Genomic DNA, 56,109 nt, shown 5'->3' with positions numbered 1-56,109 from the left:
GCCGCCGCCGCCGGACTGACCCGCACCGAGTTCAACCAGCGCGTGCGCGTCTCCTACGCCAAAGTGGCCGAATTCCAGGCGCGCGGGGCGGTGCACTTCCACGCCGTGATCCGCTTGGACGGCCACACCAAGGACACGGGCTCCTGGCCGCTGCCACCGGTGTGGGCCTCACTCGACATGCTCACCGCGGCCATCGCCTCGGCGGCGCGCGCCGTACGGGTGGAGGCCACCGTGTCGGGCCACACCTACGCCCTGGTGTGGGGCCGGCAGTTGGACGTGCGACCGATCGCCGAGTTCGGTCCCGACCGCTCCATCTCCGACACCGCCGTGGCGGGTTACATCGCCAAGTACGCCACCAAGGCCGCCGAGGCCACCGGCACCCTGGATCGGCGCATCCTCGACATCGAACAGGCCGGGCTCGACGCCGAGCACATCCGCCCGCACACCGCCCGCCTGATCAACATGTGCTGGCGGCTGGGCAACGTGAACGTGTTCCCGCACCTGGAAGACCTCAAGCTGCGCAAGTGGGCGCACATGCTCGGCTTCCGGGGCCACTTCTCCACCAAGTCACACCGCTACTCCACAACCCTGGGCGCGCTGCACCAAGCCCGCGCCGACTTCGCCGCTGGCCACCCCTGGGATCCCGACACCCACACCCCCACCGCGCCGCCGCCTGACGGGTCGGTGCTCGTGCTGTCGGACTGGCGCTACCTCGGCCAAGGACTCACCCCCGGCGAACTCGCCCTCACCTCGTTGATCACCGGCACCCCCAAACCCAAGGGAGACACCCCGTGAAAACCCTCGAACGGCTCTGGTCCCCCAAAGAGACCGCGGCCTTCCTCGGGGTCTCGGTCAAGACCCTCTACGACTGGCGTTACAAGCGCTCTGGACCGCCTTCGCACCGCCTCGGTCGCCACGTCCGGTACCTCCCCGACGAGGTTTACACCTGGGTCAAGAGGCAGTCCTGATGGCCTCCACCAACCGCCAGATCGCCCGAGAGGAGGCGGCATAGTGGCACGGGTCAAGGACCTATGGAAGAACAGGGACGGCTCGCGCACTTCACGCTACGGCTCGGGGAAACGATACCTCGCCGTGTGGGAAGGGCCTGATGGCAAGGAGAAGACCCGGGCATTCGAACGCAAGATCGATGCTTCACGGCATGGCTCGGCCATGGAGACGGACCGCCTACGGGGCTCCTACATCGACCCTCGCGCTGGACGCATCAGCGTCCGGACGTATGCGGAATCCCGGTGGTTTCCCCTTCTGGTGCACATCAGCGAGAACACCCGGGACACCTACGGCCGTCATCTGCGCAACCGGATCTACCCGGCATTCGGTGAACGGGAGATCGGAAGCCTGACCCGCGCTGACATGAAGCACTTCGTCGCCGTGATGGACAAGGACCCCGAACTCTCACCGAGTACGGTGCACACCGCCTTTGCGACGTTACGGATCATGATGCAGGCGGCGGTAGATGACGAGATCATCATCGCCAACCCGTGTTCGCGGGTGAAGCTGCCCAGGATCACGGAACGGGTCATTGATCCCCTCTCCCCCGACGCCGTGCTCGGCCTCGCTGATGTGCTCTCCCCTCGTTACCGCGTCGCGGTGTTTCTCGGTGCTGGCGCTGGTCTGCGCCGTGGGGAAGCCCTCGGCCTGGTGGTGCCTCGAGTGGACTTCCTCAAGCGCAGCATTGATGTACGGGTGCAAGCTCAAAAGGGGAAGCTCGTCGATCTGAAGACCAGGTACTCGAAGAGGGTTGTCCCCGTGGATGACCTGATCCTCGAAGAGATCAGGCGGCACATGCTGCGGTATGAACCCGGTCCTGAGAAGGTGCTGATCAGCAACACATGGAAGGCGATTGCCAAACCATCGTCATTCAACTCCTGCTGGGCCAAAGCAGTGGAGAAGGCCGGACTACCGACGGGGACACGGTTCCACGACCTGAGGCACTTCTACGCCTCGTCGCTCATCGCTGCAGGGGTCAACGCGAAAGCGATCCAACGCCGCATGGGCCACGCCTCGATCACCGAGACCTTCGACACCTACGGACACCTGTTCCCCGATCACGAGGACCTCGGTCGGGGGGCGATCGGGGCCATGTTGACTCGGTTCGACGAGGATTCCGGAACAGATCCGGAACAGGGGAACTGAACCCCTAATGCGGTGCAGGTCAGAGGGCTGGAAGAAGAGGAGTCGGCCGGTAAGCCGGATTCTGTCGGTCCGTGCGGACCGGACGGCCATCCATCTGGGGCCGCTGTTGCCAGCGGCCTCGGTGCGGTCTACCCGCGGACATCGGGCGGGCAGCCCTCGATCGTCCGCGCAGGGGACCGTGGTCCCCCTCTTGACCTTGCTCCGGGTGGGGTTTACCTAGCCGACCGGATCACTCCGGCCGCTGGTGGTCTCTTACACCACCGTTTCACCCTTACCACCGGCCTGGGCCGGTGGCGGTCTGCTTTCTGTGGCACTGTCCCGCGGGTCGCCCCGGGTCGGTGTTGCCGACCACCCTGCCCTGTGGAGTCCGGACTTTCCTCGACGCCGCACGCGGCGCCGCGACCGTCTGGCCGACTCCCCTCCACCCGAGATTCTAGGGCATGCCCCGTGGACCGGCCCCGGCGGTCCCGTGGGCGTCCCGGAGCGGCCCGGGTCAGTCCAGGTGTCCGGTGTCGTTGAGGGAGCGCACCACCATGGGGCCGTCGCTGAAGCAGTGGATCTCGCTCAGGCACGCGACGTCCAGGTGCATCCGGTACAGCGCCTGCGGCGGGGCGAGCAGGGCCTGCTGCACCATCACCTTGATCGGGGTGACGTGGCTGACCACCAGCACGGTCCGCCCCGGGTGGCGGGCCAGCAGCCGGTCCCTGGCCAGGCCGACGCGGTGGGCGACGGCGCTGAAGCTCTCCCCGCCGGGCGGCGCCACGGCCGGGTCCGCGAGCCAGCGGTCCAGCTCCCCCGGCGAGTACTCGCGCGCCTCCGCGAAGGTCATGCCCTCCCAGGCTCCGAAGTCGGTCTCGCGCAGCCCCTCGTCGGTCTGGACCTCCAGGCCGAGTTCCTTCGCCGCGTACCGGGCGGTGTCCAGGGTGCGGCGCAGCGGAGAGGACACGATGGCGTCGATCCCGCGCCCGGCGAGCCGGCGGGCCGCGGCGCGCGCCTGCTCGTGGCCGGTCTCCGTGAGCGCGATGTCCCCGGCGCCGGCGAAGCGCCGCTCCACCGACAGCGGGGTCTGCCCGTGCCGCAGCAGAAGCAGCCGCGTGGGCGTGGTGTCGGCCGGGCCCCAGCCGACGCCGCCCGCGTCCGAACTCGTGCTCGCCGGGTCGGGCCCGGCGGCGGGGCCCGTCCCGGGCTCCGCGGGGGCCGGCTTCCTCTCCGCGCCGTCCATGGCCGCGTTGGCGAGCCGGTCCGCGTCCGCGTTCTCCGCGCGGGGAACCCACTGGTAGCGCACCGGCCCCAGCCCCGCGGCCAGCCCGCGCGCCCGGTCGGCCAGCGGCCGCATGGCCGGGTGCTTGACCTTCCAGCGTCCCGACATCTGCTCGACCACGAGTTTGGAGTCCATCCTGACCTCCACGGACGCGGCCGGGTCGAGCCCCGCGACCGCCTCCAGACCCGCGATGAGCCCCCTGTACTCGGCGACGTTGTTGGTGGCCACCCCGATCGCCTCGGCGACCTCGGCCAGCAGCTCACCGGTGTCGGCGTCGCGGACCAGCGCGCCGTACCCGGCCGGACCGGGGTTGCCCCGCGACCCGCCGTCCGCCTCGATGACGAGCCTGCGGCTCATCGGCGGGCCTCCCCCGCCGCCGGCGCGGTCACAGTCCCGAGTCGTCGACGCGGACCAGGACGCGGCGGCAGTTCTCGCAGCGCATCACCTCGTCGGCCGGGGCCGAGCGCATCTCGCGCAGCTCCACCGTGCTCAACGCCAGCTTGCACCCCTCGCAGCGGCCGTAGCGCAGCGCGGCCGCCGCGACCCCGGCGTTCTGCTCGCGCAGCTTCACGTAGAGGGCGGCCAGGTCGTCGGGGATCTCCCCGGCGACGCGGGTGCGCCGCTGCGTGGCGGAGTCCACCTCGTCCTTGATCTCCAGGACCGCCTCGGACCGGCGGTTCTCGGCGGCCTCCCGCTCGGCGGCGGCCGCGTCCACCGCCTTGGCCAGCTCCGCGCGGCGCCCCTCCGCGGCCTCCCGGCGCTCCATCACGTCCAGGACGATCTCCTCCAGCTCGCTCTGACGGCGCGCCAGCGAGGCGATCTCCGACTGCAGGCTCTCCAGGTCCCGGGGCGAGGAGACCTGCCCGGCCTCCAGCCTCCTGGTGTCCCGGTCGGCGCGCACGCGCACCTGCTCGACGTCGCTCTCGGCCTTGCGCTGCTCCCGGTCCAGGTCCCCCAGCGCCGTCTCGGCCGCCGCCATCTGGTCGTTCAGCTCCACCAGCCGGGCGTCCAGCCGCCGGATCTCGGAGATCTCGGGGAGCGTGCGGGCCCGGTGCTTGAGGCGGTCCAGCTCGGCGTCGATCTCCTGGAGGTCGAGCAGGCGGACTTGGTGGACGGGTTCTGCTTTCACTTGTCCTCTGTTCTTCGAAACGGCGGTACCGGTACTGCTATGCGGAGGCGGCGCCGAACGCCTGCGTCCAGGCGTCGGTGACGAGTGTGGACACGCGGGTCTCCACGTTAGCCCGTCCCCCGCCCAGCGCGCGCGTGAGCCGGGCCGCCCCATCGGCGAGCCAGGGCCATTCGGTGGCCCAGTGCGCGGCGTCGACGAGCGCGATGTCGCCGTGCTCGGCGAACTCCGAGGCCGGGTGGTGGCGCAGGTCCGCGGTGAGGAAGACGTCCGCTCCGGCGGCGCGGGCCGCCCCCAGCAGGGAGTCCCCGGCGCCGCCCGAGACCGCGACGGTGCGCACCGGGCGGTCGGGGTCTCCCGCCACGCGCAGCCCCGCGACGGTGGCGGGCAGACCGCGCGCGGCCCGCGCGGCGAAGTCGCGCAGCGGCACGGGGGACGCGAGCTCGCCGACGCGGCCGATGCCGCGCCGCCCCTCGGGGTCCGCGGGGTCGGGGTCGAGAGGGCGCAGCGGACCGTCCAGGCCGACGGCGGCGGCGAGCGCGTCGGAGACACCGGGGTCGGCGGTGTCGGCGTTGGTGTGCGCGGTGTACAGGGCGATGCCGGAGGTGATCAGGCGGTGCACGAGGCGCCCCTTGGGGGTGGTGGCGGCCACGCTGGTGACTCCGCGCAGGAGCAGCGGGTGGTGGGTGACCACCAGGTCCGCGCCCCACTCCGCGGCCTCTTCGACGACCCGGGCCACCGGGTCCACCGCGAACAGGATCCTGCGTACGGGCTGGCCCGGGTCCCCGCACACCAGACCGACCGCGTCCCAGGAGGCGGCCCAGGCCGGGTCGTAGATCGCTTCGAAGGCCGTGGTCACGTCGTGCAGGGTCGGTGGCGGCGAAGTAGTCACGGACGGCAGGGTAACGCCTGGGGGCGCGGTCCGGGGCGTCCACCGGGTCGGACTCCGGAGGCTCCGGCGCCGCGGTGGGGGCGCCGGGGCGGGTCCCGACATCACCGCATCGCCCGAAAAGCGAGTTAACTCCGGGTTTCGCGCCTGGTCACACCGCCGAAACACGACGGCCCGAGCATCGTCCTCGGCCGACGAGACCCGTCGGCCTCGTTCTTGGAGGGACTCGATGACCGAATCGACGACCGCTGAGTCCGCGACGCGCGCGCCGGAACCCTTCGGGCGCGCGCGACGCGTGGCCGTCGTGGGTGCGGGTGCGATCGGCGCGGTCGTGGCCGAAGCCGCCCACCAGGCGGGGCACCAGGTCACCCTGTGCGTGCGCCGCCCCCTCGACTCCATCACGGTGGAACGGGAGGGGTCGCGCCGTTGCCTGCGGCTGCCCACGGCCACCGCCCCCGACGCGGTCACCTCCCCGGTGGACTGGCTGCTGCTGGCCACCAAGGCCCAGGACGCCCCCCGCGCGCTCGGCTGGATCCGGCGGCTGGCCGGGGCCGGCACCACGGTCGTGGCGCTGCAGAACGGCGTGGACCACCACGAGCGCGTCGCGCCCCTGCTCGCCCTCGGCGAACTGCTCCCCGCGCTGGTGTACGTGTCGGCAGAACGGGTCTCGCGCGACCACGTGCGGCACCGGTGGGGGCGCCGGATCGTCGTCCCGGCGGGCCCGGCCGGAACCGCGCTGGGCCGGCTGCTCGCCGGGACCGAGGTGGAGGTGGCGTGCGACCCGGACTTCACCACCGCGGCCTGGCGCAAGCTGCTGACCAACCTCGCGGCCAACCCGCTGACCGCGCTCACCCTGCGCCGAATCGGCGTGCTCCAGCACCCGGACGTGCGCGAACTGGCGCGGGGCATCCTCACCGAGGCCGTCGCGGTGGGTCGGGCCGAGGGCGCGAAGCTGCTCGACACCGACGTGGACCAGACCCTCGACTTCTTCGCCGCGATGCCCCCGTACAGCGGCACCTCGATGCTGCACGACCGGATGGCCGGACGTTCGGTGGAGCACGACCTGATCACCGGCGCGTTGGTGCGCGCGGCCGAGCGGCACGGCATCGCCACCCCGCTGAACCGCACGGTGCTGGCGCTGCTGCGAGCGCTGGACGACGCGGGCGCGGTGGGTGTGCAGTCGCCGCTGGCCGGAGTGGGCTGACGCGGGGCGCGAAAGGACCCGTCCGCTCGTTGGCCGGGCGGGGTCGGCCCCGGTAGCGTCGCTGTACCCACCGAACGAGACGAGACGGGGTCCACTGTGAAATTCCTGGTACGCGAGCGCATCTTCGACATCGGCGACGACTACTGGGTGGAGGACGAGAAGGGCGAGCGCGTCTTCCACGTGGACGGCAAGGCGCTGCGGATCCGCGAGACCTTCGAGCTCCAGGACCCGGACGGCAACGAGATCTACCGGATCCGCAAGCGGCTGCTCTCCGTGCGCGACACGATGAAGATCTCCCGCGACGGCGACACGGTGGCCACCGTGCGCAAGCGGATGTTCAACCCGATCAAGGACAAGCTGATCGTCGAGCTCGAGGCCGGCGGCGAGTGGGAGATCACCGGCGACTTCCTCGACAAGGAGTACACGATCACCGACGACCAGGGGCCGATCGCGGTGATCTCCCGCAAGTGGTTCCGGGTCATGGACACCTACGCGGTGGACGTCAACACGCACCGCTCCGACGCGGGCGGCGACGTGGCGCTGGTGCTCGGTGTCGCGGTGTGCGTGGACGCGCTCACCGACGACGAGGACGAGGACGGCGGCGCCGAGGAGTAGCGGTCCGGGGCGGCCGGACCGGGACTCGGAAGGACCGGCCCCGGCGGGGCCCGGCCGGTCCGGCCGAGTCCCGCCGGGGCCCGGAAGGACCGAGAACCCGCGGCCTACGCGGGGACGCCGCTGGGCCGCTCCGTCGCGCGGGCGACGACCACGCCGAGCGCGGTGGCGGCGGCGAACGAGAGGGCGGACCAGACGAACCCGAACGGCGGGGCCGGGTCCAGGACCGAGGCCCCCATCAGCAGGCCGAACGAGAAGACGACGTGGAACGGCACGGTGATCAGCACCGACCGTCCTGGCGCGGGGACCCCGAGCACCCGCAGCATCGGCCAGGCCAGGAGCGGCGCCAACACGAACGACAGGGCCGTCATGGCCATGCCGAGGCCGATGTTGGCGTCGGGGGTGGGCGCGATCTCGGAAACCAGCCATCCGACGCCCTGCCCGGCGAAGTAGGAGACGGTGGACGCCACGGCGCCGACCGCCGCGCCGGTCAGTGCGGCGCGCAACGGAGTCATCGGGTTCGAGTTCATACGGCCATCCTGGCAGCGGGGGGCATCCGGTCCTTGAGTCCACGTACTCAGTTCCGGGTACCCGGATACTCACCAGAGGTAACCGCCCCCCCGGGGGGTCCCACGCGCACCGGCCGACGCGCGCGCCTCCCGTTGGACGCCCTAAGCTGGTCGATCATGGCGAAACCACCCCTGTCCCCCGTCGGGGCGCACGTTCCCGTCGCCGGCGGGCTGGCCAAGCGCGGACTGTCCTACGCGGCCGAGATCGAGGCCGAGGCCGTACAGGTCTTCGTCACCAACCCGCGCGGATGGGCCCGCTCACCCGGTGTCGCCGAGCAGGACGCGCTGCTGCGCGGACGCGTCGAGGACGGCCTGCCCGTCTTCGTCCACGCGCCCTACCTGATCAACCTGGGCACTCCGAACGAGGAGGTGGCCGCCCGGTCCGTCGCCTCCCTCGAGCACGCGTTGCGGCGCGGGGCCGAGATCGGCGCGCGGGGGGTGGTCGTGCACACCGGCTCCGCGGTCGACGGCACCCGCGCCGACGGGTTGGAGCGGACGCGCTCGCGGCTGCTGCCGGTCCTGGAGGCGCTCGACGCCGACGCGCCCCAGGTGCTGCTGGAGCCGATGGCCGGACAGGGGCGGGTGCTGTGCGCGACAGTGGACGACCTCGGACCGTACCTGGGCGCGCTCGAGGACCATCCCAAGGCCGCGGTGTGCCTGGACACCGCGCACGTGTTCGGCGCCGGGCACGACATCTCCACCGGGGCCGGGATGCGGGCGATGCTGGACCGGTTCGGCGAGGTCGCCGGGGCCCACCGGCTGCGGCTCGTGCACGCCAACGACTCTGCGGCGGCGTGCGGAAGCAACCGGGACCGGCACGCCAACATCGGTTCGGGCCACATCGGCGCCGCCCCCTTCGCCGAACTCTTCACGCACCCCGTCTCGGCGGGCGTGCCCGTCGTCGTGGAGACGCCTGGTCCCGTCGGCCCGCACTCCGCGGACGTGGCGACCCTGAAGAGGCTTCGCTCGCACGCCGCCGGACCGACCCCCTCGGACGCGGACCGGAGGCCGGTTCCGGTCGGCTGATCGGGAACCGGCCCCCGGTGGAGCGATCCGGGAACCGGAGTGGGTCACAATGAGGATCTGACCGCATGACTGGGAGGACGTGTCGCCGATGGATCCCGTGAGTCTGGTGGTCGGCGCGATGATCGCGCTGGGCGGCGTCCTCGTCGGACGCGTCCTGCCCAACCGGCGCGCCGCCCGCGAGCAGTCCAAGCCCGCGATCCCCGAGGGCCCGCGCACCCCGCAGCCGGTCTGCGGCTGCGGACACCACCTGGTGTTCCACGAGAACAAGACCAAGACCTGCCAGGCCCAGGTGGTGATCCCGGGCCGCTGGACCGGGGAGAACAGCAACAGCTACCGCAAGTGCATGTGCCAGGGCTACCGGGGCCCGGTCCCGGTGGACGAGTACTACGCGCCCGACATCCTCGACGGCGGGATCTAGCGCCCCGCGTTCCGTTTTCCCCGCCGATCTTGGCCTTTTCGTCCTCTCGGCCGTTTCCGAGACCCCGGAAAGGTCAAGATCGGCCGGGGCTGGCGAGGGTGCCTGGCGGGGGTGGAACCGGCCCGCCTTTACGTCGTAGATCCATGAAAGTCTACGCCGGGGGCCGGTCGCGTGCGCCCGCCGCCACCGCCGCGTGCACCGCGCGGGCCGCCCTGGCCCCCCAGCGCGAGCGCACCCCCCCGAAGGGCTCGCGGGCGCTCTCGGGAACCCCCGCCACGAGGCCGGCCGCGCACACCGCGTCCGAGGCGGTCCCGGTGCAGGCGTAGCCGTTCTCCAGAAGCGCCTGGACCTTGGCCTCGGTCGCGGTGGCGACGAGGTTGACCAGGGCCGCGTCCGACAACGCGGCCGGCACCGCGACGATGATGTTGATCGTCCCGGGACCGTTTCCGTCCAGGGGCGCGCCGATGCGCGCCTCGTCCAGCGCGCGGTCGGCCGCCGCCCAGGTGGGGCGGCCGATGCCGACGGTCGCCAGGACCTCCACCCCGCCGTCCTCGGCGAAGCACGCCCTGGTCACGTCGGCGGCGGTGAGCAGACCGACCCCGTCGCCCGACACGCCGCACCCGGCGGCGATCTCCGCCAGGTGGGCGGCGGGGTCCGTCCGCCGGTAGTCGCCGTCGACCTCGGCGTTGAGCACGTAGTCGCGCCTGGCCAGTCCGCCGCCCATGACGCCGGACGCGGCCATCCGCCATCCGGGCCCGGCCCGCCACAGCAGGGCGGCCCGGTCCCGGCCGCCCTCGATCCGCCGGTGTACCCGCGCCGCGAGCAGCCCTCCCCCGACCCACTCCGCCCCGGCTTCGGCCTCCGCGCGCACCGCGCCCATCCGCTGCCCCCTTCTCCCCCGCTCTCGCACCGCCCCGCACTCTAGCGAGCCGCGCCCCCCGGGCGACTGCGGTACCCATCAGGGCGGACGCCGGCGCGCCCGCCGGACCGGCCGGCTTTCCGTTTACGGGGGGTTTACACCACGCATCCGGAGCGTTAGCCTCCTCCATGGGAGCGCTCCCGTGACGCGGGTCACATTCGCCCCCTCCGGAGGCGAACCCCCACCGCCCCCGGGAGGAACACGGGTCGAGCGCGGATGCCCATGCGTAATGGGAGCGCTCCCACCTCCGGTGTCCCAGCGAAAGGAGCCGAGCAGCCCCGGTCCCCCCGACCGGACGACCCCCGTTCCCCGCCTCAACGGTTCGCCGTCCGACGCCGGCCCCGGCGCCCCGGACGCCGTCCCCGCCCGGCCGCGGCCATCGGGACAACCCCGAGAAGCCCACGCCCACGCTCACACCGCTTTCTGTGACGACGCGGTCCCCCCAAGCACCACCGCGCCGATCCTCGGCGTGCCCGCAGAGCCGGCACGGCGGTATCGGGACCGGGAAACCCGGAGGTTGTCCCTAACCATGAAACGCTCAGCGCTCCTCCCCCGACGCCGGCGAACGCTGCTCCCGGGCACGCTCGCGGCGGCCCTGGCCGCCGCCCTGCTGTCGCCCGGCACCGCGCACGCCGCCGTCGCCTGCTCCGTCGACTACGACGACTCCAACGACTGGGGCAGCGGCTTCACCGCCGACATCACGGTGACCAACGAGGGCGGCGACCCGATCCCCGACTGGTCGGTCGGCTGGACCTTCCCCGGCAACCAGCAGGTCACCAACGGCTGGAACGGCGTGTTCGCTCAGAGCGGCGCCGACGTCACCGTCCGGCACCCCTCCTGGAACTCCACCATCGCGCCGGGCTCCAGCGTGTCGTTCGGCTTCCAGGGCGCCTACAGCGGGTCCAACGACGCGCCGACGAGCTTCACCGTCAACGGCGCCGCCTGCGGCGGCCCTCCGGGCGAGAACACCGCGCCCGAGGTCTCCCTGACCTCCCCCGCCGACGGGACGTCCTTCCTGGTCGGCGACACCGTCGATCTGGCCGCCGACGCCTCGGACCCCGACGGCGGCGTCGACCGCGTGGAATTCGCGGCCGACGGCGAGGTCCTGGGCACCGACACGACCGCGCCCTACTCCCTCGCCTGGGACGGCGCCGCCGCCGGGCCGTACTCGCTGACCGCGACCGCCTACGACGACGAGGACGCGAGCACCGTCTCGTCCCCCGTCGACATCCAGGTGCTGGACTCCCCCGCCGTCCTCGCGTCGCCCTCCACCACGCGCGTGCGCCGGGGCGAGAGCACCGACTTCGAGGTCATCCTCTCCAACCCGCCCTCGGGCACCGTCACCGCCGAGGTCGAACGGGCGTCCGGAAGCGCGGACCTGAGCGTCTCGGACGGCGCCGAACTGGAGTTCACCTCCGGCAACTGGGACGAGCCGCAGGCGGTCACCATCGCCTCCGCGGCCAACGGCGGAGACCTGGCCGAGGCGGTCTTCACCGTCAGCGCGCCCGGCCACGACCCCGCCGAGGTCACGGTGCGCGAGATCGACGAGTCCACCTCCGCCTACGACGAGGCGTTCCTGGAGCAGTACGAGAAGATCAAGGACCCCGCCAGCGGCTACTTCCGCGACTTCGACGGGCTCCTGGTCCCCTACCACTCGGTGGAGACCATGGTCGTCGAGGCCCCCGACCACGGCCACCAGACCACCTCCGAGGCCTTCAGCTACTATCTGTGGCTCGAGGCGTACTACGGCCGGGTCACCGGCGACTGGGGCCCCCTGCGGGACGCCTGGGAGTCGATGGAGGCCTTCATCATCCCCGGCACCGCGGACCAGCCCACCAACGGCGCCTACAACCCGGACTCCCCGGCGACCTACATCCCCGAGCACCCGAACTCCGACGGCTACCCCTCGGCGCTGGACCCCGGCGTCCCCACCGGCAGCGACCCCATCGCCGACGAGCTCAGCAGCACCTACGGCACCGACGAGGTCTACGGCATGCACTGGCTGCTGGACGTGGACAACGTCTACGGGTTCGGGTTCTGCGGCGACGGCACCGACGACGCCCCCGCCTACATGAACAGCTACCAGCGCGGCTCCCGCGAGTCGGTCTGGGAGACCGTCCCGCACCCCTCGTGCGAGGACTTCTCCTTCGGCGACACCAACGGCTACCTCGAACTGTTCACCGACGACGAGGGCTACGCCGAGCAGTGGCGCTACACCAACGCCCCCGACGCCGACGCGCGCGCCGTCCAGGTGATGTTCTGGGCGCAGCAGTGGGCCGAGGAGCAGGGCAACGAGGCCGAGGTCGCGGGCATGGTCGACAACGCCGCCAAGATGGGTGACTACCTGCGCTACGCGATGTTCGACAAGTACTTCAAGGAGATCGGCGACTGCGTCGGCGCCACCGCCTGCCCCGGGGGCAGCGGCAAGGACAGCGCGCACTACCTGATGTCCTGGTACTACGCCTGGGGCGGCGCGCTCGACACGTCCGCTCCATGGGCGTTCCGCATCGGGTCCAGCGCGTCGCACCAGGGCTACCAGAACGTGCTCGCGGCCTACGCGCTCTCGCAGGTCCCCGAGCTCCAGCCGGAGTCCCCGACCGGTGTCGACGACTGGTCGACCAGCTTCGACCGCCAGCTCGAGTTCCTGCAGTGGCTCCAGTCCGCCGAGGGCGGCCTCGCCGGAGGCGCCACCAACAGCTGGGGCGGCGGCTACGGCACCCCGCCGTCGGGCCTGTCCCAGTTCTACGGCATGTACTACGACTGGCAGCCGGTCTGGAACGACCCGCCGTCCAACAACTGGTTCGGCTTCCAGGTGTGGAACATGGAGCGCGTCGCCCAGCTGTACCAGGTGACCGGCGACCCGCGCGCCGAGGCCATCCTCGACAAGTGGGTCCCATGGGCCGTCGAGCACACCGACGTCGACGCCGACGGCGGCGGCGCCGACTTCCGGGTCCCCTCTGACCTGGAGTGGTCCGGCCAGCCCGACACCTGGAACGGCACCTACACGGGCAACCCGGACCTGCACGTGGAGGTCGCGACGCGGAGCCAGGACGTCGGGGTGGCCGCCTCCCTGGCCAAGACCCTGCTGTACTACTCCGAGCGCTCCGGCGACACCGGGGCGCTGGCCACCGGCGAGGGCCTGCTCGACGCCCTGCTCGCCCACCAGGACGCCATCGGCATCGCCACCCCGGAGCAGCCGGGCTGGGACCGCATGGACGACCCGTGGGACGGCGAGGAGGGCCTCTACGTCCCCGAGGGCTTCTCCGGCACCATGCCGAACGGGGACGCCATCGAGCCGGGCGCCACCTTCCTGTCCATCCGGTCGTTCTACGAGGACGACCCGCTGTGGCCCGAGGTCGAGGCGCACCTGAACGACCCGGAGAACGTGGAGGCCCCGATCCTGGAGCGCCACCGGTTCTGGTCCCAGGTCGAGATCGCCACGGCGTTCGCGGCCCACGACGAGCTGTTCGGGGCCGGGTGACCCCGACCGGTCCGCCCCATTGAGCGGTGGTCCGCGGCGGTGCGGTGCTCCCCCGTCGCGGACCGCCTTCCACTCCGGACCGCCCCGGGGCGCGGCGTCCCCCGCGCCCCGGGGCGGTCCCCGCGTTTTCCGGCGCCCGGCACAATGGAGGGGCCCTCGACGCGCGCCGCCCCGGCCGCGCCGGGGTCCGGTCGTCGTACGGGATGGGTCCAGGATGCGAGAACTGCCGACGGGCGGCCCGCCCCCCTCAGGGCCGCGCCCCACCGGCCGCTCCCCGGTGCGCCGTGCCACGATGCGCGACGTCGCGGCGCTGGCCGGGGTCAGCGTCAAGAGCGTCTCACGCGTCATCAACGGCGGCGACGCCGTGTCCGCGGACCTGCGCGAGAAGGTCTCCCGGGCGATCGAGCGGCTCGACTTCCAGCCGAACCTGGCCGCGAGCAGCCTGCGCCGCTCCGACGGCGTGACCGGGCAGATCGCGCTGCTGCTGGAGGACCTGGCCAACCCGTTCTCCGCCACGCTGAACCGGGCCGTCGAGGACGTCGCCCACCGGCACGGCACACTGGTCTTCGCGGGCAGCCTGGAGGAGGACGGGAACCGCGAACTCGCGCTGGTCCGCGCCTCGACGCTGCGCCGGGTGGACGGGATCATCATCGCCCCGGCCACCCGGGACCACGGATACCTGAACCGCGAGGTGCGCGCCGGGACGCCCGTCGTCTTCGTCGACCGCGCGCCGCGCGGACTGTCTGCCGACCACGTGCTGTCCACCAACGCCGAGGGCGCGCGCGACGCCGTCCTGCACCTGGCCGACAACGGGCACGAGCGGATCGCCTACCTCGGCGACCACCCCTCGATCCCGACGGCCGCCGACCGGCTGCGCGGGTACACCGGCGCCATGCGTGACCTGGGGCTGGCCGTCGACCCCCGGCTGGTCGTCCAGGGCCTGTCGGCCACGGGCGCCGCGGCAGCGGCCACCACCGCCCTGCTGTCCGGCGACGCGCCGCCCACGGCACTGTTCACCAGCCAGAACCTGGTCACGATCGGGGCGGTCACCGCCCTGCAGGGGTTGGGCCGCCAGCGCGAGGTCGCGGTCGTGGGCTTCGACGACTTCCCCCTGGCCGACCTGCTCTCCCCCAAGGTCACCGTGGTCGCCCAGGACGTCCCCGAGATCGGCGCGACCGCCGCCCGGCTGCTCTTCGGCCGGATCGCGGGCGACGACCCGCCCCACCGGGCGTGCTCGGTCCCGACCCGGCTCGTCGTACGCGAATCCGGGCTGATCCCGCCCCGGTAGCCCCCACTGCCCCGGGCTGCGGGAAGGTCTCCGTTTCCTGGCGCCCTCTCCGGTGATCTTGACCTTTTCGGGGTCTCAGAGGCGGTCGAGGCCCCGAAAAGGTCAAGATCACCGGGAGGAACGGACATCGTGGGCGCGGCCCCGGCACCCGCCCTCCGGGGGTTCCCTAGTCGGTGACCCTGCTCTCCCTGGCCTGGTACACCAGGTCGGTGTACTCGGGGTGCCGCTGGATCCAGCCCTTGACGAAGGGGCACAGCGGAAGGACCGCCAGCCCGCGCGGACGCACGTCGTCCAACGCGCCCCGGACCAGGGTCCCGCCCACCCCCTTGCCCTCGAAGGCCGGGTCCACCACCGTGTGGGTGAAGACGATCAGCTCGTCGGTCAGCGTGTACTCGGCGAACCCGGCGAGCTCCCCCTTCCCGGTGCGCGCCTCGTACCGCTTGTTCCCGGGTGCGTCGGTCACCGTCACGTCCACGGGTCCTCCTTCTCGCATCGGATGCCGCTCGGGGAGCGGCTGACGATCCGGGCAACCCTAACAAGGGCCCGGCCGGGCCCGTGGGGTCCGTGGGGTCCGCTCCGGAGGCAATAGCATGGTGGGCGGTCTTGACGCGGGGCGAACGAGGAGGGGCGATGGGCGGCGACGGTGAGGCGGGGCGGCCGCGGGTGCTGCCCGCGTCGGCGGAGGCCCTCGACACCGCCGCGGGCGTGCTCCGCGACGGCGGGCTCGTCGCCTTCCCCACCGAGACCGTGTACGGACTGGGCGCCGACGCCTCGAGCCCGGACGCGGTCCGGCGGATCTTCGCCGCGAAGGGGCGGCCCGCCGATCACCCCCTGATCGTGCACGTGGCCGACACCGGGAGCGCCCTCGACTGGGCCGGACACTTCCCCCCGGCCGCCCGCGCCCTCGCCGACGCCTTCTGGCCCGGACCGCTGACCCTGGTCCTGCCGCGGTCGGGCCGGGTCCCCGACGCGGTGACCGGCGGGCGGCCCACGGTCGGCCTGCGCGTTCCCGACCAGCCGGTCGCCCTGGACCTGCTCGAACGCTTCGGGGGCGGGGTCGCCGCGCCGTCGGCCAACCGGTTCGGGCGGGTCAGCCCCACCACCGCCGGGCACGTCGCCGCCGACCTGGGCGCCCGGGTCGACCTCGTCCTGGACGGGGGCCGGTGCGGCGTCGGCGTGGAGTCGACCATCGTCGAGGTCCTCGACGAGCGCCTCACCGTGCTGCGGACCGGGGCCGTCACCGCGCGGGACGTCGAGGCCGTCACCGGGCTGGCCGTGGAGGCCGGAGCCGGCGGCCCGGCCCGCGCCCCGGGCATGCTGCCGTCGCACTACGCGCCCGCCGCCCGGGTCGTCCTCGCCGAAGCGGCCGACGCCCCCGACACGGCCTCGTCCTGGGTGAAGGACGGCCGCCGCGTGGCCGTCCTCGCCGAGGAGGCGCCCGGCGGCCTGCCGGAGGAGGCCGTCGTGCTGCCCCCGGTCGGCAGCCCCGAGGGCTACGCCCGGCTGCTCTACCAGCGGCTGCGCGACGCCGACGCCCTGGGGGCCGACGTGGTCGTCGCGGTCCCGCCCGCGCCGTCGGGGATCGGGACCGCCGTGCGCGACCGGCTCACCCGCGCCGCCCACGCGCGCTGAGCGGCCGGAACCACCGGCCGCACCGGCCCGGCCCCGCGTTCGAGCCGCTGACCAGGGGGTTCGCACGGTTCCGGTTCCCGTCCGATGGGAGAAGGCCGCACGTCCGGGTAGTGGTCGGCAGCGTTGACCCAACCGGTCCCAGCGGTTCCGACGGCGCCGCCCGACCACCGACCACGGGGGTTCCCATGTCGTTCACGCACATCGACAGCCTCGACAGCAGCATCCACAAGTCCAACAAGTGGCTCGCCGACATCTGCGCGGGGTTCGCGACCGACGACCGCCGCATCGCCTACCGGATGCTCCGCGCCTACCTGCACACGCTGCGGGACCGGCTCACCGTGGACACCTCGGCGCACTTCGCCGCCCAGCTGCCGACCCTGCTACGGGGGGTGTTCTACGAGGGGTGGCACCCCGCGGGGCTCCCGCACAAGATGACGCGCGACGAGTACGTGCGGCGGTTCGCCCGGGACGCCAACGTGCGGGACGGGGACGTGCCGAAGGCGGTGGAGATCATCACCCGGGTCCTGCGCGAGCACATCGCGAGCGGGGCCGTCGACCAGGCGGTGGAGCATCTGCCGGGGGAGCTCCGGGAACTGGTTGCGCCCAAGGCCTCCAGGAGCTGACTTTCCGCGCTTCAACGCCGTTCACCAGCGCTTTTCCGACCGGAGGGGGTTGCTGCGAGGGGCCTGGTTTTGCGATCGTGGGAAGTGCCAGGAGCGTGTCGGCGAACAGGGGGAAGGCCGATGAGAGCTCGCATTGGAGACCGGATCATCGTCGAGAGGGCCCGCGATGACATGCACCGCCGCGAGGGCGTGGTGGTCTCGGTGCAGGGGCCCGAAGGGGGGCCGCCCTACCGGGTGCGCTGGCTGGAGGACGGCCACGAGGCCCTGGTGTACCCGGGACCCGACGCCCACATCGAGACCGGCGGGGTGGTGCCCTCCGCACGGCAGGAGTCGTCGGAGCCCGGCGGCTACGGGGAACTTCGGCCCGTCCACACCATGAAGCGGTGGACCGTCGACATCGTGGTGACGGAGGAGGCCGAGGAGGACTCCGTTCGGACCATGGCCGAGGCGACGGTCGCGGCGAAGGAGCGGGCGGGCCTGCGCGGCCACGGAATGGCGCGCAAGCACCCCTCCGACACCGACGTGCCGGAGATCGGCGACGAGTTGGCGGTGTCGCGCGCGCTGTCGGACCTGGCGCGCAAACTGCGCCAGACGGCGTCCGAGGACATCACGGACCATACGGGCACCCCGTGGCAGCCCACCTGAGGACAGGGCGGCGGAAACGCCGCCGCTGACCCCGGCGGACGCCCGGTCCCGCACCCGCGGGGCCGGGCGTCCGCCACGAGGCGGCCCCGCACCGTCCGCGATCCACGCGCCACCGGCTGTCGTGCAATACCGTGTCATTGGCCGGGCCTCGACCGGGCCGGAAGCAGTTCGTTCTGGGACGTGTGCGAGTGGAGGTCCTCATGCCGGCCGACGGGCAGGACGCGATGTGGAGCCAGGGCTGGGAGCAGGCGGTCCGGTTCCGGGAGGCGCTTCTCGACGGTTTCCCCCTCCCCACACTCCCCGCCGTCCCGGTGCGCCTCAACGCCGGGGAGGTCGCCCACGCCGAGCTCGTCCTCGACTACTCCCGCTTCTACGGTCAGAACGTCACCTACTCGCAGAGCTCCGGCTTCTACTTCGGCTCCCCGCTGTTCGTCGCCGCCGGACTCGCCGGGCAGGCCATCGGCAACTCGGTGGCCCGCTCCCGGGCGCAGGCGATGGCCGCCCCGCAATGGCGCGAGTTCCAGCGCGTCACCGTCTACCTGACCGACCAGCGGCTCCTGGCCCTGGTCGACGGCGTCCGGTGGCTGTCGTGGTACCACTCGGCGATGATGCAGATCCAGCCGTTCCTGGGACAGTGGAACGTGGTGCAGCTGTTCGAGGACTGCGAACCGCTCCGCTGGTCCGGCCCGGCCGCCCCGTGGCTCGCCGTGGCCCTGGTCCGCCTCGGCTACGGCCTGGACCACGTCCGCGACCTCCCCGAGATGAACCTGCTGTCCCGCCCCGTGGTCGGAGGGTCCCCGGACAGCGGCGCGACGGGCATAGCCGACGACCTCAGCCACGGAGGCCACACCCCGCTGATGTGAGCCCGGGAGGACTCGAAGCTCCGACAAACCGGTCCCTCGGCGACGCTGCTTTCACGGCCACCACGGTTTTCCGTTCCCATCCCGCAATCGGCCGTTCCCGTCCGGCCGCGAGGAAGGCGGGACCGCGTGAAGCCGGGAACCACCGGCCCGGTCCTCCTGCCGGGCGTGCCCTATTCCTGGTGGCCGGTCGTCGGGAGGGCGTTCTCGACGAGGTCGCGCAGTTGGGAGCGGGCTGTGACGCCCAGCTTGGGGAAGCTGCGGTAGAGGTGTGAGCCGACCGTGCGCGGAGAGAGGAAGAGCTTCTCGCTGATCTCCCGGTTGGTCAGCCCGCGGGCGGCGAGCCTGACGATCTGCTGCTGTTGCGGGGAGAGGCGGGAGAGCGCGTCGGGGGTCGAGTCCGTGACGTCGAGGCCGGCGGCACGCGATTCGGACCGGGCGCGCTCGATCCACGGACGCGCGCCCAGGCGCCGGAAGGTCTGCAGAGCCTCGGTGAGCGGCCCTCGCGCCTCGGTGACGCGCCGACGGCGCCGCAGCCATTCGGCGAGGTCCAGCAGGGTCTGGGCGCGCTCGAAGGGCCAGCGCTCCAGCCGGGGGTCCGCCAGGGCCGCCCGGAAGTGCGGCTCGGCGTCCTCGGGGGCCGCCAAGAGGGCACGGGCCCGGTTGATCAGCGCGCGCAGGCGGGGCGAGGCGCTGTCTGCGAGCGCGCGTGCGGAACGCTCGACGATCACGGCAGCCTCCGCGCGTCGGCCACTGCGCACAGCGGCAGCGGCCAGATCCGCGAGGGCCGGGTAGGAGGCGTGATAGTGCACTGGCGCGCCATCTGCGGTGAAGACCATGCGGAGCTGGTCGTACGCCGTCTCGTACGCGCCTTCCGCGACCGCCGCGGCACCGAGCGCACGACGGGCGTAGACGGACACGGAGCGGCTCTCCATCGGATCGATCAGGGCGAACACGTCTTCGATCCGGGCCCGGGCCGCCGCCGTATCCCCCTGGTAGGCCAGCACGGTGGCATCCACCGCGGCCGCGCACGCCACGGCGTGGTCAAGGCCGGCCGTCGATCCGATAGCGGTGGTGCGGGCGCAGACCTCACGGGCCTGTCCCCATCGTCCTTGTTCCACATAGCTCCAGGCGGCCGCGCCTCCCAGGCCCTCCGGCAGCGGCCCCTGCAGCTTCCAGCGGTCGAACGCCTCGTCGAAGGCGCGGACGGCCTGTGGGGTCTCGTCCAGGAGCCATGCCATGACCGCGAAAGCGGCGAGCCGGTCGGGTCGGTCCTCCGCCTCGGAGTCCAACTGCGGAAGCCGGGAGAGGAGTTCGGCCCTGTCGTCGAAGGGATCCGACACGGCCCTCACCCAGGTGCGCAGCCACGCGTGTGACGCGTCCCCGGGGAGCCGCCTCAGGACGGCCTGGACGCGGTGCCGTTGGGTGTCCTCTCCGGAGTAGAAGCGGACTACGGCGGCATTGGCCAGGAGGTCCAGCGCGGTGGCGGGCTGCGAGACCGCCGACTGCTCGGCGGAATGGATCAGTCGGGAGAAGACCACGGTGTGGCGGAGGGTCAGCGCCGCCAGCCGTCCGACCTGCACGGTGATGGATGCCAGCAGCGACGTGTCGTCGGTGTGCGCGCGTGCCGCGGCAGCCAGTTCCTCGACCCAGGAGAGATCGCCGGTGAACACGGCCGCAGTGGCCGCTTCGACCAGCAGCCTGGCCCTGTCCTCGCGCCGCGGTGCGAGTTCGGCGGCGCGTTGCAGGGCCCTGACCGCCGCCTCGTAGCCGCCGCGACGGCGGGCCCGACCGGCGGTCCGCTCCAACCCCGCCGACACGGCCGCGTCGGGACCCGGGCACGCGGCGGCGAGGTGCCAGGCGCGCCGATCCGGTTCGTCCCGCAGTACCTCGGCGAGTACGAGGTGGGCCTCGCGCTGGGAGGCGGGGGACGCGGCGTGGTACGCGGCGGACCGGACCAGCGGATGGCGGAACCGGACGTCCCGACCGGTTCGCCGGACCAGCCCGGCCCGCTCGGCGGGCGGCCATGTGTCGTCCTCGGCGTGCGGCAGCCCGACCGAGGCGGCGATCGCGGAGTCGACGCTGTCCATGGCGGCCAGGAGCAGCAAGGCCCACCTGGTGGAGGCGGGGAGTTCGTTCAGACGGGCTGCGAAGACCCGCTCCAGGTGGTCGGTGAGCGGGAGCGGGCCCGAGGACGGCGGCCCCGCGGCCGCGTCGTGTGCGGCGGACGCCCTCGTCAATTCGGTCAGCGCCAGCGGGTTGCCGCCGGCCTGGTCGAGGATCCGTGTTCTGGTCCGCCCGGCGGGGCTCCTCGGCTGCAGGTCCAGCAGCCGGTTGGCGGCGGCGTTGTCGAGCGCTCCCAGGGTGAGCGTGGGCCGGTGGCGGTCGAGCCCCGGCAGGTGATCGCCGGCGCGGGCTCCGATCAGCATCGTGACCGGTTCGCCTTCCAGCCGTCTGGCGGCGAAGGACAGCGTGTCCAGGGAAGCACGGTCGAACCACTGCGCGTCGTCCAGCACCACGAGCACGGGATGCTGGTCGCCCAGGGCCGAGAGCAGGCTCAGAACGGCGACCCCGATGAGCATGAGGTCGGGTTCCGCCGTGGCCGGCCCCGCGCCGAAGGCGTCGCGTATCGCCGTGCGCTGCCTCTCCGGAAGCCCGTCCACCTCGGCCGATACAGGCCGAAGCAACTGCTGCAGCGCGGAGAACGCCAGGGTCGATTCCGACTCGCGCCCCTCGGCGCGCAGAACGCGGGCGCCGCTCGCTTCGGCCCGACGCGCCGCGGAGTCCAACAGCGCGCTCTTCCCCATGCCCGGGTCACCGACCAGCACCAGAACCTGGTCGGTCGACGCCGGGTCCACCGCGCGAAAGAGGCGGGCCAGTTCCGCGTCCCGGCCGACGATCAGTTCCCCCAGGTCCGGTCCCGGCCTCGTGATCGCACCGGGGCCGCCTGTGTGCTCGCCCACTGGGTCTCCAGGAATCGTGGCTCCTCGGTCGGCGCCGCCCTGCCTTGGCCCACCCAGGCTACAAGCAGCGAAGCCGGCGTTCGGGGGCGTGCGCGGGTGCAGTCACGTGACGGATACCGCGTACACCAGAGGCACCCGTATGGTTCCGGGAAAGCCACCGAATTCTCTGGGACTCCGCATGGAACAAATCCAACTCGGCAACATCACCATTACTCGGGTCTGGGAGTACTTCGGCTCCGTGGAAATGACACCCGCCACCTTCTTTCCGGAAATCCCCAAGGGAGTGTGGGACGACGGCGCCTCCTGGCTGAGTCCGCATTTTCTGGATTCCGAGACCGATATCGTGAACTCGGCGATCCAGACCTGGGTGCTCCGTAGTGGGGGCAAGACCATTCTCGTCGACACCGGTGTGGGCAATCACAAGGAGCGCCCGTACGCCCCCGTCTGGAGTCGTCTCGAAACCGGCTTCCTGGCCGATCTCGCCCGGATCGGCGTCGCACCCGAAGACGTGGACATCGTGATCAACACACATCTCCACATCGACCACGTCGGCTGGAACACGTACCTGGATGGTCGGAGCTGGGTTCCCACCTTCCCCAACGCCACGTATCTGATGCCGAAAAACGACTTCGACTTCTGGAACCCCGAGAACGGCCACAAGCCACTGCTCGGCCGTGGCAACCAGAACGTCTTCGAGGACAGCGTGGCGCCCGTGCACGAGGCCGGACAAACGCTGCTGTGGGAGACCAGCCACCAGATCGACGCCGACCTGCGCTTGGACGCGGCTCCCGGGCACACTCCCGGCTCCTCCGTACTGACCCTCGCCTCCGGAACGGACCGAGCCGTGTTCGTCGGCGACCTGTTGCACAACCCGGTGCAGATCCTCGAACCGGACGCCAACAGCTGCTTCTGCGAGAACCCCGCGGAGGCCCGCGCCACCCGCCGCCAGGTTCTGGGCCGGGCGGTCGACGACAACGCACTCGTGATCCCCGCGCACCTGGGCGGCCACGGCGCCGCCGAAGTGGTGCGCGACGGAGACAAGTTCGCCATCAAGGGCTGGGCCCCCTTCGCCCCGTACACCGGGCAGGGCTGAGGCCAGCGGAAAGGCATGTCTGTGAACCACCACCCCGACTCCGTCGTGACCACCGCGCGGGGAGCGGTCCGCGGCCGACGCCAGGACGGCACCATCGCCTTCCTGAGCGTCCCGTACGCCGCCCCTCCCCTCGGTGCCGACCGATTCACGCGGCCGCGGCCGCACGAGCCCTGGGACGGCATCCGGGACGCCACCATGCCGGGACCCAACGCGCCGCAGTCCGAGCGCAGGCTCGGCAGCGTGGACATGTCCCCCTATTTCGGCGACGGTTGGAGCTACGGGGACGACTACCTCACCGTCAACGTCTGGACGCCCGCGACCATGGACGGCGGCCTGCCCGTCATGGTGTTCGTCCACGGCGGGGGATTCGTCGCCGGCTCGACACGCTCCGCGATGTACGACGGCAGCGGCTTCGCCCGCGACGGCGTCGTCCTCGTCACCCTGAACTACCGGCTCGGCATCGCCGGGTTCCTCGACATTCCCGGAGCGCCCGCCAACCGTGGCCTGCTCGATGTCGTCGCCGCGCTGCGCTGGGTCCGCGAGAACGCCGCCGCCTTCGGCGGTGATCCGCACAACGTCACCCTCTTCGGCCAGTCGGCCGGGGCGACCATCGTCAGTGGCGTCCTTGCCACCCCCGAGGCCACGGGCCTCTTCCAGCGGGCGATCGTCCAGAGCGGCAGCGGACTGGGGGCGTTCACGACCGAGCAGGCCGCCCGCGTCACCGACGCCGCGGCCGAACTCCTGCGCGTTCGGCCCCATGTCGGCGCCTTCTCGGAGATCTCCGACGACCGCCTGGTCAAGGCCGCTTCCCGGCTCTCGGGCATCGACCTGCGGACCGAGACGCACCGCGACCCGCTGATCGGGCTCAGCCCCTTCAGCCTGGTCCTCGACACGCAGCCCGCCGAATCCGTCCTCGCCGGACTCAGCGCAGACGTCGACCTGCTCGTCGGGACCAACACCGAGGAGGGGAACCTCTACCTGGCCCCCGTGGGCGGCTATTCCACCTCGACCGCATCCGACGTCGACGCGGCCGCGGCGCGCTCGCACCCGGATCCGGCGCAGCTCGTCCAGACCTACCGGAGGGAACGCCCCCAGGCCTCCTTCGGTGAGCTGCGGTCCGCCATCATGGGCGACGCGCTGTTCGGCGCCGGCAGCTGGGCCCTGGCCGGCGCCCATGCCTCCCACCCCGCATCCGCCACCTTCCGCTACGAGTTCGCGTGGCGCTCCGACGCCCTGGACGGGGAACTCGGCGCCACCCACGCGGTGGAGCTCCCCTTCGTCTTCGACCTCGCGCATCTACAGCGGTTGCACGGTCCAGGCGGCCTGCTGGGCCTCGGCAGGCCCCCCGCGGACCTGGCCACCCGCGTGCACGAGACCTGGATCCGGTTCGCCAGGACCGGCGACCCCGGGTGGGACCCTTACGACGGCGAGCGCCGGGCCACGATGCGTATCGACGCCGAGTGGACCCAGGTCGACGACCCCCGCGGCCGGGAACGGCGGGCCTGGATCTGACCCGTGGCGCACACCTGTCCGCGCGCCCGCTTCGAAGACGCACCATGACCCGCACCGGTGCCGCAGCCGGACCGGCGAGCGCACCAGGAGCGAGAGGGCGGCTCCCACCCCGGTCCGCACAGCGGTTCACTCGTTGTCCGAAACCCGCAGAAGGCGACGGTCGCGCCATCAGCGTGTGGGGCACGGTGCGGCCGCGCCGAAGAAGATCCGCGCCAGGTTCCTCACCGGTGGGGATGACCGCGCCCGGAGGCAGGTCGAGGAGGTGCTGGGAAGACCCTGACTCTTCGGCGCGTATTCAGCGTGGCCACCCGCCGAGAGTCGGGCACCGCCGCTGACAGCCACCGATGGCGCGAAACGCCCCTTGGCCTGCTCGCACAGGCCAAGGGGCGTTCTTCGTGACTCCGGGGCTGTGGGCGCGAGAGGACTCGAACCTCCGACCGCCCGCTTGTAAGGCGGGTGCTCTGACCAACTGAGCTACACGCCCGCGCGCAGAGGAGACCCGGCCGCAGCCGAGCTCCCGCACCGAGATAGTACCGGTTCGCGGGGGTCAGCGTCGCGTGTGCGGGGCGGGAAGGGCCGTCAGGCCGCTCAGGGCGCGGGACAGGGCCTGCTCGACCTCGTTGGTGAGGGCGGAGCCCGGGAGCGGCGCGGCGGCGGGCTGGGGGGCGGCCTGGGGGCGCACCTCCCCGCATCCGTGGCACTCGATCTCGCCCAGTCGGGAGATCAGGAACGTGGACCGGCAGCGGCCGCAGCGGTCGAGGTCGGCTTTCCAGTCCCGACTCACGAGGCAGTCCGGGCAGATCAGCACCTGGCGCTCGTGGCGGACCCCGCGCTTCCACGGTCGGGCGCCGCGAGCCGGGTCGCTGGGCCGCGCCCCGCACAGGTAGCAGGGCATGAGTCTCCTTCGGTGGATCAGCTCAACTCGGCGAATGCCTTGCGGTAGTCATCGAGGCTCCGGGCCCTGGAGACCGGGTTGACGATCTTCCACAGCACGACCCCCTCGGTGTCGATCAGGAAGGCTCCGCGCAGGGCCACGCCCTTGGCGTCGTCGAAGACCCCGTAGGCCCTGGCGACGGCGCCGTGCGGCCAGAAGTCCGAGAGCAGCGGGAACTCCAGGCCCTCCTGGTCGGCCCAGACCCGGTGGGAGAACACGGAGTCCACCGAGACGCTCAACAGCTGGACGCCGTGGCCGGCGAACTCGTCCGCGTTGTCGCGGAGCTCACGCAGCTCCCCTCCGCAGATCCCGGAGAAGGCCAGCGGGTAGAACACCACCGCGACGTTCCTCCGACCCCGGAAATCCGACAACCGCACGGTCTGGCCGTACTGGTCGGCGAGCGCGAAGTCCGGAGCGTTCCGGCCGATCTCGATCGACATGCGTCCTCGTTCCCCGGATCCGGTTCCGTGCCGCCCGCGTCGGGCGGGCGGCACGTGACACGCCCTAGGACCGGCGCCCGCGGCGCCGTCGGTCGGAAAGACTCAACGCTGCGCCTTGGGCAGGACGAGCCGGGTCCCCGACCAGTCGGGGCCGGCGCTCACCGCGCTGGTCTGCGACAGTCCCGCGGTGGTCGCGGCCTCCGCGACGTCGCTGGGCGGGACGTGCCCCTCTCTGCCAGCCTTGGGGGTCAGCACCAGGATGATGCCGCCTCCCTCGATCGTGGCGGACACGTCCACGAGGACGTCCGTGAGGTCGTCCTCCTCGTCGTCCCGCCACCACAGCAGCGCCGCGTCCACGACGTCGGCATAGTCCTCGTCGACCAGCTCACTGCCGGTACTCTCCGCGATCGACGCACGCAGCTGCTCGTCCACGTCGTCGTCGAACCCGAATTCCTGCACCACCTGACCCGGTTTGAACCCGAGTCGTTCGGCCAGGCCACGTTCGCTCTGTGCCTGGCCCGCGGTCGCGCTCACGAAAGTCCTCCTCCACTCTGTTGTCGCCCGCTCCTTACGGGCTCGGCCGCGACTGGCCCCGTAATCCTGGGTCGATCCCGCCGTTGCTGGCTAAGTTCACACGCTGGGCACCTGATCCGTCAACGCGTGCCCTCCCGTGTGCCCTGCTTCTACCATCCTGCCCCGTCAGCTCAGCCCGTCAAGAACGACAGCCGGACCTGACGCTCAGGATTATCGATGTTGACGTCCACAATGGCGATAGATTGCCACGTACCCAACGCGGGCTTCCCCGAAATCACCGGAACGGTGGCGTAGGGGGCGATGAGGGCCGGCATGACGTGCGAGCGCCCGTGGCCCGGGGAGCCGTGCCGGTGCCGCCAGCGGTCGTCCGCCGGAAGCAGGTCGCCCAGGGCCGCGAGCAGGTCCTCGTCGGAGCGGGCGCCCAGTTCCATGACCGCCACCCCGGCCGTGGCGTGCGGGACGAACACGTTCAGCAACCCGTCCTCGCCCGTCTCGGCCACGAACTCCGCACACTGCGGGGTGATGTCGATGACGGCCTCGGACCCGCCTGTGCGCAGGTCGAGCAATTTGGTCCGCATGTGGCAACGGTTACTCAGGACGGACCCGATTGCAAGCTCGCCCCCGTCCCCTGTGGACAGGACGGCGGTCACATCGCCCCCTGTCTCCCGGCACGCGGGAGCGGCCATACTCGTGGTGAGCCCTTTTTTGCGGAATCGACGGCGGGAGACACTGGTGGGTGCTGTACTTCGGCTCGGCCCGATGCTGCGCCACGTGAGCGAGACCACTGCGGCGGTCTGGGTGGAGACGGACGCCCCCTGCGCGGTCACGGTCACCGCCGGGGACCTCACTGCGCGGGCCGACACGTTCACGGTGCACGGGCACCACTACGCGCTGTGCGAGGTCGAGGGGCTGCGGCCCGGGCAGGCCCTGGAGTACGGGGTGCTCCTGGACGACGCGCCGGTGTGGCCCGAACCGGACTCGCCGCACCCGCCGAGCGTGCTGCGCGCGCTGGACCACGAGGCCCCGCAGCGGCTGCTGTTCGGGTCCTGCCGCACCCCCACCGACCACTCCCCCACCGCGGTGATGCGGTACGGGGTCGACATGCTGCGCGCCCACGCGTTGCGGCTCGCCGCCGACCGCCGGGACGCGGACACCGGCGCGGCCCCGGCGGAGCCCACCGCGCTGCTGCTCATCGGCGACCAGGTGTACGCCGACGAGATCCAGTCGCCGATGCGCGCGTATCTCGCCGAACGGCGCGCGCGCACCCCGGACGGCGGGGTCCGCCCGCCCGACGACGAGGTCGTGTTCTTCGACGAGTACGCGGAGCTGTACCGGCAGGCGTGGAGCGACCCGGACATCCGGTGGCTGCTGTCCACGGTGCCGACGCTGATGCTGTTCGACGACCACGACATCCGGGACGACTGGAACACCTCGGGCACCTGGCGGCGCGAGATCGAGCGGAACCGCTGGTGGCGTCCGCGCGTCACCTCCGGGCTGGGCTCGTACTGGGTGTACCAGCACCTGGGGAACCTCTCCCCCGGGGCGCGGGCCGGGGACCCGGTGTGGCGCGCCCTCACCGCGGGCGGCGGCGACGGCGGCGCGGTGCTGGACGACTTCGCGTGGCGGGCGCACAGCGAACCCGACTCCTACGTCTGGAGCCACCGGCACGACTTCGGGCGCAGCCGGGTGCTGATGGTGGACACCCGCTGCGGGCGCGACGTCGCCGACGACCGGGCGCGCTCCATGCTCGGCGGTCCCGGCTCCCGGTGGCTGGACGCGTCGATGACCGGGGACGTGGACCACCTGGTGCTGGCCAGCACGCTGCCGTTCCTGCTCCCGTCGGGCATCCACTACCTGGAGGCGTGGAACGAGGCGGTGTGCGCGGGCGCGTGGGGGGAGCGGATGCGGGGCCTCGGCGAGAAGCTGCGCCAGGAGATGGACCTGGAGCACTGGCCGGCGTTCGGGCGGTCCTTCTCGGCGGTGTCCGAGACGGTGCGGGAGGTGGCGGCGGGCGGGCGCGGCGCGCCGCCCGCGAGCGTGCTGTTCCTCGGCGGCGACGTGCACTTCTCCTACCTGGCCCGCGCCGCGCCCCGCGGCCGCGGGGCGGCCGCCTCGGGCACCGTGATCGCGCAGCTGGTCTGCTCTCCCGTCTGCAACTGGCTGCCGCCCACGATGCGCCGCATGATGTGGGTCGCCGCGCGCGCCGTCACGGGGCTCCTCTGCCGCACGATGGCCCGCCTGGCGGGCGTGCGCGCCCCGGCCCTGCGGTGGAGCCTGGACAAGGGCCCCTGGTACGACAACGCCCTGGCCACCCTCACCCTGGACGGCCGCGCGGCATCGGTCCGCTGGGAGCACTCCCCGGTCGTCCCCGCCGCCCTCCGCACGGTCCCGGGCCTCTCGACCCGCCCGCGGGTGCGGGAGCTGGCGACGCGGCGCCTCACCCCGTGACGGGACGCCTCAGGGCACCTGGTAGGCGCTGTCGCGGGCGTCGGTGACCGCCATGTGGCCGGGGGCGTGGGAGATCGCGAAGGCCGGGGACGACGCCATGACCGCGGCCTGGGGGGTGACCCCGCAGGCCCAGAAGACGGGGACCTCGCCGTCCCGGACCTCGACGGGGTCGCCGAAGTCGGGGCTGTCCAGGTCCGTGACGCCCAGTGCCGCCGGGTCCCCGATGTGGACGGGGGCTCCGTGCACGGCCGGATAGCGCGAGGTGACGCGCACGGCGTCGGCCACGCGGTCGGCGGGCACGGGGCGCATGGACACCACGAGCGGCCCGGACAGCCTCCCCGCGGGGCGGCAGGGGCGGTTGGTCCGGTACATCGCCACGTTGCTCCCGGCCTCGATGTGCCGGACCGGGATTCCCGCCTCCAGCAGCGGGGCCTCGAACGTGAAGCTGCACCCGATGAGGAAGGCGACCAGGTCGTCGCGCCAGGCCGCGCGCGCGTCGGTGGTCTCCTCGGTGAGGCGGCCGTCCACGTACACGCGGTAGGCGGGCAGGTCCGTGCGGAGGTCGCCGTCGAAGACCGAGGCGTCGGTCCGGCCGGGTTCGGTGACGTCCAGCACCGGGCAGGACTTCGGGTTGCGCTGGGCGAACAGCAGGAAGTCGAAGGCGAGGTCGCGCGGCAGCGCGATCAGGTTGGCCTGGGCGTATCCGGCGCAGTAGCCGGAGGTGGGCGTCTTCAGGCCGGCGCGGAACAGGGACCGCGCCTCGGCGGGGGAGAGCGCGGCGGGGTCGGCCGGCGCGGTGGGCCGCTGGTTCACTGTCGTCTCCGAATCGTCGTGGACGGGTTGTCCTGTTCCGGTGTCGTGCTTCCCCGGGAGCCGCTCTCCCGGCCCTCAGAGGCGGAATCTCAGCCGCGTGCCCGGGCGGGCCTGGGCGGCGCGGGGAAGGTCCTCGGAGGCGACGACGGCGATCACCGGGTAGCCGCCGGTGACGGGGTGGTCGGCGAGGAAGAGGACGGGGTCGCCGTCGGTCGGGATCTGCAGGGAGCCCGGAACCATGCCCTCGCTGGGCAGCTCCTCCTTCCGGTGGCGGTCCAGGGGCGGGCCCAGCAGGCGCGCGCCGACCCGGTCGCTGCGGCCGCTCACCTCGTAGACACCGGACAGCAGGGTGCGCACGGCGTCGGGGGTGAACCAGTCGTGACGCGGCCCCAGGACCACGCGCAGGGTGGTCTCGGTGCCGGGGAGCTCGGCGACGGGCGCCGCGTCGGTGACGGGGAACCCCGCGGGCGGCGCTCCCACCGGCAGGAGGGCGCCGGGGGCGACTCTGGCCGGGCCGAGGTCGGCGAGGGTGTCGGTGCTGCGCGACCCCAGGACGGGGGGCACGTCGACGCCGCCGCGCACGGCCAGGTAGCCGCGCAGGCCGCGGGTGGGGACGCCCAGGCGCAGTTCGGCCCCGTCGGGGACGGACAGGACCGTGTTCATCGCGGCACCGCGCCCGTCGACGCTGACCGGGCCCGGGGCGCCGGTCACGGCGACGGTCACGGTGCCGCGGGCGCGCAGCCGCAGCCCTCCGAAGGTGACCTCCAGCGCGGCCGCTCCGGGCGGGTTGGCCAGCAGCCGGTTGGCGAGGGCGTAGGAGGCCGCGTCGGCCGCGCCGGAGCGGCCGACGCCGAGCGACGCGTGCCCCGGCCTCCCCGCGTCCTGCACCGTGGTGAGCATTCCGGTCTCCAGCACCTCTAGGCCTGCCATCTGCAACTGCCGTCCCTCGTTCTCCACCGGATGCCCCCGTCCTCGAAGGAGCGGCTCCCCGTCTGCGGTGTCCACAATCCGACCAGGCCTTACCGAACCGGGGTGAACCGCACGCGCACGCCCGGGCGCAGCAGGCCCGGAGGGTCGCGGTCCAGGTCCCAGACGACGCTCTCGGTGCTCCCCAGGAGCTGCCAGCCGCCCGGGGAGCTGCGCGGGTAGACGCCGGTGAACTCGCCCGCCAGGGCCACCGCTCCGGCGGGGACGCGGGTGCGGGCCTCGGCGCGGCGCGGCACGCGCAGGCGGTGGTCGTCGCTCACCAGGTAGCCGAAGCCCGGCGCGAACCCGCAGAAGGCGACGGTCCAGGTCGTCCCGGTGTGCGCGGCGACGACCTCGCGCTCGCTCAGGCCGGTGGCCGCGGCGATGTCGGCGAGGTCCTCGCCGTCGTAGCGCACCGGTATCCGCACCTCCCCCGCTGCCGCGCGGCCCTCGGGCCGGGGCCTCAGGGCGCGGACGGCGGCGGCCACCGCGGCGGGGTCGGCCCCGGGCTCCAGACGCAGCAGTACGGTGCGCGCGGCCGGGACGACCTCTCCCACTCCGGGCGGCGGCCCCTCCGCGAGCGCCGCCTGGAGCGCCAGCACCTCGTCGAGGTCGGCGACCTCGACGAGGACCCCGACGTCACCGCAGTTCAGGATGCGCACGCGTCCCCCTCTTCTCCTGTCCCCGCTCCACCGGCGCCGCGCTCCTCACGCGAACGCCGCGATCCGTACGCCCTCCGCGCCCAGCCGGTCCGACACGGCCCGGGCGATGCGCACCGCGCCGGGGCTGTCGCCGTGCACGCACAGCGAGTCCGCCTCGACGAGCACCCTGCTGCCGTCGACCGCGGCGATCGACTCGCCCCTGGCGATGCGCAGGCAGCGCTCGGCCACCTCCTCCGGGTCGTGCAGGACCGCGCCGGGGGAACGGCGCGACACCAGCGTCCCCTCGGGGGTGTAGGCGCGGTCGGCGAAGGCCTCGCGGACCGTGCGCAGCCCCGCCCTTCCGGCCAGGTCCAGCCACACCGAACCGGGCAGGCCCAGCACGGGCAGCTCCGGGTCGTAGAGCCGGACCGCCTCGACGACGGCGGCGGCCTGCTCCTCGTGGTGCACGATCGCGTTGTACAGCGCCCCGTGCGGTTTGACGTAGCGCACGCGCTCCCCGGCGATCCGGGCGAAGGCCCCGAGCGCGCCGAGCTGGTAGACGATGTCGTCGGTCAGCTCCTCGGGCGGCATGTCGACGAACCGACGCCCGAACCCGGCGAGGTCGCGGTAGCCGACGTGGGCTCCGATGGCGACACCCCGCCGCGCGGCCTCCTCGCAGGTGCGGCGCAGCACCACGGGGTCGCCCGCGTGGAAGCCGCAGGCCACGTTGGCGCTGGTGACGATGGACAGCAGCGCCTCGTCGTCACCGAGCTCCCAGCGGCCGAAGCCTTCACCGAGGTCGGAGTTGAGGTCGATGGGCATCGTGGCTCCTTCCTGTCCCTCTCGTTGTTCCCGGACCGGTGCGGTCCCGGCCGCGCCCTCGCGGCGGCCGGGACCCCGCGTCACGCCCACAGGGCGCCGACGCCGCTGAGCGCGTTGACCGCGATGTAGGCGGTCAGCAGCCAGGCCGCGACGCCCACGACGAGCAGCCACCTGGGATACCTGTAGCCGTGCAGCAGGTCTCCCGAGCGGCGCAGCGCCACCCACAGCATGATGCCCAGGCCCACGGGCAGAATGATCCCGTTGAGCGCTCCGGCCAGGATCAGCAGTGTGGTGGGGGCCTGCTCCAGCATGAGGTAGACGACCGTGGAGACGGAGATGAACCCCGCGACCAGCAAGCCCCGGTGTCTGCGCAGTCCCGGGGAGAAGGTGGAGACGAAGGACACCGAGGTGTAGGAGGCGCCGATGACGGAGCTGATCGCGGCCGCCCACATGATGACCCCGAACAACCGCACCCCCGCCTCGCCGGCCGCCTGCGCGAACGCCTCGGCCGGGGGGTTGGCCGCGTCCAGGATCGACGCCCCTCCCGTGACGACGCCGAGCACCGCCAGGAAGAGCAGCACCCGCATGACCCCGGTGACGACGATGCCGGTGACCGAGGCCCGGGTGATGGCGGTGGCGTTCTCGGGGCCGCTGACACCGGCGTCGACCAGGCGGTGCGCGCCGGCGTAGGTGATGTAGCCGCCGACGGTGCCGCCGATGATGGTCACGGTCGCCAGGAACACGTCGTTGTCGAGCCGGTCGGGCCACACCGACTGGCGCAGCGCCTCGCCCACCGGCGGGTCGGACACGAACGCCACGTACAGGGTCATCGCGATCATCAGCACGCCCAGGACCACCAGGATGCGGTCCATCGCCGCGCCCGCGCGCTTGACCAGGAACAGCGCGATGGCGATCACCGCGGACAGCGCTCCGCCGATCTTGACGTCGATCCCGGCCAGCGCGTCAAGGCCCAACGCGGTGCCGGCGATGTTGCCGACGTTGAACACCAGGCCGCCGAAGACGATGAGGGCGGCGAGCAGGTACCCGGCGCCGGGCACGACCTTGTTGGCCAGCTCCTGGGCGTACGTCCCGGCCACGCCGACGACGCGCCAGATGTTCAGCTGCACCGCGATGTCCACCAGGACCGACACCAGGATCGCGAACGCGAACGTCGCGCCCAGCTGGGCGGTGAAGCTCGTGGTCTGGGTGATGAAACCCGGGCCGATCGCGCTGGTGGCCATCAGGAACATCGCGCCCAGCAGCACGCTGCCGCCGGCGACGCGCGCGGGCCTGGGCCGGGGGGCGGTCTTGGGTGAGTCCTCCACGGTGCCTCCGTCTCGGGGAGTGGGATGTGACGGCAACCACACCTCCAATTTGTTGAACAATACTTCAATACTTCAATCTCGTACATGTGAACCGGGGTTACTTTTCCGCTTCATCCCCCTTCGCCCCCGGCCACGGCTCCGTTCGCCGTCGGCCACAATGGAGCGGAACGGGTTGTTCAACAAACCACCGAGCTGAGGAGCGGGCGTGACGGTGACAGGCGACTGGATCGATCGGCTTCCGGACGTCGCCGAGGCGATGGGCCGCTCCAGCACCGCCGAGCGGGTCGCCGACATGCTGCGCGAACTCGTCATCGACGGCGCGCTGGCGCCGGGCACCCGGCTGTCCGAGCAGAAGATCAGCGAGAAGTTCAAGGTCTCGCGCAACACCCTGCGCGAGGCGTTCCGGCTGCTGGGCCACGAGCGCCTGCTGGTCCACGAGTTCAACCGCGGCGTGTTCGTCGCCAAGCCCGGCCTGGACGACGTCGTCGACCTCTACCGGGCCCGCCGCCCCCTGGAGCTGGCGGCCGTCCGCGGCGCGGCCTCGGCGCCCGCGGGCGCGGTCGGGGCGGTCCGCGCGGCGGTCGAGGAGGGCGAGGCCGCCGAGGCGCGCGGCGACTGGTGGGGCATCGGCACCGCCAACATGCACTTCCACCAGGCGATCGGAGAGCTTGCGGGGAGCACGCGCGTGGCCGAGGTCATGCGCCAGCTGCTCGCCGAGATGCGACTGGCCTTCCACGTAATGGCCGCGCCCCGCGAGTTCCACGCCCCTTACCTGGACGAGAACCGCGCGATCTACGAGCGGCTGGCCGACGGCCGCTTCGAGGAGGCGGCCGAGCGCCTCGCCGCCTACTTCGACCGGGCCGAGGACCAGCTCGTCAGGGCGTTCGCCCCTTCGCGCTGAGGCGCCCGGCGGCGTTTCCCCGCCGATCCCGACCTTTCCGGGGCCGCGGGGACGCCCGAAACCCCGGAAAGGTCGGGATCAGCGGGGCAAGGGCGGGAAACTAGCCGTTCTTGGCCTTGCGCCGCTGCTGCTCGGTGCGGTGTCCGCGCTGCTTGGGGCGGGTGTTGGCGCGCAGCCGAAGGAGCTGGAGGGAGGGCTGGGGGGTGGTCCCGCCCGACGCCGTGAACCCCGGGATCAGCGACTCGATGCTGGTCATGGGCTCGCTGGGCGGCACCAGGCGCTCGGGCACCCCGGGGATGTTCTTGGGGGACTCCGCCTCGGTTCTGGCGGTTTTGGCGGTTCTGGCGCCCCTCTCGGCGCCCTCGCCCCCGGCCCTTCCCCGGCTCTCCGGCCGGGAACCGGTCGCCTTCGCCCTGCGCCGGGCGAGGTAGCGGGTGACCAGCGGCCACTCCACCGGGGCCGCCTGGGCCAGGCCCGCCCACAGGTACGCCTTGGTGCCCCACGCCTCCATCGCCCGGCGCGACCGCGAGACGGTGAAGTAGCCGGGCAGGGCCAGCAGCAGCTGCGGCCACGCCAGAGCGAGGGCGACGGCGTAGGGGAACAGGCCGCCGCCCGCCACCGCGGCGGCGGCCCCCATTACGACGGGGGTCATCGCGAGGCCGATGCGCAGGCTGGTGATCTGCTGGAAGCGGTACAGCGAACGGCGCACCGAGACCTCCGGCGGCATCCCCTCGGGCAGGGGCGTGGGCTGCGCCACGACCGCCAGCAGCAGCGACCCGACCGAGACCGACCCCGACAGCAGGATCGTCCACCCGGGCGCCGACCACTCGCCGCGCAGCACGAGCGCGAGCAGTCCCAGGAGCAACAACGGGATCGGCGCGAAGAAGAGGACCTGGCGCCGGATCTGTCCGGCCGCCGTGGGTTCTCGGACGACCCCCACCACACTCTTGTGAAGACGTCCCAGACCGAACACCGCCATTGTTCCCCCTAACAGTGTTTTCTGCCATGCCGACGGGCCAAGGCGACCCTGGTCGGCCGCGCCCTCGACCGGCGACCGCGCTTACGGAGCGACGGGAGGAGAACACACTCCGCGCTCGCGTACTCACTGTTCACGTTATCCGGTTTCCGGCCCTCGTGCGGGTTTGGCCCTACCCGCCGAGACGCCGGTGATACGACCCTATTCACGCGGACCGCCGCCCGGTTCCCGACCTCGTGGGGCCGGAGTTCGCCAATGGGCGTTTTCGGAAGCGTCCCCGTCGGGCATCGGCGCTGGTGGCGGGGAGAACACGCCCGCCGCACCCCCGCTCCCGGCCCGTTTTCGAGTCCGGATCGTTCTCCGCGCGTGCGTCCGGCGTCCGCGTCCCGTTCAGCCGCGCTCGGCCAGCCGCCCCAGGGTCACCGCCACCCGCAGCGCGAACGAGCCGCGCCCGTCCGAGGGCGTGAACCCGGTCAGCTCGGCCACCCGGCTCAGCCGGTAGCGCACGGTGTTGGGGTGCACGAACAGCATACGGGCGGTGGACTCCAGCGACGAGGCGTGCTCCAGGTACACGGTGAGCGTGTCCAGCAGCGGCGACCCCGCTCCGCGCAGCGGCAGGTACACGTCCTCGATGAGCTTGCGGCGGGCCGCCTCGTCGCCGTCCAGGGCCCGCTCGGGCAGCAGGTCCTCGGCGGGGACCGGCCTCGGCGCGTCGGGCCAGGCCCGGGCGGCGCGCAGGCCGTCGACCGCCGCGCGCGCCGAGCGGCTGGCCGCCTGCAGGTCGGTCACCGGCGGCCCCACCACCACGGCCCCGGGGCCGAAGAGCCCCTCCAGCGGGCCCGCGGCGGCGACCGGGTCGGCGGCGTCCCCCTCGTTCACCCCCACCACGACGACCACCCGTTCGCCCTGGACCCCCGCGAGCACGTCGTGCCCGGCGCGCCGGGCCAGCGCCCGAAGGTCCGCCAGGACCTCCTCCGCGTCCTGGTCGCCCAGCAGCCCGGCGATCGCGATCACCGGCGTGTGCGACCAGCCCAGCGACGCGCTCCAGGTCTGGAGCCCCTCCTCGCGGTCCCCGTGCAGCAGCGCGTCGACGATGAGCGCCTCCAACCGGGCGTCCCACGCGCCGCGCGCCTCGGCCGCGCGGGCGTAGACGCGGGCGGTGCTGAAGGCCACCTCCCTGCTGTACCGCAGCATGGCCTCGCGCAGCTGCTGCTCACCGCCGGGCGCGGCCAGTTCGCCGACCTGGTTCTCCACGACGTCGATGACGACGCGGACCATCTCCACCGTCTGCTGCAGCGAGACCGACCGGGTGAGCTCGCGGGGGGCGGTGCCGAAGACCTCCACGGCGATCGCGGGGCGCCCCCGGCCCGGGTTCTTGAACCAGTCGACGAAGGCGGCGACCCCGGACTGGGCGACCAGCCCGACCCAGGACCGGTCCTCCGCGGACATCTCGCGGAACCAGAACAGCCGCTGCTCCATCCGCGCCACCGCGGCCGTGCCCAGGGCGCCCATGGCGCGCTCCAGCCGCAGGACGGTCGCGGCCCGCACCGCCTCGCAGTCGCCGTCGGGGCCGTCAGCGGGAGTCCGGTCAAGGGAATCGGTGGTCACCCCCCTAGGGTGACATCCCGGGGCAGGCACCGGTTCGGCGGAACACCCTTCCCGACACCCCCAGGAGGCCACAAGTGACCTGGGCCACTCGGATACCGGACGGTAACTCTTGCTTTTGTGGGGAATCCACAAAACAGGAGTCATAAACTTCGTGCCTGTCCCCATCAAGCTGGTGATGTTCTACAGGGCAAGGTTGATTCTGTGCTTGCAATCGTCGCTCCCGGCCAAGGTGCCCAGGTACCCGGTTTCCTCTCCGCATGGCTCGAACTCCCCGGCATGGCCGAGCGGTTCGCCGAGTGGTCCGAGGTCACCGGGCTCGACCTCGTGCGCTACGGCACGACCGCTGACGCCGATGAGATCCGCGACACCGCTGTCGCCCAACCACTGCTGGTGAGCGCCGGCATCGCGGCGACCACCGCGCTGTTCGGTGAACTCGCCGAAGCCGCCGCGTCCATCGACGTGGCCGCCGGGCACAGCGTCGGCGAGTTCACCGCCGCCGTCGTCGCCGGGGTGCTGTCCCCCCGCGACTCCCTGGCGCTGGTCGCCGAACGGGGCCGCAGCATGGCCGAGGCCTCGGCGGTCACCCCGACGGGCATGACCGCCGTCCTGGGCGGCGACCGCGACGAGGTGCTCGCCGCGATCGAGGCCGCCGGTCTGACCCCCGCCAACGACAACGGCTCCGGCCAGATCGTCGCGGCGGGAACGGCCGAGCAGCTGGAGGCGTTCGCCGCGGCCCCGCCCGCGAAGGCGCGCCTGCGCCCGCTGGCCGTGGCCGGGGCCTTCCACACCCGGCACATGGCCCCGGCGGCGGAGCGGGTCGACGCGCTGGCCTCCGGGCTGTCCCCGTCGGACCCGCGCACCCGGCTGCTGTCCAACCGCGACGGCGCGGTCGTGGCCTCGGGCGCGGACTACCTGTCCCGCCTGGTCTCCCAGATCAGCTCGCCGGTCCGGTGGGACGCCTGCAGCACCGCGCTCGCCGACCTCGGTGTCACCGCGCTGATCGAACTGCCCCCCGCGGGCACCCTGACGGGCCTCGCCAAGCGCGGGCTCCGCGGTGTCGAACGGCTCGCCGTGAAGTCCCCCGACGACCTGGACCGGGCGCGCGAGCTCATCAAGGCGCACGCGGGTCTGACCCCCGCCGATCTGGAAGGGCACGCCTGATGAAGATCTCCCCCGCCTCCCCCGGAGCGCGCATCGTCGCGCTGGGCGAGTACCAGCCCGCCAACATCGTCACCAACGCCGACCTGGCGGCTCGCGTGGACACCTCGGACGAGTGGATCCAGAGCCGCGTCGGCATCAGGGAACGCCGCGTCGCGGGCCCCGAGGAGTCCGTGGTCGACATGGCGGTGATCGCCGGGGGCAAGGCGCTGGCCGCCGGCGGACTGGCCCCCGAGGACATCGACCTGGTGATCGTGGCCACCTGCACGCAGGAGGACCAGATCCCCAACGCCTCGGCGAGCGTGGCCGCGCGCCTGGGGATCCCCTCGCCCGGCGCGTTCGACGTCAACGCCGCCTGCGCGGGCTTCTGCTACGCCCTGGGCGTGGCCAACGACGCGGTGCGCGCCGGCTCGGCCCGCAACGTGCTGGTCGTCGGCGCCGAGAAGCTGTCCCAGTGGATCGACTGGACCGACCGCACGACCTGTGTGATCTTCGCGGACGGCGCCGGCGCCGCCGTCGTGTCGGCCTCGGAGGAGCCCGGCATCGGCCCCGTGGTGTGGGGCAGCTCGGGCGAGCGCGCCGACAAGATCTACATGCGCGAGAACAAGTACCTCTACCAGGAGGGCCAGGCGGTCTTCCGGTGGACCACCACCGAGCTCTACCCGGTGGCCCTGGAGGCCCTGGAGCGCGCCGGTGTGGCCCCCGAGGAGCTCACGGCGTTCGTCCCGCACCAGGCGAACCTGCGCATCGTGGAATCCATCGCACGCAAGCTGGGGGCGCCGCAGGCACTCGTCGCCCGCGATATTGTCACCGCTGGCAACACCTCGTCGGCTTCGGTTCCGCTCGCGCTCTCACGCATGATCGGACGCGGTGAGCTCCCCTCGGGAAGCACCGTGCTGACCATGGGCTACGGCGCCGGCCTGGCCTACGCGGCGCAGGTCCTTCGCGTCCCCTAGCCCACGGGCGGCCCGGTGCCCGCTCGCCGCGCGCCGAAGCCGTCGTGTACGAACCGTCACCCGCAGCAACGACATAAGGAGAAACCCGACATGGCCTACTCGGACAAGGAGATCCTGGACGGTCTCGGCGAGATCATCGACGAGATCGCCGGCGTCCCCGCGGGTGACGTCACCCCGGAGAAGAGCTTCGTGGACGACCTCGACATCGACTCCCTTTCGATGGTCGAGATCGCCGTCGCCGCGCAGGACAAGTTCGGCGTGGAGATCCCCGACGACCAGCTCAAGGACCTCAAGACGGTCCAGGACGTCATCGTCTTCATCCAGAAGTAGCGACACCCGTTTTCCCGCCCGCCGACGCCGTGCCGTCGGCGGGCACACCGGGACGCGCGTCCGCGCGTCCCACGCCGTCCTCCCCGGCGCGGCGGCACGCCCCGGGGACCGACCACCAGACGAGAGGGCGATCGGCCATGAGTAACCGCGAAGTCGTCGTCACCGGCCTTGGAGCCACCACCCCGCTGGGTGGTGACGTCGCCACTACCTGGTCGGCGCTGCTCGAAGGTCGGTCCGGCATCACCAACCTGCCCGAGGAGTGGCACGAGAAGCTCCCCGTGCACTTCGCCGGGATCGCCGCCGTGGACCCGTCGGAGAAGCTCGAGCGGCACCGGCTCCGCCGTCTGGACCGCACCCAGCAGTTCTCGCTGGTCGCCGCCCGCGAGGCGTGGACCGACGCGGGAGCCCCCGAGGTCGACCCGCTGCGCCTGGGCGCCGTGGTCTCCAGCGGCATCGGCGGCATCCTGACGATCCTGAACCAGTACGACACCTTCCGCGAGAAGGGCTGGAAGCGCGTCTCGCCGTTCACGGTGCCGATGCTCATGCCCAACAGCCCCGCGGCCGCCGTGGCCCTGGAGTTCGGCGCGCGCGCCGGCGCGCACTCCCCGGTGAGCGCCTGCGCCTCCAGCGCCGAGGCCATCGCCGACGCCATCGACATGATCCGCTCGGGCCGCGCCGACATCGTGATCGCCGGCGGGACCGAGGCCGCGATCCACCCCCTGAACATCGCCTCGTTCGCCGCCATGCGCGCGCTGTCGACCCGCAACGACGACCCCCAGGGCGCGTCGCGTCCCTTCGACGTCACCCGGGACGGCTTCGTCATGGGCGAGGGCGCGGGCATCCTCGTACTGGAGTCCGCCGAGCACGCCGCGGCGCGGGGGGCCCGCGTCTACGCGGTGGCCGCCGGAGCCGGCTACACCTGCGACGCGCACGACATCGTGCAGCCCGACCCGTCGGGCGAGGGACAGGCGCGGGCGATCCACTACGCGCTGGAGGACGCGGACCTCGAGCCCGCGGACATCTTCCACATCAACGCGCACGCCACGTCCACCCCCGCGGGGGACACCGGCGAGACCCGCGCCATCCGCTCGGCGCTGGGCGACATCACCGACCAGGTCGCCGTCACCTCCACCAAGTCCATGACCGGCCACCTCCTGGGCGGCGCCGGGGCGGTGGAGTCCATCGCGACGATCCTCGCCCTGCGCGACGGCACGGTCCCGGCGACGATCAACACCGACCAGCTCGACCCCGAGGTGGCCGTGGACGTCGTCCTGGACAAGCCGCGCGACCTGCCCACCGGGGACATCGCCGCCATCAACGAGTCCTTCGGCTTCGGCGGCCACAACATCGCCCTCGTCTTCCGCCGCGCCTAGACCGCCGGTGGGGGAGCCCCGCCCGGCCGGGGGGGGGCGGGGCGGCCGGATGATCCTCCGCGGCCGCCCCGCCCCCTCTGGCCGGACCGCGGTCTCACATCGACGTTCCACGTGCCCGGTCGGGCGACGGCCGTCCACACGGGTCCTGTCGACGGCCTCGACGCCGGCGCTCCGAAAACCTCGATTTCGGAGCGCCGGCGTCGAGGCCGTCGACAGGACCCGTGTTTCGCTTATTCACCCGGAAAACCTGTCCGCACAGGTGGAAGCCCGCTTTCCGAATTTCGGGAAAGTGTTTCAACTCACTTTCCAGAATCGCGGTTCACCCTGCGAAGACAACCGTCGGTTCCCTCTCCCCATCCGAGCGTAAGGGAATACGGAGAATTCAACCCCTCTTAACCCGGACGTCTCCCTGATTCCCTAAGGAATCGCGACCATTGTGGAGTGCCTCCACAGACGGGTTTTCACAGCGACGCTCGGCCCGGCACCGAACCGGCCGAGGGCCGGCCGATGACACTGCGTCCGATCGTCGACCTGGACTCCGGGGCGGTACTGGCCGTCGAGGCCCTGCTCCCCTCCGAAGAGCAGCGCGGCGAGGACGTCTCCGCGCTGTCCGAGCGGCTGGGACGGCTCGCCCGCGAGGTCGTCTCGCGGGAGAGCCTGCTCCCGCTGGTGCTGCCGGTCCCCGCGCGGCTGCTCACCGCCGGGCGCGAACCGTTCGCCCACCTGGAGGACACTCTCCGCCGGACCGGACGGCGGCCGCGCGACATCACGCTGATGGTCGGCGCCGAACTCCGGGAACTCCCGCACCCCCACCTCCTCAGGGGGGTGGGGCACATCCGGGAGATGGGGTTCCGGTACGCGCTCGGCACCGCGCGGGTCGCACCCGACGTGCTCGTGGAGACCGCGCCGTTCCTGTTCCGCGTCGACGGCACGCTGACCTCGGGGCTGCCCGGCAACGAGCGGTTCACCGCGATCGTGGAGGGAATGGCCCGGATCGGACGCGGTGCCGGGTCCTTCCCGCTCGCGTCGGGGGTGACCTCGGTGCCCCAGCTGGCGAGCCTGCGCCGGGCCGGGGTCCGGCTCGCCCAGGGCCCGCTGTTCGCCGGGGACGACTGGGCCCCGGGCGAGCGCGTCGCCCCGGTTCCGGATCTCTCCCTCGACTCGACCTCGCCGGGCCTGGATCCGGGGCCGCGGGTCTCGGAGTTCATGCTCCCCGCGGTGACCATGACCGGTGAGGCGACCTCCGAGGAGGTCCTCGAGGCGTTCAGCAATGACTCCGCGCTGAACAGCGTGATCCTGATCGACCACCGCGAGCGACCGGTGGCGGCCGTGGACCGGGCGCGCTTCCTGCTCGCCATCACCGGGCCCTACGGGCACGCGCTGCACGCCAGACGCCCCGCTCAGCGGCTGGCGGACTCCCCGCGGACGGTGCCGCGCAGCGCCCCGGCGCTGACCGCGCTGCGCGCCGCGGGGACCGAACGCGAACGGGTCTACGACGACCTGATCGCCACCAACGAGTTCGGCCAGTGCATGGGTGTGGTCCACGTGGGCGACCTCATCCGCAGCCTGTCCCGGGAGTAGGGAACCTCCGGCGCGGGGGTGAATTCGGGCACCGGTGGTTTTGTTGACGGTCTTGGGCTTTCCGCCCGTTTCGGGGCCTTAAAGGGCGGAAAGCCCATGATCATTCCGAGCGAGGGCGGAACCCGGCGATCAGGCCCCGGTCAGCGGTCGCGGCCGGGTTCCCCGGACTCCAGCTCCGCGACCAGCTCGGTCAGTCCGGGCCGCTTGGGGAGCCTGCCGTCACCCGACGAGCGTCCCATGACCCGGCGGCCCAGCCACGGGACCAGGAACTCCACCGCCCACCTGCGGGTCTCGCGGCGGCGCAGGATGCGGGGCGGCCTCGCGTAGGGGGTGTCCCAGGGGTTCGCCCACGTCTCGCGGGGGCCGATGGGCTGGTCGAGCAGGTCGGCGATGCGCGCCGCGACGATCCGGTGGCCCGCGGCGTTGAGGTGCAGGCGGTCCACGCTCCAGGCCCGGGGGTCGTTGAGGGCGTCCATCGACCACAGGTCGACGATGTCGACGTTGTTTCGCTCGGCGATGGCGCGCAGGTGCATGCTGAACACCGCGATGCGGCCGCGGTACACGCGCAGTACCGGGATCCAGCCCGTGTCGTGGCCCGAGAGGATGACCACCCTGATCCCGGCCTCGCGCAGCCGGCGGACGCCCCCGTCGAACTGCCGGGCTATCCGGTCCAGGTCGGTGCCGGGACGCAGCACGTCGTTGCCTCCGGCGTTCACCGTCACCAGGTCGGGGGCGAACTCCAGTGCCTGCTCCAACTGCTCGCCGAAGATCCGGTCCATGCGGCGCCCGCGCACCGCGAGGTTGGCGTAGCGGAATCCCGGCACCCGCGCGCCGAGGTGCTCGGCGAGTCGGTCGGCGAACCCCAGATAGGAGCCGTCCGGGCGCGGATCGTCCAGACCCTCGGTGATGCTGTCCCCGATAGCCACGTAGGAGCGGATGGCCGTCGGGTTCTCGGGCCGCGCGCGGTGGGGGAGGTTCGTATCGAGGTCAGTCACGTCAACCAATCATGCCGCCCGAAACTGACACTGGATCGGATCGCGGCGTGGATGGCCGCCACGATCCGGCGCGCGGTGTCCTCGTCACACCGCGGGGATGTGTCAAGCCGGATCGGGAGGGTACAGCGGGCCTGACAAGCATACCGTTGCCGCCTACCGGCGGGTTTGGACGTCTTCGCCCGGCCCGACGGGGCGCGCCGCTGTCCCGCCCACGTGAGGAGTGCACGGCCATGACCACCCCGACCGGCCCCGCCGGAGCCGATTCCGTCCCGTTCCCCGTCAACCCGGTGGAGGAGGCCCTCGCGGCGGCCGTCGAGCAGTCGGTTCCCCCGCCCTCGGCCGACGTCGACGGCGACGACGACGACGAGGCGGGCATGGAGTCGGTCTCCGCGTTCATCGGCACGTTGAAGGAGGGGAGCCTGTGGGTCCCGCTCCCCGAGGGCGCGGGAACACAGGACGACGGATCCGTCGCACTGCCCACCCTGGACGTGGACGGATCGCCGTTCGTCCCGGTCTTCACCTCCCAGGAGCAGCTGAGCGTCCGCAGCAGCGACCTCCCCTTCACCGTCGTCCGGACCAGGGAGCTGGTCGACGCCCTCCCCCGCGGCGTGGGCCTGGCGGTGAACCCGGGCAACCCGGTGAGCGTCCCGATCTACCCGGAGACGGTCCTGGCCCTGGCCTCGGAGTAGCGCCCCGGGTGGGGAGCCGGGGGCCGCCGCCCCCCACGCCACCGAGGCGTGACTTCGGTCACAGCCCGGGCGAATCCGGGGCGGCACCCGCCCGGTAAATGTTCATATTCGAACAGGACATCCTGACCTGCGCCTCCACGGCCCGGTGTCCGGCTTTTTCCAGCCCGGGGCTACACAGGACGCGTCCGCACACGTACGATCTGCGAGAGGTCGGCTCCGCTGACGTCGAACCAGCGTCCGCACCCCGGACGTGCCCCCGCGGCAGCGCGACGACCGCGGCGGAAACCCCGTCCGGCGCCCGTCACACCCCGGGAAGCGTAGTGTGGAGGGCACAGCCGGACGTCCGTGCCGCTTTCCGCGCGTCCAGCGAGCCGTATGCCAGGAGGTCGAGGTCCCCAGCAGATGAACGCCGTCTCACCGATCTGCCTCACCGACCTCGCCCCCGCCCTGCGGTGGAGCAAGTCGGCCGACGTCGCCGACGTCCTTCGGCACACCCGGCTGGTGGACGGCTGGTGGCGGTCGCTTCCCCTCCCCCGGGTCCTGGACATCGCCGGACCCACGTGGTTGGCGCACTGCCTGGCCCGGCTGACCGTCGAGCAGTGGGACCACCTGGCCATCTGCGAGTTCCTGCCGACCCTGCGCGCGCTCGCGGTGGACATGGACGAGATCGCCGAACCCGTGCGCGGCGCCGTACTGGCCACCGCGGGCAACTGGGAGCAGCTGATCTCCGCCTCCCCCTCGACGATGCGCGAGTGGGGCTTCCCCGGCAACTGCGACGTCGTCGAGGTCGTCAGCATGGTGATGTGGCGGGCGGTGAACCCGTTCACCGGCGACCCCAGCGGCGGGCCCACCCCCTCCCCCGCCCTGATGATCGAGGCCGTCCGCACCATCGCGAACTGGATGCCCTCCTCCGCTCCGGACCACGTGCACAACGCGCTGGCCTACCTCACCAACGCCACCGGCGCCGAGTGCGCCGGACCCACCACGGACCCCGAGGAGACCCCGCAGAGCCCCGCCACCCGCGCCATCCGGACGCTGCGGGCCCTGCGCGCCAACCGCGACCGCGACCCCGGCGAGGAGCAGGCTCCCCCCGCGTCCCGGTCCGCCGCCCACGCCCGCGCCGAGGCCGCCGAACCGGTCCCGGCGCTGGCCCGGCGCGGCGGCAGCCCCCTCCTCGGCCCCGGCCGCACACTGCGCCGCCCGTCCTTCGGCCCGCCGAAGGCGATGCGCGGCATGGAACCGGTCGCGGTCCCGGTCCCCAGCGTGGTCACCGCACCCGCCCCCGAACTCGGCGAGCACCCGCTGATCGACCTGATCGACCAGCTCTGCCGGGGGTGGAACGACCTCGAACGGCTCATCGTCACCGAACGGCTCTTCACCTCCGAACCGACCAGCATCCGGCTTCTGGCCGACCAGCTCCAAATGGACATCGGCGAGCTGCGCGGAGCCCAGCGCACCGTGGAGGACCGCCTGCTCCAGTGGCTCGGCTCCCCGGACGGCGCGCCGATGTCCAAGCACGTGCGCGACGTGTCCGAGCAGCTGGGCAGCGCCACCACCATCGACCACCTGATCAGCGCGCATCCCGACCACCCGGTCGACGTGCCCTCTCTGGGCATCCCGCTGTGGCGCATCGTCATGACGCTGTTCACCGACCGCCGCCTCGACGACAACTGGCTGCTGACCTCCGACACCGGGCAGCTGCGCTGGCAGACCCGCCAACTCGTCGTGGGCCGGCCGAGCGTCACCGAAGCGGGCATCCGGCTGGCCACCCTCGGCATCCGCGCCCAGGCGCTGCGCGCGTGGCTGCTGAACACCCCGGGCGTGAGCATCCAGGACGGGTACGTCCTGGTGGACGAGGCCGTCCCGCTGAACGCCGCAGAGCCCGCGGGCGGCTTCGGCGGGCACACCGCCCTCACCCCCGACTCCCCCAAGTCGACCACCGCCAACGGCCTGCCCATCCGGCGCCGTCCCACCGCCTCCCAGCCCCGCCCCGAGCCCAAGGCGGGCGTGGCCTCCTCGGCCCGCTGCTTCCGGGCACCGGACGGGCGCTGGTGGCACCGGGTGGACGTCACGGGCGACCAGCTCAACGGCGCGCCGGTGACGGTTCCGCCGGGGTACGCCACCCACCTCGGGCTCCAGCCGGGGCGCCTGCTCTGCCTGACCGGGCCCGGCGCCGACCTGCTGGTCCTGGTGTGGCGGGACCAGCCCGCGTTCGACTCGCTGCGCCCGCTGCTGCGCCGCCAGGGCGCCCAAGCGGGCGACCGGGTCTTCATCACCGTCAACGGCGACCGGCTCGACGCACGGCTGCTGCCCACCGCCGCGCTCGGCGACCCGGGCCCCACCGGCAAGGCGCTGAGCCTCATCGGCTACACCGCCCACGCCGGCACCGAGGAGGCGCTGGACATCATCGCCCGCCGGATCAGCGAGAACGGCGAGGCGTTCGACGGCAGCCCGAACGAACTGCTCGAACTCCTGGCCAAACGCGGCGACGACGACATCGTCGCGGAACTGCGCAACACCCTGTACGCGGCGCACTGATGCCGGCCGGTGTCCGGCGCCGCCGCGCCCTGACCGACGCGCGGGGCGCGACGGTGTGCACCTACGCGCTCGGGGACCGCGCCGGGCTTCCGTGGGCGCGGGACCTGCGGGACGTGGTGGGCGACCCCACCGAGGCCATCCTGGCCGGCCTGTCCGGTTGGGCGGTCAGCGCTCCCGTCGATGTCGGCGAGCGGCTGCTGGCCGCGGGCGCCCGGCCGCTGCGCAAGGCGCACCGGATGGACCTGGACCCGGCCGCCGCGCCGCCGGAGCGGGGTGCCGCGCCGCCCGTCGAGGGGGTCCGGCTCGTGCCGTGCGACCGCGGCGCCGGCGCCCTCCTGCCCGCGGTGCTGGCCGCCTACCCGCCCGGGCACCCCGACCACCCCGCCGACCAGGACGAGGCGTCCAGGCTCGCCCTGACCGCCGACCTGCTCGCCGGCTCGATCCTGGGCCCGTTGTCCCGGGAGGCCAGCGGACTGGCGGTGGACGCCGGCGACCGGGTCGTGGCCGGCGTCCTGGTCTTCATGGCCGAACCGGGCCTGGCCTGGATCGGCGACGTCTTCAAGGACCCCGCCCGCGGCCCCCGCGGCGTCGGCGCGCTGCTGCTGCGCCGCGCCGCGGCCGTACTGGCCGGCCAGGGGGTCCCCGTCCTGGGCCTGGCGGTGACCGAGGGCAACCCGGCCCGCGGCCTGTACGAGAGGCTCGGCTTCACCACGGTCTCGACGTCCTGGACCGTGGCCGTCCCCTGAGTGCTCTCCCCGCCGATCGTGGCCTTTCCGGGGTCTCGGAAGCGGTTGAGCCCCCGGGAAGGCCACGATCGGCGGGAGAACGGGGAAAGGGGCGCGCTCCCGGGGTGGGAGGCGCCCCTTACGGACGTCGGTGGCGGGCCTCAGACGTTGAAGCCCAGCATCCGCAGCTGGTCGCGGCCGTCGTCGGTGATCTTGTCCGGGCCCCACGGCGGCATCCAGACCCAGTTGAGCCTGACCTCGCGGTCGAACTCCTCCAGCGCGCTGGCGACCTGGTCCTCCAGCACGTCGGTGAGCGGACACGCGGCGCTGGTCAGCGTCATGTCGACGGTGATGACGGAGCCGTCCACGTTCAGACCGTAGACCAGGCCCAGATCGACGACATTGACCCCGAGCTCGGGGTCGATGACGTCCTTCATCGCCTCGATGATCTCCTCGTTCAGCGCCTCGTCCACCTCGGCGGCCGGGGCCTTCGGGGCTTCGGCGGTCTCGTTCGCGGCGGTCATGCGGCGCCCTCCTTCTCGGTTGCCAGCGACTTGGCGGTCGCGTCCTTCCACGCCATCCAGGCGAGCAGGGCGCACTTGATACGGGCGGGGTACTGCGACACCCCGGCGAAGGCCACCGCGTCCTCCAGCACGTCCTCGTCGGGCTCGCCCTGGCCCTTGGACTGCATGAGCGCGGTGAACTCGTCCAGGACGGCCAGTCCCTCGTCGACGGTCCTGCCGATGAGCAGCTCCGTCATCACCGAGGCGCTGGCCTGGCTGATGGAGCAGCCCATGCTGTCGTAGGAGACGTCGGCGACGGTGGCCGTGCCGTCGAGGCCGCTCCCCGAAGGCGTCAGGGCCACGCGCAGCGTGACCTCGTCGCCGCAGGTCGGGTTGATGTGGTGGCTCTCGGCGTCGAACGGCTCCCGCAGCCCCTTGTGGTGCGGGTTGCGGTAGTGGTCCAGGATGATCTCCTGGTACATCGCGTCCAGCTTCATGAGCAAAAGCCCCTTCTAGCTTCGGACCACGCCGAAGAACCGCTGCGCCTCGCGGACACCCTCGACCAGCGCGTCGACGTCGGCGAAGGAGTTGTACAGGTAGAACGAGGCCCGTGTGGTGGCCACCGCGGAGAACCTCCGGTGCAGCGGCCACGCGCAGTGGTGCCCCACGCGTACGGCCACGCCCCGGTCGTCCAGGACCTGGCCGACGTCGTGCGGGTGGATGCCCTCGACGGTGAACGACACCGCTCCCCCGCGCGACTCGGCGTCGGCCGGGCCGATGATCCGCACGCCTTCGATGGAACCGACGTGCTTGAGCGCGTATTCCACGAGGGCGTGCTCGTGCGCGGCGACGTTCTCCATGCCGATGGCGTTGAGGTAGTCGCACGCCGCGGCCAGCCCCACGGCCTGGGGCGCCATGGGCACCCCGGCCTCGAAGCGCTGCGGCGGCTCGGCCCACGTGGAGTGGTCCATGTGCACCACGCCGATCATGGAGCCGCCCGAGATGAACGGCGGCATGGCCTCGAGCAGCTCGCGCCGCCCCCACAGCACGCCGATGCCGTTGGGCCCCAGCATCTTGTGGCCGGAGAAGACCAGGAAGTCCGCGTCGAGCTCGGCCACGTCCACCGGCATGTGCGGCACCGACTGGGCGCCGTCCAGCAGCACCAGCGCGCCGACCTCGCGGGCCCGGGCCGCGATCTCGCGGACCGGGTTGACGGTGCCCAGCACGTTGGACTGGTGGGTGAGAGCCACGAGCCGGGTGCGCTCGTTGACCAGGTCGCCGATGTCCGACAGGTCCAGGCGGCCCTCGTCGGTGACGCCGAACCAGCGCAGGGTCGCCCCGGTGCGCTTGCACAGCTCCTGCCACGGCACCAGGTTGGCGTGGTGCTCCATCTCGGTGACGACCACCTCGTCGCCCGGTCCCACGGCCAGGCGGGCGAACTCCTCGCCGGCGGTGGCCGCGTTGCTCATGGCGTAGGCGACGAGATTGACGGCCTCGGTGGCGTTCTTGGTGAAGACCACCTCCTCCGCGGAGGCGCCGACGAAGGCCGCGATGGTGGCGCGGGCGTTCTCGTAGGCGTCGGTGGCCTCCTCCGCGAGCTGGTGCGCCCCCCGGTGCACCGCCGCGTTGTGGCGTTCGTAGAACTCCCGCTCGGCGTCGAGGACCTGCCGGGGCTTCTGCGAGGTCGCCCCGGAGTCGAGGTACACCAGCGGGCGCTCGTCGCGGACGGTCCGGGACAGGATCGCGAAATCCGCCCGGATCGCCTCGACGTCCAGCTCGCGTCCGGTCACTGTTAAGCGCCCACCTTCACGAAACGCTCGTAGCCCTCGGACTCCAGCACGTCGGCCAGCTCCGGGCCACCGGACTCGGCGACGCGGCCGCCCGCGAAGACGTGCACGAAGTCGGGCTTCACGTAGTTGAGGATGCGGGTGTAGTGCGTGATCAGCATGACGCCGACCTCGCCGGTGGCCTTGGCCCGGTTGATTCCCTCGGAGACGACCTTGAGGGCGTCCACGTCGAGGCCGGAGTCGGTCTCGTCCAGGATGGCCACCTTGGGCTTGAGCAGCTCCAGCTGGAGGATCTCGTGGCGCTTCTTCTCGCCGCCGGAGAAGCCCTCGTTGACGCCGCGCCCGGCGAAGGACGGGTCGATGGACAGGCCGCTCATGGCGCCCTGGAGCTCCTTGGAGAAGGCGCGCAGCTTGGGGGCCTCCCCGCGCACCGCGGTGACGGCGCTGCGCAGGAAGTTGGACATGGACACGCCGGGAACCTCGACCGGGTACTGCATGGCGAGGAACAGGCCGGCGCGGGCGCGCTCGTCGACGCTCATCTCCAGCACGTTCTCGCCGTCGAGCAGGACCTCGCCGCCGGTGATCTCGTACTTGGGGTGCCCGGCGACGGCGTAGGCCAGCGTGGACTTGCCGGAGCCGTTGGGGCCCATGATGGCGTGGGTCTCACCGGAGTTGATGGTGAGGTCGACGCCCTTGAGGATCTCCTTGCGCTCCTCGGCGCCGATGAGGACGTCGGCGCGCAGACCGCGGATCTCGAACTTGGTCATGTGTTCAGCCTCTAAGAGTTCTTGGTGTCCAACGAGACGAGCACGTCGTCGCCGTCGATCTTCACAACGTACGTGGGGACCGCCTGGGTGGCCGGCGGGTTGATCGGCTTGCCCGAGCGCAGGTCGAAGCACGAGCCGTGCAGCCAGCACTCGATGGTGCCGTCCTCGACCTCGCCCTCGGACAGGTTCACCTCGGCGTGGGAGCAGATGTCGCTGATGGCGTACACCTCGCCCTCGCTGCGCACGATGGCGACAGGGGTGTCGCCGACCTCCACGCCCAGCGCGCCCTCTTCGGGGACGTCGCCGAGCGCGCAGACCTTGGTGAACGCGCCTTCACTACTCATGGAGGGCCAGCTTCTCCTCGACCTCCGTCATGATGCGCTCGCGCAGCTCGGGGATCTCGATCCGGTTGATGAGCTCGGCGAAGAATCCCCGGATCACCAGGCGGCGGGCGGCGTCGGCGGGGATGCCGCGCGACTGCAGGTAGAACAGGTGCACGTCGTCCAGGCGGCCGCTGGCGCTGGCGTGCCCGGCTCCCTCGACCTCGCCGGTGAAGATCTCCAGGTTGGGCACGGAGTCCACGCGGGTGCCGTCGGTGAGCACGAGGTTGCGGTTGTGCTCGTAGGAGTCGGTGCCCTCGGTGCCCTCGCCGATGATCACGTCGCCGATCCACACCGCGTGCGCGCCCTCGCCGCTGAGCGCGCCCTTGTACTCGACGCGGCTGCGGGTGCGCGAGACGTTGTGGTCGATCAGCGAGCGGTGCTCGTGGTGCTGGCCCTCGCCGGTGAAGTACAGGCCGAACAGCTCGGCGTCGCCGCCGGGGCCGGTGTAGGCGACCTTGGGGGACAGGCGCACGAGGTCGCCGCCCAGGGTGACCACGAAGCTGCGGAAGCGGGCGTCGCGGCCGACCCTGGTGTAGTGGTGCGACACGTGGACGGCGTCGCGCTCCCAGTCCTGGAGGCTGATGACGTCGAGCCGGGCGCCGTCCTCGACGACGAACTCGACGTTGTCGGCGTAGACGGAGTTGCCCGCGTACTCCAGGACCACGGTGGCGGCGGAGTGCCGCTCGGCCCGGACCAGGACGTGGCCGTAGGCGTCGCCCTGCTCGGTGCCGGTGATCCGGACGAACACCGGGGCTCCGGCCTCGACCTCCTTGGGCACCGTGACGACGACGGCCTCGGTGAAGGACTGGTAGGCCAGGGCGCTGACGCGGTCGGTGGGCAGGAAGGACGTGCCCAGGCGGGCGTCGTCGCGGCCCACGGTCTCGACGACGACCTCGTCGGGCGCGGTGACGTCGACCGTCACCACGCCGTCGGCGATGTCGCGGCCGTCGTGGAGTCCGCGCAGGCGGCGCAGCGGGGTGAAGCGCCACTCCTCCTCGCGCCCGTTGGGCTTGGGGAAGTCGTCCAGGTCGAACGATCCGTGGACGTCGAGTTTGGAGACAGGAAGGTCGCCGCCGTGGCTGTGTTCCTTGATTCCGAGATTGGGGGTGGCCATGATCAGCCGACCGCTCCTTCCATCTGCAGCTCGATGAGCCGGTTCAGTTCCAGCGCGTACTCCATGGGAAGCTCGCGAGCGATGGGCTCGACGAACCCGCGGACGATCATGGCCATGGCCTCGTCCTCGTTCAGACCGCGGCTCATCAGGTAGAAGAGCTGGTCCTCGCTGACCTTGGAGACGGTGGCCTCGTGCCCCATCTCCACGTCGTCCTCACGCACGTCCACGTACGGGTAGGTGTCGGACCGGCTGATGGTGTCGATCAGCAGGGCGTCGCACTTGACCGTGGACTTGGAGTGCTCGGCGCCCTCCTGGACCTGGACCAGGCCGCGGTAGGAGGCGCGGCCGCCGCCTCGGGCCACCGACTTGGAGATGATGGTGGAGGAGGTGTTGGGCGCGCAGTGCACCATCTTGGAGCCGGTGTCCTGGTGCTGGCCCTCGCCCGCGAAGGCGATGGACAGGGTCTCGCCCTTGGCGTACTCGCCCATCAGGTAGACGGCCGGGTACTTCATGGTGACCTGGGAGCCGATGTTGCCGTCGATCCACTCCATGGTCGCGCCCTCGTAGGCCACGGCGCGCTTGGTGACCAGGTTGAAGACGTTGTTCGACCAGTTCTGGATGGTGGTGTAGCGGCAGCGGGCGTTCTTCTTGACGATGATCTCCACGACCGCGGAGTGCAGCGAGTCCGACTTGTAGATCGGCGCGGTGCAGCCCTCGACGTAGTGCACGTAGGCGCCCTCGTCGACGATGATCAGCGTGCGCTCGAACTGGCCCATGTTCTCGGTGTTGATCCGGAAGTAGGCCTGGAGCGGGATCTCCACGTGCACGTTCTTGGGCACGTAGATGAAGGACCCGCCGCTCCACACGGCCGTGTTCAGCGCGGCGAACTTGTTGTCGCCGGCCGGGATGACCGTGCCGAAGTACTCCTTGAAGAGCTCGGGGTGCTCCTTCAGGGCGGTGTCGGTGTCCAGGAAGATGACGCCCTGGGCCTCCAGGTCCTCGCGGATCTGGTGGTAGACGACCTCGGACTCGTACTGCGCGGCGACACCGGCGACCAGGCGCTGCTTCTCGGCCTCGGGGATGCCCAGCCTGTCGTAGGTGTTCTTGATGTCCTCGGGCAGTTCCTCCCAGGAGGCGGCCTGCTTCTCCGTGGACCGCACGAAGTACTTGATGTTGTCGAAGTCGATGTTCGACAGGTCGGCGCCCCAGGCGGGCATCGGCTTCTTGCCGAAGAGCTTGAGCGACTTCAGGCGCAGGTCGCGCATCCACTCGGGCTCGCTCTTCTTGCCCGAGATGTCACGGACGACCTCCTCGTTGAGGCCGCGGCGCGCGGAGGCGCCGGCTGCGTCGGAGTCGGCCCAGCCGTACTCATAGGTGCCGAGCCCTTCGAGCTCGGGGTGCGCGATAGACGTCATTACGCGGATCCTCCTGGACGGGGCGTCCTGTTGTGGCGTTTGCTGCCCGTGTCCCGCTCGGGGCGGGCCTCGGGGGTCAGGGTGGTGGAGCTGATGTCCCTGGGGCTGACATGGGTGGTGCAGACGCCGTCGCCGTGGGCGATGGTCGCCAGGCGGCGCACCGGGGTGCCCAGCAGCCGCGCGAAGGCCTCGACCTCGGCGTCGCACAGCTCCGGGAACTCCGACGCCACGTGGGCGACGGGGCAGTGGTGCTGGCACAGCTGCTCGCCGCCGCCCGGCGCGGGGGCCTCCCCGGCCGAGGCCGCGTAGCCGTCGGAGGAGAGCGCCTCGGCGAGCAGCCGGACGCGCTGCTGCGGGGGCGCCGCGGCGAGGCCGGGCCGGTACCGGCGTTCGAGCTCGTCCACCTGGTGGCGGGCGAACTCGGCGACGGCCTGGGGACCGGCCTTCTCCGCGAGGAAGCGCAGCGCGCTGGAGGCGAGGTCGTCGTAGCCGTGCACGAACACGTCGCGCCCGGCCCCGGTGAGCGCGAAGACGCGGGCGGGCCTGCCCCGGCCGCGGCGTCCGACGGGGCGGGCGTCGCGGGCCTCGACCAGCCCCTCGCTCATCAGGTTGTCGAGGTGGCGGCGGATGGCCGCCGAGGTCAGCCCGAGACGCTCGCCCAGCAGGGACGCCGTGATCGGACCATGTTCGAGAATGAGCCTGGCGACCCTGGCCCGGGTGCCGGTCTCGGCCCCCAGGTCGGGGCCCGCGTGCGCGCGGGACGCGCCCGACACGGCCGTCCCGTCCACTCGCTGCTGCCCGCTCATGTTTTTCACAACACCAGTGTGGCCTAATTAAGTCCCCCGCGGCAAACTGTGACCAGTGCCATGGAGCACACAAGTTAGCCTTGCCTAACAGGGACTTCGGCGTCCGGGAGGGCCTTCCGCGCCCCGCGTCCGACCGCTCGCCAGAGACCTTCGTCCCGAATGGAGAGACTTCGGTCCCGGATCGCGAGACACTCGCTCCCCCGACGATCCCCGCGCCGGCGTTCCCCGGGAACGGACATCGGGGAACGCCGGCGCGGGGATCGCCCGCGGACCGCTCACCCCGTGCGACGCCTCCGCGCCCCCCGCCTACACTTTTCGTCATGGATACAGCCGCGGTCGAGGTCACCGGCTTGGTCAAGCGCTACGGCGACACCACCGCCGTGGCCGACCTGTCGTTCACGGCCCCCCGCGGCGCGGTGACCGCGCTGCTGGGCCCCAACGGAGCCGGGAAGACCTCCACGATCGAGGTCTGCGAGGGGTTCCGCCGAGCCGACGCGGGCCGCGTCCGGGTGCTGGGCCTGGACCCGGTGCGCGACGCCCGCGCGCTCAAGCCCAGGGTCGGCGTCATGCTGCAGTCCGGCGGGGTGCCCACCGGGGCGCGCGCCGGGGAGTGGCTGCGGCTGATGGCCGCGTTCCACGCCGACCCCGTCCCGCCCGGCCTGCTCCTGGAGCGCCTGGGCCTGACCTCGGCGGCCAGGACCCCGTTCCGCCGCCTGTCGGGGGGGCAGCAGCAGCGCCTGAGCCTGGCGGCCGCCGTCATCGGCCGCCCCGAACTGGTGTTCCTGGACGAGCCCACGGCCGGACTCGACCCCCAGGCCCGCATCGCCGCCTGGGAACTGGTCGGCGACCTGCGCTCCGCCGGGGTCGGTGTGGTCCTGACCACGCACTACATGGAGGAGGCCGAACGCCTGGCCGACCACGTGGTGATCATCGACCACGGCCGCGTGGTGGCCGACGGGCCCACCGGGGAGCTCACCCGGGGCGGGCGGGAGCTGCGCTTCCGGGCCGTCTCCGACCTGGACGTGTCCGGCCTGACCGCGGCGCTTCCGCCGGGCTGCAGTGTCGCCGGGCACCCCGGAGGGCAGTACGTTGTGACCACCGCCGACCCCGAGGGCGTTGGCCCGGGGCTGGTGGCGACCGTGACCACCTGGTGCGCGGCCAACGACGTCCTGCCCGAGGACCTGCGCGTACACCGGCGCACCCTCGAAGACGTCTTCCTCGAACTCACCGGCCGGGACCTTCGCGACTCATGACCTCATCCACTTCGCACGCCGCACCGATCGACTTCACGCCCAACCCCGGTTCCGCGCCGCTGGCGCGCCTGGTCCTGGCCCAGGCCGGGATGGAGCTGCGGGTCATGCTGCGCAACGGCGAGCAGCTGCTGCTGACCATGGTCATCCCGGTGCTGCTGCTGGTCGGCTTCAGCGTCACCTCGCTGCTGGACCTGGGCGAGGGCGCGGCCGTGGACTTCCTGGCCCCGGGCATCATCGCGCTGGCGGTGATGTCCACCGCGTTCACCGGCCAGGCCATCGGCACCGGCTTCGAGCGCCGCTACGGCGTGCTCAAACGCCTGGGCGCCACCCCCCTGTCGCGCCTGGGCCTGCTGGGCGCCAAGACCCTGGCCGTGCTGGCGGTGCAGGTCCTGCAGGTCGCGGTGATCTCCGGGGTGGCCCTGGCCCTGGGCTGGGACCCGCGGGGCGGCGTGCTCGGCTTCGCGTCGGCGGCGGCGCTGCTGGTGCTGGCCACCGCCGCGTTCAGCTCCCTGGCCCTGCTCCTGGCGGGGACCCTGCGCGCCGAGGCGACCCTGGCGGCGGCCAACCTCGTCTACGTCGTCCTGCTGGGTTTGGGCGGCGTGGTCTTCCCCGTGGACCGCTACCCCGCCGTCGTGCGGCCCGTGGTGGAGGCCCTGCCCATCACCGCCCTGGCCTCGGGCCTGCGCGCGGTGCTGACCGAGGGCGCGCTCCTCCCCCTGGCCCCGGTCCTGGTCCTCCTGGTCTGGGCCGCGGCGGGCGCGGTGCTGGCGAGCCGCTTCTTCCGCTGGGAGTAGGCCCGGAACGCCGCGTTCCCGACGCGGAACCGCTGACGAATGGATGCATCGCGCGATACGCCGATAACCGTACGCGAACCCGTCAAGCGCGTCGAGCAAGACGGCTGGTAGGGGAGCTCCGGCGCGGGGGTGAATTCGGGCACCGGTGGTCTTGTTGACGGTCGTGGGGGGTGGGCCCCGGGGGGGGGCGGGGGGGGGGGGGGGCCCCCCCCCCCCCCCCCACACCACCCCCCCCCCCCCCCCAAACCCCCGCCCCCCC

At 72.4% G+C, this 56,109-nt stretch carries 54 protein-coding genes, 1 tRNA gene and 1 other RNA gene (1 of these 56 only partly in view); 27 read left to right on the top strand and 29 right to left on the bottom strand.

The window, feature by feature from the left end:
- The 3 genes in view from EV190_RS20950 to EV190_RS20940 are tightly spaced (at most 43 nt apart) and all read left to right on the top strand, a layout consistent with a single transcriptional unit that may run on beyond the window.
- Window positions 1-795 carry the 3' portion of a replication initiator gene (locus EV190_RS20950; protein WP_133743309.1) on the top strand. It extends 606 nt beyond the left edge of the window, so the window shows 795 of its 1,401 coding nt (coding positions 607-1,401); its start codon lies beyond the left edge, outside the window; its stop codon occupies window positions 793-795.
- The gene (locus tag EV190_RS20945) at window positions 792-968 is read left to right on the top strand and encodes a helix-turn-helix transcriptional regulator (RefSeq protein ID WP_133743308.1); all 177 of its coding nucleotides are present in this window, start codon (window positions 792-794) and stop codon (window positions 966-968) included. Before EV190_RS20950 ends, EV190_RS20945 begins: the two co-directional genes overlap by 4 nt.
- A gap of 43 nt (window positions 969-1,011) precedes the next feature.
- Window positions 1,012-2,154, top strand: a complete 1,143-nt coding sequence (locus EV190_RS20940; RefSeq protein WP_133743307.1) for a tyrosine-type recombinase/integrase — start codon at window positions 1,012-1,014, stop codon at window positions 2,152-2,154.
- Between the two features lie 34 nt (window positions 2,155-2,188).
- Here the strand turns inward: EV190_RS20940 and rnpB are convergent.
- The 4 genes from rnpB to EV190_RS20920 form a co-directional block, all read right to left on the bottom strand.
- Window positions 2,189-2,572: RNase P RNA component class A (rnpB, locus tag EV190_RS20935), an RNA gene on the bottom strand.
- A 75-nt stretch (window positions 2,573-2,647) separates the two neighbouring features.
- A complete protein-coding gene (locus EV190_RS20930) occupies window positions 2,648-3,772 on the bottom strand; it encodes a bifunctional RNase H/acid phosphatase (RefSeq protein WP_133743306.1) in 1,125 nt (374 codons plus the stop codon).
- 28 nt (window positions 3,773-3,800) lie between these two features.
- Window positions 3,801-4,544, bottom strand: coding sequence for a zinc ribbon domain-containing protein (locus EV190_RS20925; protein ID WP_133743305.1), 744 nt, complete (start codon window positions 4,542-4,544; stop codon window positions 3,801-3,803).
- A gap of 37 nt (window positions 4,545-4,581) precedes the next feature.
- Window positions 4,582-5,442 carry a Nif3-like dinuclear metal center hexameric protein gene (locus EV190_RS20920; RefSeq protein ID WP_243742711.1) on the bottom strand — a complete coding sequence of 287 codons (861 nt, stop codon included), beginning with the start codon at window positions 5,440-5,442 and terminating at the stop codon, window positions 4,582-4,584.
- Window positions 5,443-5,659: 217 nt separating this feature from the next.
- Here EV190_RS20920 and EV190_RS20915 point away from each other — a divergent pair, with 217 nt between their 5' ends.
- Together EV190_RS20915 and EV190_RS20910 are read left to right on the top strand one after the other, a co-directional pair.
- Window positions 5,660-6,634, top strand: a complete 975-nt coding sequence (locus EV190_RS20915; protein ID WP_133743303.1) for a 2-dehydropantoate 2-reductase — start codon at window positions 5,660-5,662, stop codon at window positions 6,632-6,634.
- A 96-nt stretch (window positions 6,635-6,730) separates the two neighbouring features.
- A complete protein-coding gene (locus EV190_RS20910) occupies window positions 6,731-7,249 on the top strand; it encodes an LURP-one-related/scramblase family protein (protein ID WP_133743302.1) in 519 nt (172 codons plus the stop codon).
- A 104-nt stretch (window positions 7,250-7,353) separates the two neighbouring features.
- Here EV190_RS20910 and EV190_RS20905 read toward each other — a convergent pair whose 3' ends face one another.
- Window positions 7,354-7,776, bottom strand: a complete 423-nt coding sequence (locus tag EV190_RS20905; RefSeq protein WP_133743301.1) for a hypothetical protein — start codon at window positions 7,774-7,776, stop codon at window positions 7,354-7,356.
- A gap of 156 nt (window positions 7,777-7,932) precedes the next feature.
- Between EV190_RS20905 and EV190_RS20900 the strand changes: the two genes are divergently transcribed.
- Window positions 7,933-8,841, top strand: coding sequence for a deoxyribonuclease IV (locus tag EV190_RS20900; protein ID WP_133743300.1), 909 nt, complete (start codon window positions 7,933-7,935; stop codon window positions 8,839-8,841).
- A gap of 88 nt (window positions 8,842-8,929) precedes the next feature.
- Complete coding sequence (locus EV190_RS20895) at window positions 8,930-9,259, top strand: hypothetical protein (protein WP_133743299.1); 330 nt, start codon at window positions 8,930-8,932, stop codon at window positions 9,257-9,259.
- Between the two features lie 151 nt (window positions 9,260-9,410).
- Here the strand turns inward: EV190_RS20895 and EV190_RS20890 are convergent, their stop codons facing one another.
- Window positions 9,411-10,139 (bottom strand): adenosylcobinamide amidohydrolase, encoded by a 729-nt coding sequence (locus EV190_RS20890; protein ID WP_133743298.1) that lies wholly within the window; start codon window positions 10,137-10,139, stop codon window positions 9,411-9,413.
- 568 nt (window positions 10,140-10,707) lie between these two features.
- Here EV190_RS20890 and EV190_RS20885 point away from each other — a divergent pair.
- Window positions 10,708-13,659, top strand: a complete 2,952-nt coding sequence (locus EV190_RS20885) for a glycoside hydrolase family 48 protein (protein ID WP_133743297.1) — start codon at window positions 10,708-10,710, stop codon at window positions 13,657-13,659.
- 292 nt (window positions 13,660-13,951) lie between these two features.
- Entirely contained in the window at window positions 13,952-14,947 is a 996-nt protein-coding gene (locus EV190_RS20880; RefSeq protein ID WP_208113275.1) for a LacI family DNA-binding transcriptional regulator, read from the top strand.
- Between the two features lie 166 nt (window positions 14,948-15,113).
- Here the strand turns inward: EV190_RS20880 and EV190_RS20875 are convergent, their stop codons facing one another.
- Complete coding sequence (locus tag EV190_RS20875) at window positions 15,114-15,422, bottom strand: GNAT family N-acetyltransferase (protein WP_394345543.1); 309 nt, start codon at window positions 15,420-15,422, stop codon at window positions 15,114-15,116.
- Between the two features lie 155 nt (window positions 15,423-15,577).
- Between EV190_RS20875 and EV190_RS20870 the strand changes: the two genes are divergently transcribed.
- The 4 genes from EV190_RS20870 (at window position 15,578) to EV190_RS20855 (ending at window position 18,710) form a co-directional block, all read left to right on the top strand.
- Window positions 15,578-16,579: an L-threonylcarbamoyladenylate synthase gene (locus EV190_RS20870; protein WP_133743294.1), complete on the top strand. Its 1,002-nt coding sequence runs from the start codon at window positions 15,578-15,580 to the stop codon at window positions 16,577-16,579.
- Window positions 16,580-16,764: 185 nt separating this feature from the next.
- A complete protein-coding gene (locus EV190_RS20865; RefSeq protein WP_133743293.1) occupies window positions 16,765-17,202 on the top strand; it encodes a DUF2267 domain-containing protein in 438 nt (145 codons plus the stop codon).
- A gap of 120 nt (window positions 17,203-17,322) precedes the next feature.
- Entirely contained in the window at window positions 17,323-17,847 is a 525-nt protein-coding gene (locus EV190_RS20860) for a dsRBD fold-containing protein (protein ID WP_133743292.1), read from the top strand.
- A 182-nt stretch (window positions 17,848-18,029) separates the two neighbouring features.
- Window positions 18,030-18,710, top strand: a complete 681-nt coding sequence (locus tag EV190_RS20855; RefSeq protein ID WP_243742708.1) for a hypothetical protein — start codon at window positions 18,030-18,032, stop codon at window positions 18,708-18,710.
- 170 nt (window positions 18,711-18,880) lie between these two features.
- Here EV190_RS20855 and EV190_RS20850 read toward each other — a convergent pair whose 3' ends face one another.
- Window positions 18,881-21,670 (bottom strand): helix-turn-helix transcriptional regulator, encoded by a 2,790-nt coding sequence (locus tag EV190_RS20850; protein WP_133743291.1) that lies wholly within the window; start codon window positions 21,668-21,670, stop codon window positions 18,881-18,883.
- 106 nt (window positions 21,671-21,776) lie between these two features.
- Here EV190_RS20850 and EV190_RS20845 point away from each other — a divergent pair, with 106 nt between their 5' ends.
- Together EV190_RS20845 and EV190_RS20840 are read left to right on the top strand one after the other, a co-directional pair.
- Entirely contained in the window at window positions 21,777-22,763 is a 987-nt protein-coding gene (locus EV190_RS20845) for an MBL fold metallo-hydrolase (RefSeq protein ID WP_243742707.1), read from the top strand.
- Between the two features lie 15 nt (window positions 22,764-22,778).
- The gene (locus tag EV190_RS20840; RefSeq protein WP_208113274.1) at window positions 22,779-24,275 is read left to right on the top strand and encodes a carboxylesterase/lipase family protein; all 1,497 of its coding nucleotides are present in this window, start codon (window positions 22,779-22,781) and stop codon (window positions 24,273-24,275) included.
- Window positions 24,276-24,685: 410 nt separating this feature from the next.
- On the opposite strand, the gene EV190_RS20835 is transcribed toward EV190_RS20840, so the two are convergent.
- The 5 genes from EV190_RS20835 to EV190_RS20815 form a co-directional block, all read right to left on the bottom strand.
- Window positions 24,686-24,759: transfer RNA gene (locus EV190_RS20835), tRNA-Val, on the bottom strand.
- 63 nt (window positions 24,760-24,822) lie between these two features.
- Entirely contained in the window at window positions 24,823-25,170 is a 348-nt protein-coding gene (locus EV190_RS20830; RefSeq protein WP_133743289.1) for a hypothetical protein, read from the bottom strand.
- Between the two features lie 17 nt (window positions 25,171-25,187).
- Window positions 25,188-25,649, bottom strand: a complete 462-nt coding sequence (locus EV190_RS20825; protein WP_133743288.1) for a peroxiredoxin — start codon at window positions 25,647-25,649, stop codon at window positions 25,188-25,190.
- A 102-nt stretch (window positions 25,650-25,751) separates the two neighbouring features.
- Window positions 25,752-26,183 (bottom strand): DUF3052 domain-containing protein, encoded by a 432-nt coding sequence (locus EV190_RS20820; protein WP_133743287.1) that lies wholly within the window; start codon window positions 26,181-26,183, stop codon window positions 25,752-25,754.
- A gap of 170 nt (window positions 26,184-26,353) precedes the next feature.
- Window positions 26,354-26,761, bottom strand: a complete 408-nt coding sequence (locus EV190_RS20815; protein WP_133743286.1) for a secondary thiamine-phosphate synthase enzyme YjbQ — start codon at window positions 26,759-26,761, stop codon at window positions 26,354-26,356.
- 154 nt (window positions 26,762-26,915) lie between these two features.
- Between EV190_RS20815 and EV190_RS20810 the strand changes: the two genes are divergently transcribed.
- A complete protein-coding gene (locus tag EV190_RS20810; protein ID WP_133743285.1) occupies window positions 26,916-28,631 on the top strand; it encodes a DUF7800 domain-containing protein in 1,716 nt (571 codons plus the stop codon).
- Window positions 28,632-28,640: 9 nt separating this feature from the next.
- On the opposite strand, the gene EV190_RS20805 is transcribed toward EV190_RS20810, so the two are convergent.
- The 5 genes from EV190_RS20805 to EV190_RS20785 all read right to left on the bottom strand — a co-directional run bounded on the left by EV190_RS20805 (window position 28,641) and on the right by EV190_RS20785 (window position 33,123).
- Window positions 28,641-29,444: a putative hydro-lyase gene (locus EV190_RS20805; RefSeq protein WP_133743284.1), complete on the bottom strand. Its 804-nt coding sequence runs from the start codon at window positions 29,442-29,444 to the stop codon at window positions 28,641-28,643.
- 75 nt (window positions 29,445-29,519) lie between these two features.
- Window positions 29,520-30,374 (bottom strand): 5-oxoprolinase subunit C family protein, encoded by an 855-nt coding sequence (locus tag EV190_RS20800; protein ID WP_133743283.1) that lies wholly within the window; start codon window positions 30,372-30,374, stop codon window positions 29,520-29,522.
- An 89-nt stretch (window positions 30,375-30,463) separates the two neighbouring features.
- Window positions 30,464-31,072 (bottom strand): 5-oxoprolinase subunit B family protein, encoded by a 609-nt coding sequence (locus tag EV190_RS20795; protein WP_133743282.1) that lies wholly within the window; start codon window positions 31,070-31,072, stop codon window positions 30,464-30,466.
- Window positions 31,073-31,117: 45 nt separating this feature from the next.
- Window positions 31,118-31,873, bottom strand: a complete 756-nt coding sequence (locus EV190_RS20790) for a LamB/YcsF family protein (RefSeq protein ID WP_133743281.1) — start codon at window positions 31,871-31,873, stop codon at window positions 31,118-31,120.
- Between the two features lie 80 nt (window positions 31,874-31,953).
- Window positions 31,954-33,123, bottom strand: a complete 1,170-nt coding sequence (locus EV190_RS20785) for an NRAMP family divalent metal transporter (protein ID WP_133743318.1) — start codon at window positions 33,121-33,123, stop codon at window positions 31,954-31,956.
- A gap of 280 nt (window positions 33,124-33,403) precedes the next feature.
- Here EV190_RS20785 and EV190_RS20780 point away from each other — a divergent pair, with 280 nt between their 5' ends.
- Window positions 33,404-34,099 (top strand): GntR family transcriptional regulator, encoded by a 696-nt coding sequence (locus tag EV190_RS20780; protein WP_208113273.1) that lies wholly within the window; start codon window positions 33,404-33,406, stop codon window positions 34,097-34,099.
- Window positions 34,100-34,199: 100 nt separating this feature from the next.
- On the opposite strand, the gene EV190_RS20775 is transcribed toward EV190_RS20780, so the two are convergent.
- Complete coding sequence (locus tag EV190_RS20775) at window positions 34,200-35,039, bottom strand: hypothetical protein (protein WP_243742706.1); 840 nt, start codon at window positions 35,037-35,039, stop codon at window positions 34,200-34,202.
- A 426-nt stretch (window positions 35,040-35,465) separates the two neighbouring features.
- Window positions 35,466-36,683, bottom strand: coding sequence for a PucR family transcriptional regulator (locus EV190_RS20770; protein ID WP_279536630.1), 1,218 nt, complete (start codon window positions 36,681-36,683; stop codon window positions 35,466-35,468).
- A gap of 276 nt (window positions 36,684-36,959) precedes the next feature.
- On the opposite strand from EV190_RS20770, the gene EV190_RS20765 reads away from it, so the two are divergent.
- The 5 genes from EV190_RS20765 (at window position 36,960) to EV190_RS20745 (ending at window position 42,081) form a co-directional block, all read left to right on the top strand.
- On the top strand, window positions 36,960-37,844 hold the full coding sequence (locus EV190_RS20765) for an ACP S-malonyltransferase (protein WP_133743314.1): 885 nt from the start codon (window positions 36,960-36,962) through the stop codon (window positions 37,842-37,844).
- Window positions 37,844-38,797 carry a beta-ketoacyl-ACP synthase III gene (locus EV190_RS20760; RefSeq protein ID WP_133743280.1) on the top strand — a complete coding sequence of 318 codons (954 nt, stop codon included), beginning with the start codon at window positions 37,844-37,846 and terminating at the stop codon, window positions 38,795-38,797. Before EV190_RS20765 ends, EV190_RS20760 begins: the two co-directional genes overlap by 1 nt.
- 90 nt (window positions 38,798-38,887) lie before the next feature.
- Window positions 38,888-39,127 carry an acyl carrier protein gene (locus EV190_RS20755; protein ID WP_133743279.1) on the top strand — a complete coding sequence of 80 codons (240 nt, stop codon included), beginning with the start codon at window positions 38,888-38,890 and terminating at the stop codon, window positions 39,125-39,127.
- A gap of 137 nt (window positions 39,128-39,264) precedes the next feature.
- Complete coding sequence (fabF, locus tag EV190_RS20750; protein WP_133743278.1) at window positions 39,265-40,500, top strand: beta-ketoacyl-ACP synthase II; 1,236 nt, start codon at window positions 39,265-39,267, stop codon at window positions 40,498-40,500.
- A 507-nt stretch (window positions 40,501-41,007) separates the two neighbouring features.
- On the top strand, window positions 41,008-42,081 hold the full coding sequence (locus EV190_RS20745) for an EAL domain-containing protein (RefSeq protein WP_133743277.1): 1,074 nt from the start codon (window positions 41,008-41,010) through the stop codon (window positions 42,079-42,081).
- 140 nt (window positions 42,082-42,221) lie between these two features.
- Here EV190_RS20745 and EV190_RS20740 read toward each other — a convergent pair whose 3' ends face one another.
- The gene (locus EV190_RS20740) at window positions 42,222-43,076 is read right to left on the bottom strand and encodes an SGNH/GDSL hydrolase family protein (RefSeq protein WP_133743276.1); all 855 of its coding nucleotides are present in this window, start codon (window positions 43,074-43,076) and stop codon (window positions 42,222-42,224) included.
- A 230-nt stretch (window positions 43,077-43,306) separates the two neighbouring features.
- Here EV190_RS20740 and EV190_RS20735 point away from each other — a divergent pair, with 230 nt between their 5' ends.
- From EV190_RS20735 to EV190_RS20725, 3 genes are all read left to right on the top strand, one after another.
- Complete coding sequence (locus EV190_RS20735) at window positions 43,307-43,765, top strand: SseB family protein (RefSeq protein ID WP_133743275.1); 459 nt, start codon at window positions 43,307-43,309, stop codon at window positions 43,763-43,765.
- A 402-nt stretch (window positions 43,766-44,167) separates the two neighbouring features.
- On the top strand, window positions 44,168-46,303 hold the full coding sequence (locus EV190_RS20730; RefSeq protein WP_133743274.1) for a hypothetical protein: 2,136 nt from the start codon (window positions 44,168-44,170) through the stop codon (window positions 46,301-46,303).
- Window positions 46,303-47,049 (top strand): GNAT family N-acetyltransferase, encoded by a 747-nt coding sequence (locus tag EV190_RS20725; protein WP_133743273.1) that lies wholly within the window; start codon window positions 46,303-46,305, stop codon window positions 47,047-47,049. The genes EV190_RS20730 and EV190_RS20725 overlap by 1 nt, the downstream gene beginning before the upstream one ends.
- A gap of 140 nt (window positions 47,050-47,189) precedes the next feature.
- Here the strand turns inward: EV190_RS20725 and EV190_RS20720 are convergent, their stop codons facing one another.
- The 8 genes from EV190_RS20720 to EV190_RS20685 are packed head-to-tail and all read right to left on the bottom strand — an operon-like array spanning window position 47,190 to window position 53,803.
- The gene (locus EV190_RS20720) at window positions 47,190-47,552 is read right to left on the bottom strand and encodes a metal-sulfur cluster assembly factor (RefSeq protein ID WP_133743272.1); all 363 of its coding nucleotides are present in this window, start codon (window positions 47,550-47,552) and stop codon (window positions 47,190-47,192) included.
- On the bottom strand, window positions 47,549-48,028 hold the full coding sequence (sufU, locus tag EV190_RS20715; protein ID WP_133743271.1) for a Fe-S cluster assembly sulfur transfer protein SufU: 480 nt from the start codon (window positions 48,026-48,028) through the stop codon (window positions 47,549-47,551). Before sufU ends, EV190_RS20720 begins: the two co-directional genes overlap by 4 nt.
- 15 nt (window positions 48,029-48,043) lie before the next feature.
- Window positions 48,044-49,321 (bottom strand): cysteine desulfurase, encoded by a 1,278-nt coding sequence (locus EV190_RS20710; RefSeq protein ID WP_133743270.1) that lies wholly within the window; start codon window positions 49,319-49,321, stop codon window positions 48,044-48,046.
- Window positions 49,322-49,323: 2 nt separating this feature from the next.
- Window positions 49,324-50,085: a Fe-S cluster assembly ATPase SufC gene (gene sufC, locus EV190_RS20705; RefSeq protein WP_133743269.1), complete on the bottom strand. Its 762-nt coding sequence runs from the start codon at window positions 50,083-50,085 to the stop codon at window positions 49,324-49,326.
- An 11-nt stretch (window positions 50,086-50,096) separates the two neighbouring features.
- A complete protein-coding gene (locus tag EV190_RS20700) occupies window positions 50,097-50,429 on the bottom strand; it encodes a non-heme iron oxygenase ferredoxin subunit (protein ID WP_133743268.1) in 333 nt (110 codons plus the stop codon).
- The gene (gene sufD / locus EV190_RS20695) at window positions 50,422-51,582 is read right to left on the bottom strand and encodes a Fe-S cluster assembly protein SufD (protein ID WP_133743267.1); all 1,161 of its coding nucleotides are present in this window, start codon (window positions 51,580-51,582) and stop codon (window positions 50,422-50,424) included. Before sufD ends, EV190_RS20700 begins: the two co-directional genes overlap by 8 nt.
- Window positions 51,583-51,584: 2 nt before the next feature.
- Window positions 51,585-52,997 carry a Fe-S cluster assembly protein SufB gene (gene sufB, locus EV190_RS20690; protein WP_133743266.1) on the bottom strand — a complete coding sequence of 471 codons (1,413 nt, stop codon included), beginning with the start codon at window positions 52,995-52,997 and terminating at the stop codon, window positions 51,585-51,587.
- Window positions 52,997-53,803: a helix-turn-helix transcriptional regulator gene (locus EV190_RS20685; RefSeq protein ID WP_133743313.1), complete on the bottom strand. Its 807-nt coding sequence runs from the start codon at window positions 53,801-53,803 to the stop codon at window positions 52,997-52,999. Before EV190_RS20685 ends, sufB begins: the two co-directional genes overlap by 1 nt.
- Before the next feature lie 320 nt (window positions 53,804-54,123).
- Here EV190_RS20685 and EV190_RS20680 point away from each other — a divergent pair, with 320 nt between their 5' ends.
- Together EV190_RS20680 and EV190_RS20675 are read left to right on the top strand one after the other, a co-directional pair.
- Entirely contained in the window at window positions 54,124-55,056 is a 933-nt protein-coding gene (locus EV190_RS20680; RefSeq protein ID WP_133743265.1) for an ABC transporter ATP-binding protein, read from the top strand.
- Window positions 55,053-55,850, top strand: a complete 798-nt coding sequence (locus EV190_RS20675) for an ABC transporter permease (protein ID WP_133743264.1) — start codon at window positions 55,053-55,055, stop codon at window positions 55,848-55,850. Before EV190_RS20680 ends, EV190_RS20675 begins: the two co-directional genes overlap by 4 nt.
- Window positions 55,851-56,109 lie beyond the last annotated feature (259 nt).

It is taken from the genome of Actinorugispora endophytica, from assembly GCF_004363075.1.
In the GTDB taxonomy this organism is placed as follows: domain Bacteria; phylum Actinomycetota; class Actinomycetes; order Streptosporangiales; family Streptosporangiaceae; genus Actinorugispora; species Actinorugispora endophytica.
Note: the sequence above shows the minus strand (reverse complement) of the source record. Positions and strands in the feature narration are given on the sequence as shown.

What these genes read in the sequence shown, in the direction of transcription:
- sufC (WP_133743269.1), bottom strand. Translation starts at nt 50,085, where the DNA reads ATGACCAAGTTCGAGATCCGCGGTCTGCGCGCCGACGTCCTCATCGGC.
- EV190_RS20735 (WP_133743275.1), top strand. Translation starts at nt 43,307, where the DNA reads ATGACCACCCCGACCGGCCCCGCCGGAGCCGATTCCGTCCCGTTCCCC.
- sufU (WP_133743271.1), bottom strand. Translation starts at nt 48,028, where the DNA reads ATGAAGCTGGACGCGATGTACCAGGAGATCATCCTGGACCACTACCGC.
- EV190_RS20745 (WP_133743277.1), top strand. Translation starts at nt 41,008, where the DNA reads ATGACACTGCGTCCGATCGTCGACCTGGACTCCGGGGCGGTACTGGCC.
- EV190_RS20700 (WP_133743268.1), bottom strand. Translation starts at nt 50,429, where the DNA reads ATGAGTAGTGAAGGCGCGTTCACCAAGGTCTGCGCGCTCGGCGACGTC.
- EV190_RS20790 (WP_133743281.1), bottom strand. Translation starts at nt 31,873, where the DNA reads ATGCCCATCGACCTCAACTCCGACCTCGGTGAAGGCTTCGGCCGCTGG.
- EV190_RS20685 (WP_133743313.1), bottom strand. Translation starts at nt 53,803, where the DNA reads ATGAGCGGGCAGCAGCGAGTGGACGGGACGGCCGTGTCGGGCGCGTCC.
- sufD (WP_133743267.1), bottom strand. Translation starts at nt 51,582, where the DNA reads ATGGCCACCCCCAATCTCGGAATCAAGGAACACAGCCACGGCGGCGAC.
- EV190_RS20900 (WP_133743300.1), top strand. Translation starts at nt 7,933, where the DNA reads ATGGCGAAACCACCCCTGTCCCCCGTCGGGGCGCACGTTCCCGTCGCC.
- EV190_RS20870 (WP_133743294.1), top strand. Translation starts at nt 15,578, where the DNA reads ATGGGCGGCGACGGTGAGGCGGGGCGGCCGCGGGTGCTGCCCGCGTCG.
- EV190_RS20680 (WP_133743265.1), top strand. Translation starts at nt 54,124, where the DNA reads ATGGATACAGCCGCGGTCGAGGTCACCGGCTTGGTCAAGCGCTACGGC.
- EV190_RS20725 (WP_133743273.1), top strand. Translation starts at nt 46,303, where the DNA reads ATGCCGGCCGGTGTCCGGCGCCGCCGCGCCCTGACCGACGCGCGGGGC.
- EV190_RS20785 (WP_133743318.1), bottom strand. Translation starts at nt 33,123, where the DNA reads ATGTTCCTGATGGCCACCAGCGCGATCGGCCCGGGTTTCATCACCCAG.
- EV190_RS20720 (WP_133743272.1), bottom strand. Translation starts at nt 47,552, where the DNA reads ATGACCGCCGCGAACGAGACCGCCGAAGCCCCGAAGGCCCCGGCCGCC.
- EV190_RS20905 (WP_133743301.1), bottom strand. Translation starts at nt 7,776, where the DNA reads ATGAACTCGAACCCGATGACTCCGTTGCGCGCCGCACTGACCGGCGCG.
- EV190_RS20880 (WP_208113275.1), top strand. Translation starts at nt 13,952, where the DNA reads ATGCGCGACGTCGCGGCGCTGGCCGGGGTCAGCGTCAAGAGCGTCTCA.
- EV190_RS20730 (WP_133743274.1), top strand. Translation starts at nt 44,168, where the DNA reads ATGAACGCCGTCTCACCGATCTGCCTCACCGACCTCGCCCCCGCCCTG.
- EV190_RS20915 (WP_133743303.1), top strand. Translation starts at nt 5,660, where the DNA reads ATGACCGAATCGACGACCGCTGAGTCCGCGACGCGCGCGCCGGAACCC.
- EV190_RS20830 (WP_133743289.1), bottom strand. Translation starts at nt 25,170, where the DNA reads ATGCCCTGCTACCTGTGCGGGGCGCGGCCCAGCGACCCGGCTCGCGGC.
- EV190_RS20800 (WP_133743283.1), bottom strand. Translation starts at nt 30,374, where the DNA reads ATGGCAGGCCTAGAGGTGCTGGAGACCGGAATGCTCACCACGGTGCAG.
- EV190_RS20760 (WP_133743280.1), top strand. Translation starts at nt 37,844, where the DNA reads ATGAAGATCTCCCCCGCCTCCCCCGGAGCGCGCATCGTCGCGCTGGGC.
- fabF (WP_133743278.1), top strand. Translation starts at nt 39,265, where the DNA reads ATGAGTAACCGCGAAGTCGTCGTCACCGGCCTTGGAGCCACCACCCCG.
- EV190_RS20825 (WP_133743288.1), bottom strand. Translation starts at nt 25,649, where the DNA reads ATGTCGATCGAGATCGGCCGGAACGCTCCGGACTTCGCGCTCGCCGAC.
- EV190_RS20885 (WP_133743297.1), top strand. Translation starts at nt 10,708, where the DNA reads ATGAAACGCTCAGCGCTCCTCCCCCGACGCCGGCGAACGCTGCTCCCG.
- EV190_RS20930 (WP_133743306.1), bottom strand. Translation starts at nt 3,772, where the DNA reads ATGAGCCGCAGGCTCGTCATCGAGGCGGACGGCGGGTCGCGGGGCAAC.
- sufB (WP_133743266.1), bottom strand. Translation starts at nt 52,997, where the DNA reads ATGACGTCTATCGCGCACCCCGAGCTCGAAGGGCTCGGCACCTATGAG.
- EV190_RS20765 (WP_133743314.1), top strand. Translation starts at nt 36,960, where the DNA reads ATGGCCGAGCGGTTCGCCGAGTGGTCCGAGGTCACCGGGCTCGACCTC.
- EV190_RS20860 (WP_133743292.1), top strand. Translation starts at nt 17,323, where the DNA reads ATGAGAGCTCGCATTGGAGACCGGATCATCGTCGAGAGGGCCCGCGAT.
- EV190_RS20675 (WP_133743264.1), top strand. Translation starts at nt 55,053, where the DNA reads ATGACCTCATCCACTTCGCACGCCGCACCGATCGACTTCACGCCCAAC.
- EV190_RS20890 (WP_133743298.1), bottom strand. Translation starts at nt 10,139, where the DNA reads ATGGGCGCGGTGCGCGCGGAGGCCGAAGCCGGGGCGGAGTGGGTCGGG.
- EV190_RS20840 (WP_208113274.1), top strand. Translation starts at nt 22,779, where the DNA reads ATGTCTGTGAACCACCACCCCGACTCCGTCGTGACCACCGCGCGGGGA.
- EV190_RS20815 (WP_133743286.1), bottom strand. Translation starts at nt 26,761, where the DNA reads ATGCGGACCAAATTGCTCGACCTGCGCACAGGCGGGTCCGAGGCCGTC.
- EV190_RS20755 (WP_133743279.1), top strand. Translation starts at nt 38,888, where the DNA reads ATGGCCTACTCGGACAAGGAGATCCTGGACGGTCTCGGCGAGATCATC.
- EV190_RS20895 (WP_133743299.1), top strand. Translation starts at nt 8,930, where the DNA reads ATGGATCCCGTGAGTCTGGTGGTCGGCGCGATGATCGCGCTGGGCGGC.
- EV190_RS20865 (WP_133743293.1), top strand. Translation starts at nt 16,765, where the DNA reads ATGTCGTTCACGCACATCGACAGCCTCGACAGCAGCATCCACAAGTCC.